General features: G+C 37.3%; 48 protein-coding genes (1 of these 48 running past the window's edge). 14 read left to right on the top strand and 34 right to left on the bottom strand.

Annotated features, from left to right (window positions below):
* Positions 1-371, bottom strand: the beginning of a protein-coding gene (locus AC3FI7_RS00240; protein ID WP_343657750.1) for a phosphoenolpyruvate carboxylase. 2,164 nt of this gene lie to the left of the window's left edge; 371 of the gene's 2,535 nt are visible here — the first part of the coding sequence; its start codon is at positions 369-371; the stop codon falls past the left edge of the window.
* 292 nt (positions 372-663) lie between these two features.
* On the opposite strand from AC3FI7_RS00240, the gene AC3FI7_RS00235 reads away from it, so the two are divergent.
* Together AC3FI7_RS00235 and AC3FI7_RS00230 are read left to right on the top strand one after the other, a co-directional pair.
* Positions 664-1,068, top strand: a complete 405-nt coding sequence (locus AC3FI7_RS00235; protein ID WP_142722062.1) for a hypothetical protein — start codon at positions 664-666, stop codon at positions 1,066-1,068.
* 36 nt (positions 1,069-1,104) lie between these two features.
* Complete coding sequence (locus AC3FI7_RS00230; protein ID WP_343657748.1) at positions 1,105-1,710, top strand: hypothetical protein; 606 nt, start codon at positions 1,105-1,107, stop codon at positions 1,708-1,710.
* A 210-nt stretch (positions 1,711-1,920) separates the two neighbouring features.
* Here AC3FI7_RS00230 and lpdA read toward each other — a convergent pair whose 3' ends face one another.
* Positions 1,921-3,321 carry a dihydrolipoyl dehydrogenase gene (lpdA, locus tag AC3FI7_RS00225; RefSeq protein WP_491461100.1) on the bottom strand — a complete coding sequence of 467 codons (1,401 nt, stop codon included), beginning with the start codon at positions 3,319-3,321 and terminating at the stop codon, positions 1,921-1,923.
* Between the two features lie 99 nt (positions 3,322-3,420).
* On the opposite strand from lpdA, the gene AC3FI7_RS00220 reads away from it, so the two are divergent.
* The 5 genes from AC3FI7_RS00220 to AC3FI7_RS00200 all read left to right on the top strand — a co-directional run bounded on the left by AC3FI7_RS00220 (position 3,421) and on the right by AC3FI7_RS00200 (position 7,505).
* The gene (locus AC3FI7_RS00220) at positions 3,421-3,828 is read left to right on the top strand and encodes a winged helix-turn-helix transcriptional regulator (protein WP_142722059.1); all 408 of its coding nucleotides are present in this window, start codon (positions 3,421-3,423) and stop codon (positions 3,826-3,828) included.
* 113 nt (positions 3,829-3,941) lie between these two features.
* On the top strand, positions 3,942-5,105 hold the full coding sequence (locus tag AC3FI7_RS00215; RefSeq protein ID WP_343657744.1) for an iron-containing alcohol dehydrogenase: 1,164 nt from the start codon (positions 3,942-3,944) through the stop codon (positions 5,103-5,105).
* Positions 5,106-5,344: 239 nt separating this feature from the next.
* Positions 5,345-5,806 (top strand): lipocalin-like domain-containing protein, encoded by a 462-nt coding sequence (locus AC3FI7_RS00210; protein ID WP_491461099.1) that lies wholly within the window; start codon positions 5,345-5,347, stop codon positions 5,804-5,806.
* Between the two features lie 66 nt (positions 5,807-5,872).
* On the top strand, positions 5,873-6,529 hold the full coding sequence (locus tag AC3FI7_RS00205; RefSeq protein ID WP_491461098.1) for a GDSL-type esterase/lipase family protein: 657 nt from the start codon (positions 5,873-5,875) through the stop codon (positions 6,527-6,529).
* A gap of 10 nt (positions 6,530-6,539) precedes the next feature.
* Positions 6,540-7,505, top strand: a complete 966-nt coding sequence (locus AC3FI7_RS00200) for a tetratricopeptide repeat protein (protein WP_142722055.1) — start codon at positions 6,540-6,542, stop codon at positions 7,503-7,505.
* 92 nt (positions 7,506-7,597) lie between these two features.
* Here AC3FI7_RS00200 and AC3FI7_RS00195 read toward each other — a convergent pair whose 3' ends face one another.
* From AC3FI7_RS00195 to AC3FI7_RS00185, 3 genes are all read right to left on the bottom strand, one after another.
* Complete coding sequence (locus tag AC3FI7_RS00195) at positions 7,598-8,950, bottom strand: DEAD/DEAH box helicase (RefSeq protein WP_491461097.1); 1,353 nt, start codon at positions 8,948-8,950, stop codon at positions 7,598-7,600.
* A gap of 161 nt (positions 8,951-9,111) precedes the next feature.
* On the bottom strand, positions 9,112-9,621 hold the full coding sequence (locus AC3FI7_RS00190; RefSeq protein WP_142722053.1) for a hypothetical protein: 510 nt from the start codon (positions 9,619-9,621) through the stop codon (positions 9,112-9,114).
* 88 nt (positions 9,622-9,709) lie between these two features.
* Positions 9,710-11,359, bottom strand: a complete 1,650-nt coding sequence (locus tag AC3FI7_RS00185) for an ABC1 kinase family protein (RefSeq protein ID WP_491461096.1) — start codon at positions 11,357-11,359, stop codon at positions 9,710-9,712.
* Positions 11,360-11,445: 86 nt separating this feature from the next.
* On the opposite strand from AC3FI7_RS00185, the gene AC3FI7_RS00180 reads away from it, so the two are divergent.
* Positions 11,446-12,258: a tetratricopeptide repeat protein gene (locus tag AC3FI7_RS00180; protein ID WP_491461095.1), complete on the top strand. Its 813-nt coding sequence runs from the start codon at positions 11,446-11,448 to the stop codon at positions 12,256-12,258.
* Between the two features lie 123 nt (positions 12,259-12,381).
* Positions 12,382-12,555, top strand: a complete 174-nt coding sequence (locus tag AC3FI7_RS00175; protein WP_172616962.1) for a hypothetical protein — start codon at positions 12,382-12,384, stop codon at positions 12,553-12,555.
* Positions 12,556-12,611: 56 nt separating this feature from the next.
* Here AC3FI7_RS00175 and AC3FI7_RS00170 read toward each other — a convergent pair whose 3' ends face one another.
* The 13 genes from AC3FI7_RS00170 to AC3FI7_RS00110 form a co-directional block, all read right to left on the bottom strand.
* Positions 12,612-14,114 (bottom strand): carbon-nitrogen hydrolase family protein, encoded by a 1,503-nt coding sequence (locus AC3FI7_RS00170; RefSeq protein WP_491461094.1) that lies wholly within the window; start codon positions 14,112-14,114, stop codon positions 12,612-12,614.
* An 891-nt stretch (positions 14,115-15,005) separates the two neighbouring features.
* Positions 15,006-16,535 (bottom strand): glutamine-hydrolyzing GMP synthase, encoded by a 1,530-nt coding sequence (gene guaA, locus AC3FI7_RS00165; protein ID WP_142725683.1) that lies wholly within the window; start codon positions 16,533-16,535, stop codon positions 15,006-15,008.
* A 193-nt stretch (positions 16,536-16,728) separates the two neighbouring features.
* The gene (gene purD, locus AC3FI7_RS00160; RefSeq protein ID WP_491461093.1) at positions 16,729-17,967 is read right to left on the bottom strand and encodes a phosphoribosylamine--glycine ligase; all 1,239 of its coding nucleotides are present in this window, start codon (positions 17,965-17,967) and stop codon (positions 16,729-16,731) included.
* An 89-nt stretch (positions 17,968-18,056) separates the two neighbouring features.
* Positions 18,057-19,574, bottom strand: coding sequence for a bifunctional phosphoribosylaminoimidazolecarboxamide formyltransferase/IMP cyclohydrolase (purH, locus tag AC3FI7_RS00155; RefSeq protein WP_142725681.1), 1,518 nt, complete (start codon positions 19,572-19,574; stop codon positions 18,057-18,059).
* 177 nt (positions 19,575-19,751) lie between these two features.
* Positions 19,752-20,315, bottom strand: a complete 564-nt coding sequence (gene purN / locus AC3FI7_RS00150) for a phosphoribosylglycinamide formyltransferase (protein WP_491461092.1) — start codon at positions 20,313-20,315, stop codon at positions 19,752-19,754.
* 92 nt (positions 20,316-20,407) lie between these two features.
* Complete coding sequence (gene purM, locus AC3FI7_RS00145) at positions 20,408-21,400, bottom strand: phosphoribosylformylglycinamidine cyclo-ligase (RefSeq protein ID WP_491461091.1); 993 nt, start codon at positions 21,398-21,400, stop codon at positions 20,408-20,410.
* A 308-nt stretch (positions 21,401-21,708) separates the two neighbouring features.
* Entirely contained in the window at positions 21,709-22,260 is a 552-nt protein-coding gene (locus AC3FI7_RS00140) for an NADPH-dependent FMN reductase (protein WP_142725678.1), read from the bottom strand.
* A 37-nt stretch (positions 22,261-22,297) separates the two neighbouring features.
* Positions 22,298-23,026 carry a pirin family protein gene (locus AC3FI7_RS00135; protein WP_343657733.1) on the bottom strand — a complete coding sequence of 243 codons (729 nt, stop codon included), beginning with the start codon at positions 23,024-23,026 and terminating at the stop codon, positions 22,298-22,300.
* A 146-nt stretch (positions 23,027-23,172) separates the two neighbouring features.
* Complete coding sequence (locus tag AC3FI7_RS00130; protein WP_491461090.1) at positions 23,173-24,339, bottom strand: MFS transporter; 1,167 nt, start codon at positions 24,337-24,339, stop codon at positions 23,173-23,175.
* A gap of 3 nt (positions 24,340-24,342) precedes the next feature.
* Positions 24,343-25,872, bottom strand: coding sequence for a GMC oxidoreductase (locus tag AC3FI7_RS00125; protein WP_491461089.1), 1,530 nt, complete (start codon positions 25,870-25,872; stop codon positions 24,343-24,345).
* Between the two features lie 264 nt (positions 25,873-26,136).
* Positions 26,137-27,555: an MFS transporter gene (locus tag AC3FI7_RS00120; protein ID WP_491461088.1), complete on the bottom strand. Its 1,419-nt coding sequence runs from the start codon at positions 27,553-27,555 to the stop codon at positions 26,137-26,139.
* Entirely contained in the window at positions 27,555-28,073 is a 519-nt protein-coding gene (locus AC3FI7_RS00115; RefSeq protein ID WP_172617117.1) for a nuclear transport factor 2 family protein, read from the bottom strand. The genes AC3FI7_RS00120 and AC3FI7_RS00115 overlap by 1 nt, the downstream gene beginning before the upstream one ends.
* Before the next feature lie 9 nt (positions 28,074-28,082).
* Positions 28,083-29,942 carry a glycoside hydrolase family 13 protein gene (locus AC3FI7_RS00110; protein ID WP_491461087.1) on the bottom strand — a complete coding sequence of 620 codons (1,860 nt, stop codon included), beginning with the start codon at positions 29,940-29,942 and terminating at the stop codon, positions 28,083-28,085.
* Positions 29,943-30,144: 202 nt separating this feature from the next.
* On the opposite strand from AC3FI7_RS00110, the gene AC3FI7_RS00105 reads away from it, so the two are divergent.
* Positions 30,145-31,140 (top strand): sterol desaturase family protein, encoded by a 996-nt coding sequence (locus AC3FI7_RS00105; RefSeq protein ID WP_142725673.1) that lies wholly within the window; start codon positions 30,145-30,147, stop codon positions 31,138-31,140.
* Between the two features lie 64 nt (positions 31,141-31,204).
* Here the strand turns inward: AC3FI7_RS00105 and AC3FI7_RS00100 are convergent, their stop codons facing one another.
* From AC3FI7_RS00100 to AC3FI7_RS00085, 4 genes are all read right to left on the bottom strand, one after another.
* A complete protein-coding gene (locus AC3FI7_RS00100) occupies positions 31,205-33,361 on the bottom strand; it encodes a glycoside hydrolase family 97 protein (protein WP_491461086.1) in 2,157 nt (718 codons plus the stop codon).
* 72 nt (positions 33,362-33,433) lie between these two features.
* Positions 33,434-34,552: a SusE domain-containing protein gene (locus tag AC3FI7_RS00095; protein WP_142725671.1), complete on the bottom strand. Its 1,119-nt coding sequence runs from the start codon at positions 34,550-34,552 to the stop codon at positions 33,434-33,436.
* A gap of 18 nt (positions 34,553-34,570) precedes the next feature.
* Positions 34,571-36,172, bottom strand: coding sequence for a RagB/SusD family nutrient uptake outer membrane protein (locus AC3FI7_RS00090; protein ID WP_491461085.1), 1,602 nt, complete (start codon positions 36,170-36,172; stop codon positions 34,571-34,573).
* A gap of 11 nt (positions 36,173-36,183) precedes the next feature.
* Entirely contained in the window at positions 36,184-38,937 is a 2,754-nt protein-coding gene (locus AC3FI7_RS00085) for a SusC/RagA family TonB-linked outer membrane protein (RefSeq protein WP_491461084.1), read from the bottom strand.
* Between the two features lie 335 nt (positions 38,938-39,272).
* On the opposite strand from AC3FI7_RS00085, the gene metG reads away from it, so the two are divergent.
* Both metG and AC3FI7_RS00075 read left to right on the top strand, forming a co-directional pair.
* Positions 39,273-41,312 (top strand): methionine--tRNA ligase, encoded by a 2,040-nt coding sequence (gene metG, locus AC3FI7_RS00080; RefSeq protein ID WP_491461083.1) that lies wholly within the window; start codon positions 39,273-39,275, stop codon positions 41,310-41,312.
* 64 nt (positions 41,313-41,376) lie between these two features.
* Positions 41,377-42,042 carry a hypothetical protein gene (locus AC3FI7_RS00075; protein ID WP_491461082.1) on the top strand — a complete coding sequence of 222 codons (666 nt, stop codon included), beginning with the start codon at positions 41,377-41,379 and terminating at the stop codon, positions 42,040-42,042.
* Between the two features lie 195 nt (positions 42,043-42,237).
* On the opposite strand, the gene AC3FI7_RS00070 is transcribed toward AC3FI7_RS00075, so the two are convergent.
* From AC3FI7_RS00070 to AC3FI7_RS00040, 7 genes are all read right to left on the bottom strand, one after another.
* Positions 42,238-42,942, bottom strand: coding sequence for a class I SAM-dependent methyltransferase (locus AC3FI7_RS00070; RefSeq protein WP_491461081.1), 705 nt, complete (start codon positions 42,940-42,942; stop codon positions 42,238-42,240).
* Positions 42,943-43,123: 181 nt separating this feature from the next.
* Positions 43,124-43,936 (bottom strand): siderophore-interacting protein, encoded by an 813-nt coding sequence (locus tag AC3FI7_RS00065; RefSeq protein WP_142725665.1) that lies wholly within the window; start codon positions 43,934-43,936, stop codon positions 43,124-43,126.
* A 104-nt stretch (positions 43,937-44,040) separates the two neighbouring features.
* A complete protein-coding gene (locus tag AC3FI7_RS00060; RefSeq protein ID WP_491461080.1) occupies positions 44,041-46,251 on the bottom strand; it encodes a TonB-dependent receptor in 2,211 nt (736 codons plus the stop codon).
* A gap of 291 nt (positions 46,252-46,542) precedes the next feature.
* Positions 46,543-48,135, bottom strand: a complete 1,593-nt coding sequence (locus AC3FI7_RS00055) for an MFS transporter (RefSeq protein WP_491461079.1) — start codon at positions 48,133-48,135, stop codon at positions 46,543-46,545.
* A 102-nt stretch (positions 48,136-48,237) separates the two neighbouring features.
* Positions 48,238-49,356, bottom strand: coding sequence for an HlyD family secretion protein (locus tag AC3FI7_RS00050; RefSeq protein ID WP_491461078.1), 1,119 nt, complete (start codon positions 49,354-49,356; stop codon positions 48,238-48,240).
* A 22-nt stretch (positions 49,357-49,378) separates the two neighbouring features.
* Entirely contained in the window at positions 49,379-50,689 is a 1,311-nt protein-coding gene (locus tag AC3FI7_RS00045; protein WP_491461077.1) for a TolC family protein, read from the bottom strand.
* A gap of 89 nt (positions 50,690-50,778) precedes the next feature.
* On the bottom strand, positions 50,779-51,624 hold the full coding sequence (locus tag AC3FI7_RS00040) for a helix-turn-helix domain-containing protein (RefSeq protein WP_343657713.1): 846 nt from the start codon (positions 51,622-51,624) through the stop codon (positions 50,779-50,781).
* Positions 51,625-51,698: 74 nt separating this feature from the next.
* Between AC3FI7_RS00040 and AC3FI7_RS00035 the strand changes: the two genes are divergently transcribed.
* Positions 51,699-52,172, top strand: coding sequence for an Mpo1 family 2-hydroxy fatty acid dioxygenase (locus AC3FI7_RS00035; protein ID WP_491461076.1), 474 nt, complete (start codon positions 51,699-51,701; stop codon positions 52,170-52,172).
* On the opposite strand, the gene AC3FI7_RS00030 is transcribed toward AC3FI7_RS00035, so the two are convergent.
* Complete coding sequence (locus AC3FI7_RS00030) at positions 52,169-53,236, bottom strand: DUF2891 domain-containing protein (RefSeq protein ID WP_343657711.1); 1,068 nt, start codon at positions 53,234-53,236, stop codon at positions 52,169-52,171. The two genes, AC3FI7_RS00035 and AC3FI7_RS00030, sit on opposite strands and share 4 nt — an antisense overlap.
* 139 nt (positions 53,237-53,375) lie before the next feature.
* Here AC3FI7_RS00030 and AC3FI7_RS00025 point away from each other — a divergent pair, with 139 nt between their 5' ends.
* Entirely contained in the window at positions 53,376-54,257 is an 882-nt protein-coding gene (locus AC3FI7_RS00025; RefSeq protein ID WP_343657710.1) for a DUF4349 domain-containing protein, read from the top strand.
* Between the two features lie 198 nt (positions 54,258-54,455).
* Here AC3FI7_RS00025 and AC3FI7_RS00020 read toward each other — a convergent pair whose 3' ends face one another.
* The 4 genes from AC3FI7_RS00020 to dnaA all read right to left on the bottom strand — a co-directional run bounded on the left by AC3FI7_RS00020 (position 54,456) and on the right by dnaA (position 57,671).
* On the bottom strand, positions 54,456-55,154 hold the full coding sequence (locus AC3FI7_RS00020) for an SAM-dependent methyltransferase (protein WP_142725656.1): 699 nt from the start codon (positions 55,152-55,154) through the stop codon (positions 54,456-54,458).
* A gap of 4 nt (positions 55,155-55,158) precedes the next feature.
* Positions 55,159-55,659 (bottom strand): Cif family virulence factor, encoded by a 501-nt coding sequence (locus AC3FI7_RS00015; protein WP_491461075.1) that lies wholly within the window; start codon positions 55,657-55,659, stop codon positions 55,159-55,161.
* On the bottom strand, positions 55,656-56,114 hold the full coding sequence (locus tag AC3FI7_RS00010) for a low molecular weight protein-tyrosine-phosphatase (protein WP_491461074.1): 459 nt from the start codon (positions 56,112-56,114) through the stop codon (positions 55,656-55,658). The genes AC3FI7_RS00015 and AC3FI7_RS00010 overlap by 4 nt, the downstream gene beginning before the upstream one ends.
* A 102-nt stretch (positions 56,115-56,216) precedes the next feature.
* The gene (dnaA, locus tag AC3FI7_RS00005; protein ID WP_002980474.1) at positions 56,217-57,671 is read right to left on the bottom strand and encodes a chromosomal replication initiator protein DnaA; all 1,455 of its coding nucleotides are present in this window, start codon (positions 57,669-57,671) and stop codon (positions 56,217-56,219) included.

The following is a 57,671-nucleotide window of genomic DNA, read 5'->3' as shown; positions in this document are numbered from 1 at the left end:
TGCAAAGAACGCTCAAAAAGGTTGGTTACGGTACCGTTGTCACTTTCAGAATGAAGGTTGGGAAAAGCCGCATCTTCAATACTGTCAAACAATACTACCTGTCTTTCTATATACTGAATAATTTTGAAAAGCAGTTCCAGTTTCTGCTCTTCAGTATGAAGGTCTGTATGGTTCTTAAAAAATTCTTCGACGATATTTTCAGGAGTTTTTCCTGCTTCATAGCCGGTTCTGCTTTCTTCATAAAGAAACGGAAGCAGCATTCCGATATTCGTCATTTTATCATAAGGCAGGCTCATAAATAATGAATTATAGATCTGGAATTTATTTTCCACGATCTGCCTGAATTTTTCTGCGCGTTGGTCGTGTATCATAATAACAAATGTAAGCGATTTTCAAATGAGTTGGATTGACAAATGACAAAAATTGAGACCAAAGTGCAAAAAATAACACTAATTTTCACTTTAATTCTTAGAAAAAGATAACATATACTTTTTTCACAATAATGAAAAGATAGAAATTAACATTGATGATTTTGATATCACAGATTACTACCTTTCACAGGTTTTGAAAATATTTAGAGACCGTTTTAATAATTCTGGTGTACTATAATTTTGATTACCAAATATTAATAATTAATTTTACTCTTTATACCATCCATAAACCATGAAAAAAACATTTATTTTCTTACTTATAACACTTCTGTTCATCTCCTGTGAAAAAGATTGTTACAATCCGCCGCTGCCTATTCTTTTTGAGTTTGTAAATTCCAACAATGAAAATCTTATTGCCAACGGGACACTGACCAATTATTCGGTTCAGGATGAAAACAATATGAATGTACAGCTAACCAAAACATCGGACAATAAGGTTATTCTGGAAAATGTAGGGGCTTATAATGGAACAAAAAAATATACATTTTATTCTGATATCAAAACCTTTGATTTTTCAATACAATCATCAGAATTTAAAGGAGGTTGTGACGGATATCAAATCAATAAATTAACTTTTACAGGTATAAATATTGATGTCACTGATGAAAAAGGATATTATAAGATCGTTTTGCAATAAATCCTGGCTTTGTTAAATTTGTAAAAAAACAACAGAATGAAAGTAGTATTTCTGACTTTATTGTTATCATGCGGTTTGATTTTCGGTCAGAAAGCTGTTCCTGCTGATTTCAAAAAAATCCCGGAAATCCTGGATAATATAGAACTACTCTATCCGTTCATTGTACCGGATAAAGCTTACGCTTATTGGCGGGTGCTCAGCAATGATTCCGATTATGAAAAAGCAGTTATTTATGAGAGTCAGGCTCCTGACTTTATGACCATCAATGAGCCGGTTCCGGAAAGAGGCTTTTTCCAGAAATGTATGGGTAACAATTGTTTTTCATACATTCTGGCATGCAAAAATGAAAAACCGGTTTATTTTTCAAGTGAACAGCAGTTAAGAGACTTTATAGGGACAGTAGACAATCTTCCTGAAGCTATTTTACTGGCAAAAACATATGGCTATTCGGTAGATACTGGCAACCGTTTTACCGGATCCTATAAAATTGAGGACCATCATATCTTAATGTATCTGATGCAGTCCAAAGGCTGCCCGGCGGTAAAAGAATCTTTCTGGATTAAAATCAACAGAAAAACCGGAAAACTGGAGGCAAAAAGCAATGGAGTTTACGCAAAAGATGAAAACTGTTCTTCTTTGTAACTGACCCTTTTGAAAAATACCGAGATTTTATCTGAGATAAAATTGATGATCTCATTTTAAACCATTAAGATTTTTTAAGGGGATAAGAGTAGTTAAGAGAAACAGCTAAAATTATTTGTTGAGCGCTACCTTATTCTTCATCAAAGATGCATCTTAATTATTCTTATTGCCTTTATTGATCTTAATGGTTTATTTTCTGATGTATAAATTTTATATATTGACAGCTCCCTGTCCCGACGCTATCAGATAAGCTTCTTTAAGCGTTTCCGAATAGGTTGGATGGGCATAGGAAATACGGAACATATCTTCTGCGGTCACTTCATATTCCTGGGCAATAACACCCTGTGCAATCAGATCAGCCGCTCTGGCACCAATAATATGAACTCCCAATACTTCTCCATATTTCGGATCTACCAAAACTTTGGCAAAGCCATCCATATCCATTGAAGCCCGGGCTCTTGCACTGGCAGAAAACGGAAATTTCCCGACATTATAGGCAATATTATTTTTCTTGAGGTATTCTTCGGTATATCCTACAGAGGCCACTTCCGGCCAGGTATATACTACTGAAGGAATACGGTTATAATGAATATGGCGCTTTTGTCCATTAATGGTTTCAACGACAAAAACTCCTTCTTCTTCCGCTTTGTGCGCCAGCATTGCGCCGCCGATCACATCGCCAATAGCATAGATATTGGATGCTGAAGTCTGTTTTTTTTCATTCACTTTAATAAAGCCTCTTTCATCAAGCGCTACATCTGTATTTTCAAGCCCAAGACCTTTCACATAAGGGCTTCTTCCTACTGCTATCAATACATAATCTGCCTCCAGCTCGCCTTCTGTTCCATTTTGATCTTTAAAAAAGACTTTAGCAGCAGAGCCTATATTTTCTGTTTTATAAACGCCCTGGTTAAGACGGATATCTATTCCTTCTTTTTTAAGAATTTTCTGCAGACTTTTCCCAAGCTCATGATCCATAGCCGCAATCAGGTGATCTGCATATTCCAGAATGGTCACTTTCGTTCCGATACGGTTGAAAATAGACGCCATTTCCACACCGATTACTCCACCGCCGATAATTACCATAGATTCAGGCTTCTCCTGTAAAGACAATGCTTCTGTAGAAGTGATAATTCTCTGCTTATCAATTTTCACCCCCGGAATGCTTGATGGCTTTGAACCTGTTGCAATGATGGAATGCTGTGCAGTAATCTCTTTTACTTCAGAATCGCTGATAATTTTTATCGTGGAATTATTGATAAAGCTTGCTGTTCCTTTAAGCCTCGTAATTTTATTTTTATTCATTAAAAAGTCGAGACCTCCCGTATTTTTTGAAACGACATCTGCTTTTCTCCTGTACATCTGCTTAAAATCAAGCTCTATTTTGTCCAGCCTGATGCCATGTTCATTAAATTTTTGCTGTGCTTCTGCATAATGATGGGTACTATCCAGTAAGGCCTTAGTCGGAATACACCCCACATTGGTACATGTTCCTCCCAATGTATCATATTTTTCTATGATTACTGTTTTATATCCCAGCTGTGCACTTCTTATAGCGGCCACATATCCACCAGGTCCTGAGCCGATTACGGCAATATCATAATGATCCATTTGATGTATTAATTTTTTATGATTAAATTTACTTGCAAAATAAAAGCAAAATTAAAACAAACACTTTCATTTTGCAAGTATTATTTTAAAATTAACAATATGAGTAAAAAAAGATCCGGCTGCCCGATCAGCTGTTCTCTCGAAATCTGGGGAGATAAATGGTCTCTGCTCATCATAAGAGATCTTATGCTGAAAAAGGAATGCACGTATGGTGATTTTCTGAAGGCTGATGAAAAAATAGCAACAAATATTCTGGCGTCAAGACTTCAGAATCTGCTGGATCACGGGATTATTGATAAAAAAGACCATCCTGACAGCAAACTGAAAAGTTTTTATTTTCTGACACAAAAGGGAGTCGATCTTATTCCTGTGATCGTTGAAATCAATCTTTGGGGAGACCAGTATCTCACCATTCCTGATGACAGGAAAAAGCTCCTTGAAGAGATAAAAAAAGATAAAGAGGGATTTATTAAGAGAGCAAAAGCCTATCTTCTATCAACTGTTTAATAGGCAGACAGCATCATAGCTTTCATAAAATTGAGTAATAGCAATTTTAAAATTTCATTAACTCATTTTTCCTTTTTCATTCCGTAAATTTGGAATAAAATAAATTTAGAACAATGCTTAATTTCGAGTTTAAAAACCCAACAAAAATACTTTTCGGAAAAGGTGAAATCACCAAAATTTCCAAAGAAATCCCTAAAGATGCCAAAATATTAATGATTTATGGTGGCGGAAGTATCAAAAACAATGGGGTGTATGACCAGGTAAAAGAGGCTTTGAAAGATCATGTGCTGTATGAGTTTGGCGGAGTACCTGCCAATCCTGAGTATGAAGTATTGCTGAATGCCTTAAACTTTATCAAAGAAAAAAACATCACTTATCTTCTTGCGGTAGGCGGTGGTTCTGTGATTGACGGAACGAAATTCCTTTCTGCAGCAGCCTATTACGATGGTGAGCCTTGGGATATCCTCAGAAAATCGGTACGAACTTTTGAAGGGGAAGGAATGCCATTCGGAAGTATTTTAACACTTCCTGCAACCGGTTCTGAGATGAACTCCGGATATGTAATCTCAAGAAGAGAAACACATGAAAAACTTTCATCAGGAGGGCCGGGACTTTTCCCTCAGTTTTCTGTGCTGGATCCTGAAGTAATCAGATCTATTCCAAAAAATCAAATCGTGAATGGAATTACGGATGCTTACACCCATGTTCTGGAACAGTATATGACTGCTCCTTCTTCTGCCGACCTTCAGGAAAGAATTGCAGAAAGCATTCTGATCAGCCTTCAGGAAACGGCTCCTAAAGTATTGGCTGATGATTTCAGCTATGATGCTGCCGGAAACTTTATGTGGTGCTGTACAATGGCCCTGAACGGACTGATCCAGAAAGGAGTGATTACAGACTGGGCAGTACACGCCATGGGCCACGAGCTGACAGCTTATTTTGGTATTGACCATGCAAGAACGCTGGCCATTATTGCTCCATCCCACTACCGCTACAATTTTGAAGATAAAAAGGGGAAACTGGCCCAGTACGCAGAAAGAGTCTGGGGAATTAAAGACGGAAGTGTAGAGGAAAAAGCAGAATTGGGTATCAAAAAACTGGAGGAATTCTTCCACAGTCTTCACATTAAAACCAAACTTTCTGAATATACAGAAGATTTTAAAGGCACTGCAGAAAAAGTTGAAAAAGCTTTTACAGAAAGAAACTGGCTTGGACTTGGAGAATACAAAAAACTGACTCCTCAGGATGCTTATAAGATTGTAGAGATGAGTTATTAATGGACTCAGGATGCATGTTTCTGGGTACGGGGTTTGAGGTTTGAGCTACGTTATTCTGAGATTCGGATGAATGTGTTTATATTTATTTTCAAGTTGAAAATATATAACCCAAAACTCGTATCTCGTATCACAGCATTCATAAAATTATTTAATTTACAAACATTTGTTTAAAAATTCGTTATTTCATTATAAATATTTCAAATTTATTTATATTTTAGCATATTCTTAAATTTGTGAAAATGAAAAAACAGCTACTTTTATTTGCCTTTTCTGCCATTGCGCTTACCTCTTGTAAAGATGACAATCTTGAAGCTTACGATATGGATATCATGAAGGGAGATTGGAAAGAGGTTAAAAGAGAAGTGATCTCTGGGAAAGATAATAAAACAGTGCTTTATACTGAAACGTTAACAGCATGTGCTGCTAAAAATACTCTTTTCTTAAGAACGGATTATTACGTAAGCTATACAGCATATACAGGAGAAGGAGCAAACTGTACTCCTACAGTGAAAAACGAAGGAAGATATACTTACGATGCTGATTCAAAAATTATTGGAATTAAACTTGGAGATGATGCCTCAGTTAATTACAGAGTAGATATTCTGACAGGCAAGGATTTAAAACTTGCTCAGCAATCAGGAATTTTTGATATGGACGGAGATAAGATTCCGGACATTCCTTATGTTACTTACAAAAGATAAATCATATACTCCCGTTAAACCGGGAGTTTTTTATTATTTTTATATCTGAATTTAAAACTGAATATAATGAAGAAGATTCTATCAGCATTTCTATTGCTGTATTGTACGATTGTCTTTTCACAGGAAAAGAAACCCATGTATTGGCAGGACATCCAGGCGTTTAAAAAACAGGACCAGCAAAATCCACCACCCAAAGATGCTATCCTGTTCATCGGAAGCTCATCATTTACCAGATGGACTGATATTGCAGATTATTTTCCTGATAAAACAATTATCAACAGAGGATTTGGAGGTTCCAGGCTTACGGACCTCAATTATTTTGCCAATGATCTCCTGGCTCCATATCAGCCCAAACAGATAATTATCTACTGTGGAGAAAATGATTTTGCTGACAATCATCAGCTAAAAGCAAAAGTAGCAGTGAGCCGGTACAAAGCTTTCTACAAAAAAATACGTGAAAGATTTCCTGATATTGAAGTAGGTTATATCTCAATGAAATACTCGCCGAGCAGAGAAGTGATCTGGCCACAGATGAAAATCGCCAATAAAAAGATTGAAGCTTTTATGAAAAAAGAACCTAATGCTGAATTCATTGATGTTACTAAAGCAATGGAAGATGCTAACGGGAATGTAAGAAAAGATATTTTTGTGGAAGATATGCTTCACTTTAAGCCGGAAGGATACAAGATCTGGACGAAAGTGATTACTCCTTACCTGAAATAAACTAAAACCTATGATAAAAAAAACAATAACCATTTTATTTTCTGTTTTACTCTATTCTTTTTCATTTTCTCAGGAGAAGCCCAATGAAAAAACAGTTCTTCGGGAACTTTCAGAAAACGCATGTAAGTGTACTGATTCCATTGCTTTATCTAACAGAAAGAAGGAAGATATCATTAAAGATGTTCATGGATGTATTGATAAATACACAGGTGCTCTTCAAATTTCAACACTTTTGAAAGGAGCAGAAAAACAATCTGAAAACGCACCTGAAGTAAACGGGAAAAAGCAGATCAATCTGACATTTAATACCAATAAAAATTCACAGCAGTATAAAGAAAGCTATAATGAACTTGAGCGCTATCTGATGCAAAACTGTGAGAGCGTAAAGAGAGCTACTACAACTTCAGAAACCAGTTATGACAAGTTCTCAAAGAATAATACAGCACTTGATTTATACCAGAAAGCCATTGACGCATCCAAACAGGAAAACTGGAAAGAAGCAATCCAGAACTATGAACAGGCTGTAAAGATTGATCCGAAATTCATTTATGCATGGGACAACCTGGGAATCTGCTACAGGAGAGTTGAAGAATATGATAAAGCTCTTAATGCTTATAAACAGTCTTTAGCTATTGACCCTAAAGGCAAAATGCCTTTACAGAATATAGCCATCACTTATGTCTATAAAAAAGAATATCAAAAAGCAATTGATGCATATGGGGATTTTGACAAAATGTATCCCGGCGATCCGGAAGTTTATTATGGAATGGGACAAGTTTATTTTACCCACCTGAAGAATAATGAGAAAGGTCTTGATAATATTTGTAAAGCATACAGGATTTATTCTGAACAGAAATCGCCTTACCGATCAGATGCTGAAAAAATGATAGGCTATATTTACAAAAGTATGAAAGAAGAAGGTAAAACTGACAAGTTTAAAGAAATCTTGAAGAATAACAATATTCAATTTGATTAAAAATTGTTTAAATTTATTAGAATATTTAAATTCAAATAAGTTTAAACGACTTCAAAAATAAAAACGATTCCTTTGCGGGAATCGTTTTTATTTTATTTCTTTCTTTTTGATTTTGATTTTGCTTTCTGCTGGGCTCTGTTTGCTCCGAACTTTTTGGGTGCTTTTCTTTTAGAAGGTCCTCCCCAGTTTTCTTTTGTATTTTTAGCTTTCTTCTCGTGGAATGCTCCTCCTCCTTCGTTCAGTTTTACCTGTACAGGATTTTTCATCACCACTTCGTTTTTTTCGGAAGCTATTTTATTAGGATTGATTTTAACGCCTTCCGGGAAATCATTAAATTTCAATTCCTTATCCATTAACAGTTCAATATCAAGAATCAGAGGTTCTTCTTTTTTGGTAACAAAAACCAAAGCTTTTCCTTCTTTATCCGCTCTACCCGTTCTACCTATCCTGTGGATATACTGCTCAGGAATATCAGGTGTCTCAAAATTGATAACATGGGTAATATTTGAAATGTCAAGACCTCTCGCCATTACATCTGTGGTAATCAAACCTCTGATCTCTTCATTTTCAAATCTTTTCATCGCTTTCAGCCTGTAGTTCTGCGATTTATTAGAGTGAATCACATCAAACTGTTCAGGGAACAGCTCATCAATCTTAGTGAAAAGCAGATCAGCATGTTTCTTATTATTGTTAAAGATCAGCACCTTAGACATATCTGTATCTGTCTTCAACAAATGTTCAAGCAAGTTGATTTTAGTATTGAAGTTTTCTACTTTATAACCAATCTGTTCAATTTTTTCAAGTGGTGTTCCTGATTTAGCCAATGAAATTTCTATCGGACTGGCAAAATATACGTCCAGCATTTCATCTACTGCTTCTGTCATGGTTGCTGAGAAAAGAATGTTCTGCCTCTTCTCTTTCATCATTTCAAAAATATGGCTAAGCTGTGGTCTGAAACCTAAGTTAAGCATTTCGTCAAACTCGTCAATGATCAGCTTCTGAACTTCTTTCAAAGAAATTGCGTTATCTATGGAAAGGTCCATCACTCTTCCCGGAGTTCCTACCAGGATATCACATCCGTCATTGAACAGCAATTTCTGAGTATTGATATTTTTTCCACCATAAACTCCGATTACTCTTGCCGTAATATTTTCTGTCAGTTTCTCAAGAATTTCAGTTACCTGTACTACCAGTTCTCTGGTAGGAACCAGCACCAAAACAGTTGGATTTCCTGTCTTGCTGTATTTCCATGTTTTAAGAACGGGTAAAAGATATGCTAGTGTTTTTCCGGTTCCGGTCTGTGCAATTCCCATTACATCTCTTCCTGAAAGAATAGGTTTTAAGCTCTTTTCCTGAATCGGGGTAGGTTCAAATAATTCCAAATCCGCTAAAACATCAAGAATTTTAACCGGCAGGTCAAAATCTGCAAAAGTGAGTTTTTCCATTTTGCAAAGATAGGTATTTAATTTTTTAGTATAGAAGCAGAAGGCCGGAAGCCGGAAGATTATCAGCTGCCCTGTTTAAGTTTTTGAATTTATTGGTTAAACAACTGATGATTATTCAAAGTTATTTCTTTCCTCTCGCAGCATCCATCCAGCTATTTTACTCAATTCACCTTAACACTTTCACTGATAATTTTAATATCATCATCTATCCATTTGCTTGAGGTAATAATGACATAGCCTTTCTTTTTAGGATCTTTTTTAATAGGAAATTTATCTTCTTCCCACTGGTTACAATGAGTTGAAATAGACGGTAATAATGGTTTCCAGCCTGTTTTACTGAAAGTATATACATAGAACGGATGCCAGCAGCTGGTACACCAATTCGGGTAAAATCCAATCTCTTCTTTCCCATCACCATTAAGATCACCTACATTATACAGGCTCCCCTGGTTTGCAGGGGTAACCGTTATAGAAGGGATATTTTTATCGCTGAAATAGATAGTAGTTTCACATTTTCCTTCACATTCCTCACCACAGTCGCTGACTTTTGTATAGGCATATTCTTTTGTTCCGTTTCCGTCAAAGTCTCCCTGAAGTTTCTCTTCGCTATTTTCCTGAGCCGTACAAAAGGAACTCAATAATGTAAATGCAGTTATAATAAGTGCTTTCATTGTGGTCGTGGTTTTCAGATATGGAATTTGACGGATGATTTTCGGGTTACGGGTGCAATATTTATAGAGTTTACTTTAAAGTTTGAGCTTACTTTCTTGTAACCCGCAACAAAAGTATTAAAACTAAAATTACTGAAAAAATAAAGCCTAAAACTGCTACCAGAGACAGTTCTCCAATTCTCGGGCCGGATTCTGAAGTAAAAACTATAGCCGTTGCAATAATATTCGCTCCTAAAACCATAGCCAGAATCAGATTAATTACACTGGATTTAATAAGCTGATTGGTCTTCTCTATATTTTTGATCTCACTGGAAACCGTAAATTTATTTTCATCAAGCTTTTGGAGTACAGAACGGAGTTCTTTTGGAATTTCATCTACATTATCCGTAAAATTCATCATCCGGTCCATCCCTGTTTTTAAAAGATTCTTTGGTTTGATTTTTTTGGTGAAAATCTTTTTGGTATAAGGATGCAGACTTTTCACAATATCCAGATCAGGATTGATATTTCTTCCTACCCCTTCTATCAGGCTTATTCCTTTAAATAAAAGATAGAAATAATCTGGCATATAAAGCCTGTTGTCTTTCAGAATATCCTTCATCTTGTTGAGGATCACCTGCACATTGATATCCTGTAATGATGAACTGTGAACAAAATTCAGGATATCCTCCACATCATTTTCGAACCTGCGTTCATCAGGAATTTCATAGCTGACTGCCATTTTCTTAAGATAGCGGACTATTTTATGGGAATTTTTGGCAACAAAACTTACGATAAGGTTTTCCAGAATTTCTTTATCATTGGGCTGAATTTTCCCTACTGCTCCAAAATCAATGAAAACGATTTTGCCATCTTTTTTCACTAAGATATTTCCGGCATGAGGATCAGCATGAAAGAATCCGTAATCCAAAATCTGAGAAACAAAAAGCCTTAATCCTACTTCAGAAACCTTTACAGGATCAATACCATTCTCCAGAAGAACTGATTTATCCGTAACTTTTATCCCATCTATGAATTCCATACAGAGAATATTGTTGTTGGAAAATTCTTCATAGACTTTTGGAACATAGGTCTCTTTATTATTCTTAAAATTAAGACGGAACTGCTGGATATTATTTCTTTCATTGATCAGAGAAACTTCTTCAAGCAATGATTTTTCAAACGTAGAAATAGCCTGTTTCAGATTAAGTTTCTCTCCTATTTCCGAATAAGTGGATATCAGTTTTTCAATATCTTTGATTAACAGTAAATCATCCTCAATCACTGACTGCACGTCAGGTTTTCTTAATTTTAGAATCACCGGACTGCCGTCCAGTAAAACCGCTTTATACACCTGTGCAATGGAAGCTGTTGCTAAAGGCTTTTTCTGAACTTCAAGGAAGTAATCTTTCACAGAAATATTAAACTCACTTTCCAGTGCTTCTTCTACATCCATATCTACTGTTTCCACTTTGTCCTGAAGTTTCTGCAGTTCCTGAATAAGTTCCGGTGGCAGCAAGTCTTCCCTGTTGCTGAATGTCTGGCCGAGCTTTACAAAGGTAGGTCCCAGCTCTTCAAGAGCCAGTCTTATTCTTTCATAAACGGTTCCTTTTGAAATAATTTCATCTGAATTGCCTGAAACGTCCTCCTGCTTATTCCCTCCGTTCATTCTCGCCAGAAGATCTTTGAATCCATATTTACTCAATACGGAAATCAGTTTTGCGGATCTCTTCAGTTTTCTTTGCTGCTTGTCAAACATAGTGTATCAATAGTAGGTGCAATTTACTCCAAAAACTGTTCCTATTTTTATTAAATTAGGGAACTTAAAACTAACTACCATTACTTATGAAAAAAACTTTTACTTTATTGTTCTCGATTCTTACCTTCTGCATTCTTTCGGGACAATCCAACTATAGCCAAAGGTACAAAGAGTACGACAATCAAAATTTTCAAAAAGCCATATATTACTTTAACAAAGCGATCGATACCAGAGAAAATATTTCTGATTCTTATTTATACAGAGGGATGTCTTATCTCTATTTATATGATGCTGAAAAGTGCAGGGCAGATTTTGATAAAGTTCTGGAATTAGATCCTAAAAATAAAATGGTTTATACTTTTTACGGTAAGTATTATTCATTAACCAATCAGTTTGCCAAGGCTGTTGAAAGTTATACTATTGCATTGGAAAGAATGCCTGATGATTATAGATTATATGGTGAAAGAGGAGCTGCTAAAGCTGAACTCGGGATGTATAGTGAAGCTCTTGCCGATGCTGATATCTCTGTACAAAAACAACCAAAAAATTACAGAGGGTATCTGAACCGGGGTTATGTTAAAATGCGTATGGACAAATATGCTGAAGCCGTTGAAGATCTCAGCACTTCATTAGCGGTTCAAAAATCAGAAAAAGGTTATGAACACAGAGGAATGGCGTATGCCTTATTAAGAAAGAATGATGCTGCATTGCAGGATTTTGAAAAGGCACTGGAATATAATCCGAATAATCCTCTTGTTCTATATTATCAGGGAGAAGTTTTATTATCTACAGGACAGCAGGAAAAAGCCTGCAAAAGTTTTATAAAGAGCAAACAGCTGGGGAATGACAGCATTGATGATGTTATTTCTAAAGCCAAATGTCAGGAGGTCAAAAATTAAAAATAACAATACATAATCAAATTTTAAAGAATTAAAAATATTCATAATAAGAAAAAAATATCATTTCTCATAAAATTTAATATATTTACAAGGTACAATAAAACAAACTAAAAGTATTAGAACATGAAAAATTTACGTAACAACAAACTTTCAAGAGAGCAATTAAAAGGGATCGCAGGAAGCGGTCTTAGTGGCATTACTATTCCAAACTGCTCTAACGAGTGCTGCCCTACTGACGGAAGACCAAGATGCCCAAGACTGATCTGTCCTGCGGTAGTTTGCCCTCAGTATGTTTAATGTATTAAAAAAAATTTTAGGTAAATAAAAACAGAATGCATCAGCATTCTGTTTTGTTATTTAAGATAGGTTTCATACAGATCTTTCCGGCGGTCTTTCATCACCTGTACAGAACCGTTGTGATGGAGATCTTTTAACAGATTCAGGTCTACGTCTACAATCAGGGTCATTTCTGTATTGGGAGTTGCTTCTCCTTTCACCGCATTGGATGGAAAGGCAAAATCGGAAGGGGTAAATACGGCAGCCTGCCCGAACTGAATATCCATATTGTTTACCTTAGGAAGATTTCCTACACAACCTGCAATCGCTACATAACATTCATTTTCTATAGCTCTTGCGGCAGCACAGTGGCGTACTCTCATGTAAGCATTCTGAGTATCTGTAAGGTAAGGAACAAACAGAATTTTCATTCCCTGGTCAGCTAAAATTCTGGGCAGTTCCGGGAATTCAACATCATAACAGATCACAAGACCTATTTTTCCGCAGTCGGTATCAAAAACTTTTATTTCATTTCCTCCTTTCATCCCATAGTACCTTTTTTCATTCGGAGTAATATGAATTTTTCTATATTCATCCATACGGCCATCACGGTGAAGAAGGTAACTGACGTTGTAGAGTTCATTATTTTCAAAAACAGGCATACTTCCGGAGATAATATTGACATTGTAACTGATAGCCAGTTCGGAAACTTTATTCTTAATCTGTTCAGTAAGTTTCGCCAGCTCTATCATACTGTCCCTCTCCGAAAGATTATTAAACGGAGCCAGTAGAGGAGTATTGAAAAGTTCCGGAAACAGCACAAAATCCGATTTGTAATCCCCCATCACATTGACAAAAAATTCTACCTGTTCATAAAAAGCCTCTATATCTTTAAAATGCCTCATCTGCCATTGAACGAGCCCAAGCCGTATAATGCTGTCCTGCATCGTATTCGGTCTTTTGCTGTAATAGATATTATTCCATTGTAAAAGCACGGCATTTTCTCTGGAAGCTTCATCTTCGGGAAGATATTTTTTCAAAACCCTGATGGGTAAAAAGTTATTGGAAAGCTGGAAAGACAATACCGGATCATAGATCTCCTTATCTCTCACTTTCCGTATATATTCCCTGGGAGAAAGTTCGTGACTGTATTTATGATAGCTCGGAATTCTTCCTCCAAGAATAATTGATTTTAAGTTTAACAATTCGCAGAGTTCTTTTCGGGCGTCATAAAGCCTTCTTCCAAGGCGCAACTCCCGGAAGTCAGGATCTACAAAGACTTCTATTCCGTACAGAACATTCCCTGTTGAAGAATGGGTATTGAAGGTATAATTTCCTGTAATATCGCTGTAGGTATGATCATCCCCGAATTCTTCATAATTGACAATAATGGAAAGTGCCACTGCCGCCAGTTTTCCATCTACAGTAATACAGATTTGTCCATTGGGAAATATTTTTGTGAGTTTATCGATACTTTTTTTGGACCATATAGATTCCGACATCTGTGGGTAGGCCCTTTTCATCGTTTCTGCCAGCTCATCATAATCCTGAAGGGTCAGGTTTCTTGTTTCTATTTGCATTTGATGTAATTTTACTTAAATTTAGGGAAAATATTTGATTTAAATCCTTACAGGAAAGCACTTTCCAACCATTTATATAAAATTTAACAGTGGATATCACCCCAATCATACGAAAAGCAATTGATTCAAATAACAACTGGAAACATTCTGCTTTCACCTCCGTAATAGAGCTCCTTTCATCTCATTACGACATTGATATAGAAATCGATACAGAAAAAATTGCTGTCCTGAGTCTGAAAAATAAAACAATCGGATATATCTGTTTAAATTATCCTTTGATATTTATTGAAAGTAAATATGTTTTACAAGTAAAAAATTTTCTCTATACATTTAATAATGTAGAATATATTATTGTTGATACCATATTTAACCAATACTTATTAATAAATTCTTATATTTATAATTCTTATTTTGAATATATGGAAAACTTAACTGCTTTTTCTGCTGAGGATTTTTATTTTTATAATGTAAATTAAGAGTTATACTCAATTTTTGAAAGAACTAATATAAAAGCCTTCTAGCTAATCTATAATTTTATTACAACTTTATTTTATCAATGAAGCCATATGCATTAACCTCAGCTATAAGTATCACAATTATTTTTATTTTACGATTTTTTTATCCTGATTCTACGACCAATATCTCGCACAATTTAAACTTGTTTTCAGAATCTGAAATAAATATTCACAACACCAAAAGCTTCATTTACTTTTATTTAGTAGGAGCAACGTTACTAAATTATCTTATTTTCCATAAGCATATACTATTCAAGATGGTATATTCTTTATTGATTATTATCAATCTTATCCTCATTGTTTTTTCATTAAAACAGTTTTAATAAAAAATCCCGCCCAAACGGGCAGGATTTATATTTTAAATTCAAGTCAAAGATTATTCCCACTCAATGGTCGCAGGCGGTTTGCTTGAAATATCGTAAGCTACTCTGTTGATTCCTCTTACCTCGTTGATGATTCTGCTGGAAACGGTATCAAGGAACTCATAAGGAAGTCTGCTCCAAGTTGCTGTCATGAAGTCGATGGTGTTGGCAGAACGAACTACAGCGGTGTATTCGTAAGTTCTTTCGTCACCCATTACCCCTACAGATTTTACAGGAAGAAGCACTACGAATGCCTGAGATACTTTTTCGTAAAGGTCATTTTTATATAGCTCTTCAATGAAAATATCATCAGCTTCCTGAAGGATTCTCACTTTCTCAGCATCTACAGCTCCCAATACTCTGATTCCTAATCCAGGCCCTGGGAAAGGGTGTCTGTATACTAAATGATGAGGAATTCCCAATTCTTCTCCTACCCTTCTTACTTCATCTTTGAAAAGTTCTCTCAATGGCTCTAATAATTCGAATTCCATATCTTCAGGAAGTCCCCCTACGTTGTGGTGAGACTTAATCACTGCAGATGGCCCGTTGACAGACTGGCTTTCAATAACGTCAGGATAGATGGTACCCTGAGCCAGGAATTTAGCGCCTTCAATTTTATGAGATTCTTCATCAAAAACATGGATAAATTCGTTTCCGATGATTTTTCTCTTTGCTTCCGGATCATCTACTCCTGCCAGTTTTGAAAGAAACCTTTCTTTAGCATCTACCATTTTAATGTTCATATGGAAATGCTCTCCATACTGATCCATTACTTTCTTTCCTTCATCTTTTCTCAACAATCCTGTATCTACGAAAATACAGGTCAACTGGTCGCCGATGGCTTTATGGATCAAAACAGCTGCTACAGAAGAGTCTACACCACCTGAAAGCCCAAGGATCACTTTGTTGTCTCCTACTTTCTCACGGATTTCCTCTACTGTTTTTTCTATATAGTTGGTCAGTTTCCAGTTTTTCTCTGAGTTACAGATTCCGAAGACGAAATTTTCAAGCATTTTTGCTCCTTCCTCAGTATGAGAAACTTCCGGGTGGAACTGAACACAGAAGATTTTCTTATCTTCATTGGAGATAGAAGCAATGACCCCTGATTTTGCATTTAATTCAAAACCTGCAGGCAATTCTCCTACTTCATCAAAGTGGCTCATCCAAACTACAGAGTTTTGAGTAACTCCTTTCAATAAAGAGCTTTCTTTTACAATCTCCAGATTTGCTTTACCATATTCTCCTTTTTCACCTTTGTTTACTTTTCCTCCCAAAAGATGGGCAGTCATCTGCATTCCATAACAGATTCCCAACACAGGAACTCCCTGCTCGTATAATTCTTTCTGAACCAGGTGAGCATTTTCTGCATTTACAGAGCTTGGTCCGCCAGAAAGGATAATCCCTTTTGGCTGTTTTGCTAAAATATCTTGTAATGGTGTATTGTAAGGTAAGATCTCAGAATATACTCCCATCTCACGGATTCTTCTTCCGATAAGCTGGTTGTACTGGGATCCGAAATCTAAAATAATAATACCGTTGTTCATTTTTGATAATTGATAAATGATGATTGATAAATGATAGAGCTTATGGCGGCTCGCTTATGACTGATGGCTTGGAGATCACTCCAAATTAACCTTTATCCAACTCACATCTAACCTCTAGCTTCTAACTTATAATTATTAACTGTTTTACAAAAAAAGACTTGGAATGACTCCAAATCTTTTTTCGTGATTTTTATTAAAATTTTCCGATGTCATCTCTGTAGAAGCCGTAATCGAAATGTACATGAGATGCATCTTCGTACACTTTTTTGCGGGCATCTTCATAAGTAGTTCCTGTAGCTACAATGTTCAGTACTCTACCGCCATTGGAAACCACTTTGTCACCCTTACTGATTGCTCCAGCATAAAGTAGCTTACTGTGCTTCATTTTATCTTCTCCTGTGATCTCGAAACCTGTTTCGATATTTCTCGGATATCCTCCTGAGCACATTACAAGACAAACAGCTTTTTCGCCTTTGAATTTAAGCTCGATGTCTTTTCCTTCCATACAATCCTGGATCACATCCAGAAGATTATTTTCCATCAGTGCCATCAATACCTGTGTTTCAGGATCTCCGAATCTCATGTTATATTCAAGAAGGTACGCTCCGTTTTTTGTAACCATTAATCCGAAGAAAATGATTCCTTTAAATCCGAACCCTTCAGCTTTAAGACCTTTAAGGGTAGGTTCCAAGATATTTTTCTCGAAGTCTGCATAATGTTCCTGAGTAAATTCCGGACTTGGAGCTACCGAACCCATACCCCCTGTATTTGGTCCTGTATCTCCGTTTCCTGCTTTCTTATAGTCTTTTGCAGCTACACACGGGAATAGTTTTTCACCATTAGAGAATGCAATGATAGACGCTTCAAAACCTTGTAAATATTCTTCAATAACTAAACGGATACCGGCATCTCCATAAATTCTTCTGATCATAAAATCATGAATTGTAGCTTCAGCTTCTTCAAGGGTATCACAAATAACAACACCTTTACCACCAGCCAAACCGCTTGCTTTGATCACTAAAGGATATTGCTGTGTCTTTACATATTCTATCGCTTCATTATATGAATCAAATACCACAGCTTTAGCTGTCTTGATATCATAGGTCTGCATAAATTTCTTAGAGAAAGCTTTACTTCCTTCAAGGCTTGCTACTTTTTGAGTAGGACCGAAAACCTTAAGATCGTGCTTTTTAAACTCGTCCTTGATACCTGCTACAAGAGGAGCCTCAGGACCTACGATTGTAAGATCAATCTTTTCTTTAATAGCGAAATCTCTAAGTTCTTTGATTTCTGATAAATGAACATTTTTCCCTATTACATCGGTAGTAGCATTCCCGTTGGCAAAAAACATTTTAGAAATTCTTGGGTCATTCTGAAGCTTTGCCGCTAAAGCAGATTCTCTACCGCCTTCACCTATGATTAATATTCTCATACTTTATTTATTATCTAGTCTTATTTTACAAATATATAATTTTGAATGCTAAAAATACAATCCCTAATTATTTTTTAATTCTATTTTAATTAGTGGAAAAAGTGTCTCACCCCAGTAAACATCATTGGTATACCATGCTCGTTAGCAGCTTCTATACTGTCCTGATCTTTTACACTTCCACCTGGCTGAATAATGGCCTTGATACCTTCCTGAGCACAGAAATCTACCACATCACGGAAAGGGAAAAATGCATCTGAAGCCAATACCAGATCTCCGGAGAATTTTTCTTTAGCTCTTTCGATAGCCTGCTGAGTCGCCCAGATTCTGTTAACCTGTCCACCGCCGATACCGAATGCCTGAATTCCGTTGGAAACCACAATTGCATTTGACTTTACGTATTTTACCACTCTCTGAGAGAAAAGTAAAGCTTTTTTCTGCTCTTCTGTAGGCTGTACCTGAGTAACGACTTTGATATCGTCTGAGAAGTGAAGATCATTATCCTGTACAAGGATACCTCCGTCTACTTTCACCCAGGTCTGTTTATCAGAAACAGGGTTAACGATTTTGATGATTCTCAGGTTTTTCTTTTTTCTTAAAATTTCAAGGGCTTCTTCATCAAACTCAGGCGCCATTACAATTTCAAGGAATGTTTTGTTTAGTTCTTCAGCTGTTGCTGCATCAATTTTATAGTTCATTGCAACAATTCCGCCAAAGATGGAAACCGGATCACATTCGAATGTTTTCTGGTAAGTTTCCAGTGCTGAAGTTCCGATCGCCACGCCACAAGGAGTAGAATGTTTTACAGCGCAACAAGCCATTTCTTCCTTAAACTCGGTAACTACTTTCCAGCAAAGGTCCATATCACGAAGATTGTTGAAAGAAAGTTCTTTACCACCAAGCTGTTCGAAGTCTTTCATAGCTCCATTCTCGAAAGTAGAAACATAATAAGCTGCTGTCTGATGAGGATTCTCACCATATCTTAAGTCAGCAACTTTTTTGTAAGAAGCATTCAGATAAGTAGGATATTCTTCATCCAAAAGCATTCTTGAAATGGCTGCATCATAGGCAGAAGTAAGGTTAAATACCTTTCCTGCAAGCTTTTTACGGGTTTCAATATAAGTATCACCGTTTTGTTCCATTTCAATTTTTACTGCCGCATAGTCATCAACATCAGTGATTACCGTTACAGAATCAAAGTTTTTAGCGGCAGAACGAAGCATTGACGGACCACCAATGTCGATAAATTCTACTTTCTCATGCAAAGAAATATCTTTGTTTACATTTTCAAAGAAAGGATAAAGATTTACGATCACCATGTCTATCAGACCAATTCCGTGCTCCTGAACGGTTTTCATGTGCTCTTCGTTGTTACGGACAGCCAGCAGTCCTCCGTGAACTTTCGGATGTAAAGTCTTCACTCTTCCATCCAGCATTTCAGGAAAATTGGTTACCTCATCAATCTGAATAGGATTTAAACCAGCGTCTTTCAAATGTTTGAACGTTCCTCCTGTAGAGATCAACTCATAATTCTGAGCTTCCAAAAACTGTGCGAAATCAATTAACCCACTTTTGTCAGAAACACTGATTAAAACTCTCTTTTTACTCATTTTACTTTCAATTTTTTACTTTTTACAGCTATTTCAAACTGTATTCGGGTCTTTCACCTCCGAACTTACTTTTATTTTTTACTTAGATTTTTTGATAATGCAGCAATGTAGCAGTCTAGCAATGTAACAATACCTTCAACATTGGTAAATTGGTACACTGATACATTGTTATATTTATTAATTTCCCAGGACCTTATTGATCGCTTCCGGAAATATTTCATATTCAATCTGGTGAACTTTCTGCGCCAGTGTTTCAGGGGTATCTTCTGCTGTTACTTCAAAAGACTTCTGAAGAATAGCCTCTCCCTCATCAATACCCGGCGTTACAAAATGTACTGTTGCCCCACTCTCTACTTCTTTCGCTTCAATGACTGCATTATGAACGTTCATCCCCCACATTCCCTTTCCTCCGAACTTCGGAAGCAATGCGGGATGAATATTGATTATTTTACCATTCCAGTTTTCGCAGAATTCCGGTTTTAAAATGGATAAGAATCCTGCCAATACGATCAGATCTGTATCTTGTGGAATCACTTTAGCCAATTCGCTGCTGAAATTCTTTCCTCTTGGAATGAGTATATTTTCTATATTGTGATTTTTTGCTCTTTCCAATCCGAAACATTCCCTGTCAGCGACCACCAGAGTTACTTTTGCATTCCGGATTTCTCCTGAGTCAATAGCATCAATGATCCTCTGCAGATTTGTTCCTGAACCGGAGACGAGTACAACGATGTTCTTCATATTTTGAATGTAACAATGTAGCAGTCTAACAATATAACAATGATTTTAATTGGTACATCGGTATATTGTTACATTGTTACATTGTTATATTATTATAGTGATAAATTGATTTTCTCTGCACCTTCAGTGATTTCGCCAATTTCATAGGCATCATCCAAAAGGTGTAATACTTTTTCAGCATGTTCAGCATCTACAACGATGATCATCCCAACACCCATATTGAATGTTCCGTACATTTCCTCACGTGCCACACCACCTCTCTTCTCAAGCTCAAGCATTACACTTGGAATTCTGATTTTTGAACCGTCAATAGAAGCACAAAGTCCTTCAGGAATAATTCTTGGAACGTTTTCATAAAGACCGCCCCCTGTGATGTGAGCAATTCCTTCTACTTTCACTTCTTCCAATACTTTATGGATATCTTTATAGTATAATCTTGTAGGAACTAAAAGTGTTTCATATAAAGGTTTCCCTTCAAACTCTTCTTCAAAGTTCGGGAATACTTTTCTTACCAAAGAGAATCCGTTTGAATGGAATCCTGAGCTTGGTAATGCAATAATTTTGTTTCCAGCTTTAATCTTGGACCCATCAATGATCTGATCCTTTTCTACGATTCCTACGCAGAATCCTGCAACATCATAGTCTCCCGGCTGGTACATTCCTGGCATTTCAGCAGTTTCTCCACCGATCAGTGCACAATTGTTATCCTTACAAGCTTCCACCATTCCTAAAACAATTTCTGCAGCGATTTCCGAATCAAGCTTTCCGCAAGCCAGATAATCTAAGAAGAACAAAGGTCTTGCACCGTGACAAAGAATATCATTGGCACACATTGCGAAGCAATCTATACCGATAGAATCATACTTTTTAGTATCTAAAGCTACTTTCAGCTTGGTCCCTACTCCATCTGTTCCTGATACAAGAACCGGATTTTTATATCCACCGATTTCATAGAAAGCACCAAAACTTCCCAAATGATTCAGTACATTAGAATTGTGGGTTTCACCGACCGCCTTTTTGATCTTGTCAACCGTTTTGTATCCTTCTTCTTTGTCTACTCCTGCTGATTTGTAAGTGTTGCTCATGTTTAATAATTTAATAATGTAACAATATATCAGTTTAGCAATGTAACAATAGCTTCACTTTGGAAACCGGAGAATTGGTAAACTGGTACATTAGTATATTGATACATTTTATTTTAATAATTACTTTTATACTTGATTTTAGAAAACAAAAAAGCCGACAATCTTTTCAGATTATCGGCCGTTATTTTATCTCAGAATTTCAGAGCCCACAATTTTCCCTTTATGAGAAAAACATTGTTTATAGGAGGTCTGAATTTTCATCTCTTTTCTTTTTGCAAAAATAGTAATTTTAAATGAATATTCAAATTCTATTTTTCAAGGATCGTTTCAATGGCTGCAATCTTCTTAATTTTTTCCTTTAATTCACTGTCTTTCTCATCATTGGAAATTTTTTGAGCAGCTTTATCAAAGTTGTCATTAAAGAATGGAAGGGAAAAAGTTTCCACCACATTTCCACCATGGAAAGGGAAACGCTTTGATGCAGCTTCCAAAACTCCCGCTCCACCTCTACCTCCCGGAGATGTAGACATCAATAGCATCGGTACTTCATTCCAAACCGTTCTGTCTTTAATTCTGGATACCCAGTCGAACACATTTTTGAATGCTGTAGAATACGTTCCGTTGTGCTCTCCCAAAGACACCAATAATACATCAGCTCCATCAATTTTTGCTGCAAAATCATGGGCTTCCTGAGGAACACCGTTAGCCAGCTCTCTTTCATGTTTGTAGATAGGCATTTCGAAAGGGTTTAAATCAATTACTTCAGTTTCTGCGTTTTCAAATAATGTTGAAGCATATGCTACCAACTGCTTGTTCATTGATACTTCTGAGTTACTTCCTGCTATTGCTAAAATTTTCATATGTGAGGTTTATTTTTAAGATTACAAATTTAGTTTTTTATTTAAGATAAGCCGGTAATTCCATTGGGACTTCCATTAATAATACTTCTGTGTCTTCTACCGCCTCAATATTAAAGCTCTGAGTATCCCAGATTCCCAGTCCGTCTCTTTCATTCAGAACACGGTCTCCAATTTTTACACTTCCTTTTAAAACAAATGCATAAACCCCGTTTCCTTTTTTATGAAGCATATAATTTTTCCCATTTCCTTTTTTAAAGTTACCTAGATTAAACCATGCATCCTGATGAATCCAAACTCCGTCATCATTTTTATCAGGAGATAAAATCTGCTGAAATCCATTGATCTTTTCACCCTCTTTAATACTTTTCTGGTCGTATCTTGGCTCTACATCCAGTTCTCTGGGGAAAACCCAAATCTGCAGAAATTTTACTTCTTCATCCTTATTTTTATTGTATTCGCTGTGCATAACACCGGTTCCGGCGCTCATGACCTGAATTTCCCCTTTTCTGATCACCGCTGTAGTTCCCATTGAATCTTTATGCTCAAGATCTCCTTCCAGGGGAATAGAGATAATTTCCATATCCCTGTGCGGGTGTGTTCCGAAGCCCATTCCCTGAGAAACGGTATCATCGTTTAATACTCTTAAAACACCAAAGTGTGTTCTTTCTCTGTTCTGATAGTTGGCAAAACTGAATGTATGGTAAGAATTTAACCATCCGTGGTTGGCATGGCCTCTTGAATCTGCTTTATGATATACTGTTTTCATTTTCTGTGATTATTTATAGTACAAATGTACGGCATATGGGTGTTTAAACAGTTGATGTAGGTTAAGAAAGGAAATTGGGAATAAAATGAATAAATTCCCACTCTTCTAATCAACCGTGTCAAGGTTTAAAACCTTGACACGGTTGATTAGAAAGCATCTTTAATCTTCGAATTTCTTTTAAGATAAAAAAACAGACCACAGATTATCATCATTAAAACTGTCAGAATTTGTAAAACTTCATTAATATAACCAGAAAAACTTCCCAAAACATTCGTTACAATACCGGTCCCTATTTGATTGGCTGCCATCAGAAATCCTGAAACTAAAACAGAATAGGCAGGAAATTCTACTGTTCCCCAGCCAATTGAACCAGGAAATATGCTTCCCATACAAAAACCAATCATCAGCATCATGAATAACAGGAGATGGACATGAGGATAAACCAACAGTAAAATAATCATTATTCCCACTGCAACAGGAGCATAGAGAAAGAATAAGGAAAGATCAAATATTTTTGAAAATACCCCAAACAGAAGGCGGTTCAAAGCAATCCCTGCCCAAAAGAGAGACAGGCCAATGCTGGCTTCGCTATTATCCAGCCCTTTACTTTTTAAGATAATTCCTCCAAAGCTCCCGAAAGTTCCTTCTACACAGCCATACAAAATAATTGCAATGAAAAACACCCACAGTTTTTCAGGAATTCTCACATGATCAGGAAGTTTAAAAAATGACCCTTTTTCAATTTTAAAAAATAAAAAAACAATCAACACCAAGCTTATAACAACAAATATACTTCCGGGAAGATACATCCAGTTTCCGACATCTCCTAGAAGATTCATCATCAGTGGAGAGGTGGACGTACCTAATCCTACCAGAAACTGAAGAATTAAAATCGCATTGGTATTTCCTTTTTCAAATAAACTTGCTGCCAGTGGATTCAGTGTGGTAATGGAAAGTCCGAAACCTGTTCCTGTAAAAGCCACCAACACCATTAATACAGAAAACAACAGTTTTTTTTCAACAAGAAAATAATGCAGCACCCATAGAGAACCTGTAGAAACAAGCATCAGCAGAACTCCCAACGAAAGAATTATTTGGGGTCCCCATTTATTAACCAAAATCGGTGCTCCCAGACATGCCACGATGATACATAGTACCTGAGGAATAAACAGGTTCCCAAACTGTGAGGAAGATAACGCAAACAAAGAGGGATCTGTAAAAGCTGTTCCCAGTGCCGGAAAAATCACAAAATTAACCCCGGCCAGAAAGGCAAGCAAGTAGACAACAGCTATAATAGTTTTTCTGTTGTTCATCTTTTATTTCAATAGAGTATTTTTAAGGTATTCTCCCACTCTTAAAGCCATTGCTATAATGGTAAGTGCCGGATTTACGGCTCCACTTGAAACAAAAAAACCTCCGTCTACGATATACAGGTTTTCAAGGTCATGCGCTTTACAATTAACATCCACTACTGAGTTTTTCGGGTCCAGTCCCATTTTTGTTGTTCCGTTTTGATGAGCAGGGGAAGCAATATCCATTCCTTTACTAAAATAATAACCTTTGAACAGAAAGCTTTCAAACTTCCCTGATGCTTTTAACGCTTTTATTAATTCTGATTTAAGAAATTCGTGTCCTTTCTGATTATTGTCCGTATAGCTGATCTTAATCTGACCGTTTTCTACTGTTACTCTGTTTTCAGGATCTGGCAGATCTTCTGAAGTCAGCCAGAAGTCAACAGCGTGTTTAGCCATTAGCTCAAAAGTAAATCCCGGTGCGGCAATCGGACTATCTGCCTTAATCTGATGTTCATCTGATTTTCCAAGCATCTGTATATGTCCTAAAGGGAACTCATACTTAGCCGTTGCATGATAAAAATCGTTAATACCAAATGTTTTCCCAAATTTTGTAGGATTAGGTTCAGTATAAAGGGCTATCAATGCTGTATTCTGATGAAACATATAATTACGTCCCACCTGATCTGAAGTATTGGCAAGTCCGTTTGGAAAATGTTCATTTTTACTCTGCAGCAGAATTGCAGCAGAATTGATGGCGCCGGCAGAAAGAATTATGATATCAGAAGTTACTGTTTTTATCTCTCCATCCTGTTCTATAATAACCTCATTTATTTTTCTTCCTGAGCTGTCTGTATTTAGTTTTATAACTTTTGAATGGGTCATCAGCTCAACATTGGGATATTCAAGTGCTTTTGACAGGGCACAAAGATGAGCATCACTTTTTCTTTCTGAAGCATCAGGGAAACCATCAAAACGATCCAGTGTATAAGGAGCATTAGCTGTTGTATGAGGGGTAAAGTTTACGCCGATGGGCAGCTCAAAAGGATTCAAACCATAATCTTTCAGTTCATCAAAAATTTCCTGGATTCTCGGTTCGTGAGGTAGCGGTGGGTTCGGATAAGGTTCGGAATCGAAAGGCTCAGTAGGATCTGCACCTCTTTTTCCATGGACGTTAAAAAGCTGTTCAGCCTCCAGATAGTACTCTTTTAAATCTTCATACTGAATAGGCCATGCAGGTGATACCCCTCCATAATGTTTTATTTCTTTAAAGTCTTCCTCTCTTAACCGAAATAAGGCGGCTCCATAAAACTTGGTATTTCCACCTACATTATAATGCATTCCCGGCCGAAAGCTTTTCCCGTTTTTATCCAGCCAGAGGTCTGTAGTTGTATACCTGTTTTTCTCAAAAACTTCTTCAGAATTCCAATTTTCTTTCTCCACTGGAACATAATCCCCTCTTTCTAAAATCAATATTTTTTTTCCGCTGTCAGCCAGTTTATAGGCCATCGTTGAACCTCCTGCTCCGGTTCCAATAATGATGATATCGTACATTGTTTACAATTTGGTATATCTAAGTTAGAGATTAAAAAAGCAGAGAGAGCTTAACAAAATGTTAAATTTCAATTGATTATATAAATAATTGATAAAAGCAGAACGGCAAGTGAGTAAAATGATCTATTTTTCCGATAAAGGATTTTTGAAAACTAAATTTTAAACTTGAAATTTAAAATTGGACTAAAACCGATTGATCTAGATATCAAAAAAAGCGGGCTAAAGCCCGCTCTATTGGTATTTAAATTCAAAACAGATAATTTTTTAAAAGTGAACCTGTTTGATTTCCTCTTCAATTTCCTTAGGCGTTTCCTCTTCAGATTTAATAAAAATCATAGTCACTACAGCTCCAATAAGCATACAAACTCCTCCTACCACAACATAATCCATAGCCTGTTTTCCGAAAATACCGCTTACAACAGGACCCCCAAACAGACCATTGATGATCTGCGGAATTACAATAAAGAAGTTGAATATTCCCATATAAACCCCCATTTTTCTCTGTGGAATTACCTCAATAAGCATAGCATAAGGCATAGCCAGAATACTCGCCCAGGCAAAACCCAGTCCGATCATTGAGATCCACAGATTGCTTACATCTTTAATGAAATACATTGAAACAAGTCCCAGCCCTCCGCACAATAAAGCCAAAGCATGAGTCTGCTTTTTACCGATCAGTTTAGCAATTGGAGTCAACAGAAATGCAAACGGGATTGCCCAAAGATTATACATTCCAAAAAGCTTTCCGGTAAGGTCGCCTGCATCATTAAATGCTTTGGAATGGGTATCCTCCGGAGAAAGACCAAAATGATGGGTTGCCAGAGCACTGGTAGTAAATACCCACATGGTAAATAAGGCAAACCATGAAAAGAACTGAACAATTCCCAGCTTTTTCATCTGCGAAGGGATTGCAGCAAAGTCTTTGAAAATATCTGAAAACTTAGACTCCTGTTTTTCAGTTTCTTTTCCATCTTCAAAATCAGCAAATTCCTGTGGTGAATACTCTCTGGTGGTCATGATGGTATACAGAATTGATATGATCAGTAGTCCTGCACCAATATAAAAGGAGTAAATGACATTATCTGCTACAAATCCTGCCGGAGCTTCATTGGAAATCCCCATTTTTGTTAACCAGTCCGGTAAATATGAACCCAGTACTGCCCCAATTCCAATTAAAATGGTTTGTACCGAGAACCCTATTGTTCCCTGATGTTTAGGGAGCATGTCCCCTACCAAAGCCCTGAAAGGTTCCATTGCAATATTCACCGAAGCATCCATCATTGCAAGAAATATTACTGCTAATAAAAGGGCGTTGGCCGCAAACATCTGAGTGACGGAAGCGGCATTAGGAAGTAAAACTAATCCTATTGCACACAAAACAGCTCCAATCAGGAAATAAGGCTTTCGTCTTCCTAACGGGCTCCATGTATTGTCTCCCATATGTCCGATAATGGGCTGAATAATCAACCCTGTAACAGGTGCCACCAGCCAGAACCATGATAATTCATGTACATCTGCTCCTAAATTACCCAGAATACGGCTTGCGTTCCCATTTTGTAACCCGAACGCCATCTGGATTCCCAAAAATCCCATACTCATATTGATAATCTGAAGGATGGATAAATCCGGCTTTTTTCTTCTTCCAAACGGGCCCGCACCATATTTTCCTAACATTTCTGCCATTATGATTTCAGCTTTTGAATTAATACATCCTCGATAGGTGCTTTTTCAGGAACTACTTTATCCACCACTTCATTCGGAACTGTCATGGAAAGTACATATTGCTTTACCTTCCAGTTTCCGTTGATTTTTTCTAATACACCTGAACCTCTGCAAATTTTCATCTGGGTATCCAGTAATTCATCGAACCACGCCAGTTTTCCATCTTTACTGAAGTAAATATTTCTTTTCAGTGCTTTAAAATTCCAGGTTTTCTTTTTATCAAAATAAGGTTTTGCCCATACCATAAATGCTTTTTTATTCCAGATTTCAGTAGCATCTGTTCCAATGAAGGTAGACTCATCCGCAAAGAGATTAAAATAGGCATTGTAATCCGCTTTTGCAGCAGCTGCATTGAAGGCATCAAGCATGACCATGATTTCTGATTTCTCTTTTTCAAATCCGGTCTTCGACTGTGCTTCCAATAAGGAGAATCCCAGTAAAAAAAGGATGAATGTATAAGCAGTCGTTAGTTTTTTCATATGTAATAATTATTTTTCCAGTTCAATAATCAACGGGGTTTTTGCAGGAATATTCATGCTGTTTTGTAATAAAATTTCTTTTTCTGAAATAATTTCTTTTCCTTTTGTAAATCCATTAAGTGATTCTGCAAACCGTTTCAAGTCTATCGTCTGTTCTTTTTCATTATTGTTGATCACCACCATTACACTTTCTTTTTCATTATATCTGAAATACACAAAAACGCCATCCTTGGGAATGAAATTTTTAGTTTTCCCGTTATGAATCACTTCCTTCCCTTTTCTCCAGTTCAATAATTTCTGAGTAAACCGGAAGAATTCTTTCTGCTCCGGAGTTTGCGTGGATGGATTAAATGCATTTTGTTGATCGGACATCCAGCCTCCCGGAAAATCCCTGCGGATATCAGCATCACCTCCTGTTTTTTTATCTCCCCTCATTCCTATTTCTGATCCGTAATAAATCTGAGGAATCCCTCTTACTGTTGAGATCAGGGTAAGTCCTATTTTATAAGCGTCAGGGTTGGCATTAAAGATTTCATTCCATCTTTCAGTATCATGATTTTCAAAAAACACTAAAGTGTTATTAATATCCGGATAAAGGAAATCACTGGTAAAGGAATCGTAAATTCTGATCATTCCTTTATCCCAGCTTTCTTTTTCTTTAAGAGCCTTAGACATATTTCCAAACAACATAAAATCCATCACCGATGGTAAGTTTGAATTATAGCCTTCTATTTCTCCTATTTTCGAATTTTTCTGCCAGGCGGCAATTTGCGCTGCTGTATAAAGCCAGGTTTCTCCAACAATATTGAATTTCGGGTATTCATCCGTAATTGCTTTAGCCCATTTTGCCATAGCATCTTTATCATTGTAAGGATAAGTATCTACCCGAAATCCTCCCAATTCGGCATATTCGATCCACCAGATTGCATTTTGTGTCAGATATTTCAAAACCAGCGGATTTTTCTGATTAATGTCGGGCATTGTCGTATCAAACCATCCGTTCAATGCATATTTTTTATCAATATCAGAGGCATTGGTATCAAATTGCGTTGTCGTTTTATAATTGGAACGTTTGAATCCTTTTTCACCTTCATCAAACCAATGAATCCAGTCTTTTGAAGGAAGATCTTTGATCATCCAGTGTGAACCTCCCCAATGATTGGTTACATAATCCATCACCAGCTTCATATTTCGTTTGTTCAGTTCCTGAGATAACTTTTTATAATCTTCATTGGTTCCGAAGCGGGCATCTATTTTATACAGATCGGTCTGGGCATAGCCGTGATAGGAGTACACTTTTTCGTTGTCCTCATTCACAGGAGTGAGCCAGACAGCAGTAGCTCCCAGATTCTGAATATAATCAAGATGGCTGATGATTCCCTGAAGGTCTCCGCCATGCCTTCCATTGGGCAGGCTGCGATCTGCTTTTTCTGTCAGTTCCGGTTTTGAATCATTCTTCTCATCACCATTGGCAAAGCGGTCAGGCATGATCAGATACATAAAGTCTTTTGAGGTAAAAGACTCACGGTTGGCTGATCCCGGATTTCTTTGCTTCAATTCATACGTGTATGAGCCGAGGTTCTTTTTACCTTTTTTAATATTGATGATGAACTTCGGAATGTTTATTTCATTGGTATTGACCGTAATAAAAACATAATTGGGATTATCCACTTTCTGAATGTCCTTGATGTGTATTCCATCTGATAGTGTAATCTCATTATTGGCAACTTCTTTTCCATAAACAAGAATCTGAAGTTCAGGATTTTTCATCCCTTTCCACCAGAAAGCCGGCTCTACTCTTTCCAGGTTTTTCTGGGAAAAAGCGGCAGAAGCTATGGAAAGAGCGAATGCTGCAAATATTGTCTTCATATTAGTGTTCAATTTAGCATTAAATTTTCATATATACATTTAAAAATGTAGTGGAAAGTCTCTTTTTTGATCCTCATTCGTTCAGAATTTCAGAATGAAATATTCTTATTCCGAATTTTACAAAGAATAATTATTTTTTTTACAAAAAATTCATGTGAAAAGTTGATTTTCAATTTTATTTATCTTTAGCTTTACAGAAAAAATGTTTGATTTCAGCAATATGTTCAAAACAGAGGGACCAGATGTTGTTTACACATGGACAATTCCTGTGTTTGCTGCAATTATTTTCCTGGAAATGGGTTACAGCCACTTTAATAAGGAAAAAATCTATGAGACTAAAGATGTTGCAACAAATGTACTTTTCGCCTTGCTTAATTATGGATTAGACATCATCATGAAAGGTTTCTCTTTATTTGTTATGATGTTTTTTTACCAGCATCGTCTTTTCGACTGGCAGGAGGGAATATGGTATTGGATTGCAGTATTCCTGGCCCAGGATTTTGCCTATTATGTTCATCATTATGTGGATCATCACTCCCGTGTTTTCTGGGCGGTACATATTACGCATCATAATTCTGATTATTTCAATATCAGTACAGGATTCAGAAGCCCTGTATTTCAGCCATTATACCGATACCTGTTTTTTTCTCCATTAGCATTCATGGGCTTTCATCCATGGCATATTCTGGTGGCTTATTCTTCTATTCAGATCTATGGTACCTTTGTACACACCCAATCGATTAAGAGTATGGGATTTTTAGAATACATTCTGGTTACGCCTTCCCATCACAGGGTACATCATGCCTGCAATATCAAATACCTGGACCGCAATATGGGAATGGGCCTGATTATCTGGGATAAAATCTTCGGAACATTTGAAAAAGAAGATCCTGAAGTTCCTGTAAAATATGGCATTTATCCTAAAATGGAGTCAAAAGATCCTGCAACTACCCTATTCTATGAATGGAGAAGAATAGGAAAAGATCTCAGACAGCCTGGGCTTTCTTTTAAAACCCGATTGAAATATCTTTTCTATTCTCCGGGATGGAGGCATGATGGGACCGGAAAAACGGTAAAACAGTATCAGAAAGAATATAAGGAAAAGAAAAAGAACAAAGTTCCAGTTCAAGTAAACGAGCCGGCAGCAGAATCTGAGAACCAATATCCCCAATTCATTCAGCATGCGGAGGATAAGTAGCTGTAAAAAAATACCCCGGTTTTTGAAAAACTTGAACCGGGGCACTTTAGTGTATCGTTAAAAATTATTTTATTGGCTTGATAGAAACTGCAAAACCACCGCTTCTTACCATTTTAAAATTAATTTTTGACTTGCTTGTAATCTCTTTTTTATAGATGTTATAGCTTTGAGGATTATCAATATAATCAGCATCTTTTCCATCTTCATAGATCGTTGCTTCGTATTTTTTTCCTTTATCCAGAAACGAGAAATCTACTGTATACTCACGTTTGTTTTCATCGGTAATCCCTCCCACAAACCAATTTTCAGTTCCTTTTGCTTTTCTTGCTGTGATCACATAGTCTCCCGGCTCCGCAGATAAGATCTTTGTATCATCCCAATCTGCTGAAACATCCTTGATAAACTGGAATGCATCCATATGCTTTTTATAGTTTTCAGGCAGATCTGCAGCCATCTGAAGCGGCATGTACATTGTTACATAAAGAGCAAGCTGCTTCGCCAGAGTAGTTTTTACAAAACGCTTATCTCCAGGGAAATAATAGTCAAGTTTCGTCTGGAAAATTCCTGGGGTATAGTCCATGGATCCTCCCATCCATCTTGTGAAAGGAAGAACTGTCTGGTGGTCAGGTTTATTACCTCCAAATGCTTCATATTCCGTTCCACGGGCTGCTTCTGCGGAAATATAGTTAGGATAAGTACGGCTTTCTCCTGTAGGGCGCACAGATTCGTGGGAATTAACCATGATTTTGTAGTCATTTGCTTTTTCTGCAATTCTATAGTAATGGTTAATTGTCCATTGAGAATAATGATGTTCTCCTCTCGGAATAATATCTCCTACATATCCGGTTTTTACGGCATCATATCCATATTTTTTCATTGTCTGGAAAGCTTTGTCTGCCCATCTCTCATAGTTTGTTGCAGAACCAGAAGTTTCATGGTGCATGATCAGCTTAATTCCCTTTGAATGTGCATATTCATTCAGCATTTTGATATCAAAATCCGGATAAGGGGTAATGAAATCGAAAACAAATTCTTTGGAGTGCCCGAACCAGTCTTCCCAACCGATGTTCCAACCTTCAATCAATAATCCCTGGAATCCGTTTTCTGCAGCAAAATCAATGTATTCTTTTACTTTTGTATTATTGGCTGCATGTTTTCCGTTGGGCGTCAGCTTCGTAAAATCTGTTTTACCTAAATGTACATTTTCTGCTGTAGAATATGCCCATTGAGATTTTCCGATGATCATCTCCCACCATACTCCCATATATTTTGTAGGGTGAATGTAAGAAGTATCTGTATATTTTGTAGGCTCATTCAGGTTAAAGATCATTTTGGAATCCATCACCTGTTCTGCTTTCGGCGCTACAATAATGGTTCTCCACGGAGTCACCGAAGGAGTCTGAATATATCCTTTCGCTCCCTGTCTGTCAGCAGTCAAATGCGTTTTGAATTTATAATTCTGGGCATCTACCTCAAGATGTGAGGCCGGATAATCCAATACCGCAGCTTCTGCCACATTGATATACAAAGGCTCTTTTCCTTCTTTTTTAAGCATCAACGGAGACTGAACAGCATTTTTCACCAATGACTGAGAGGCATTTGCATCGTATGCTTTATCCCATTTTGAAGGAATTTCAGATACTTTGGTTTCCTGATACTGATATTCCTGAGAGTCATAATCTGCCACGATCCACCATGCCTTCATATCGGTAGGGAAATCGATTTCAGAATCTTCTTCTCTGATCACAAAATAATTAAGGTTCTTTTGCTGTGGGAATTCATAACGGAATCCAAGCCCATCATTAAACAATCTGAACTTTACCACAATACTTCTGTCTGTAGAAGCCTGATTCAGGGTAACCGCCAGTTCGTTGTAATGATTGATATAATTTTTCTTTTCTCCTAAAACCGGCTGCCAGGTTTCATTTTTGGATTCTCTTTTTTCATCTGTCTTTGCAAAACCGTTATTCAGATCGTATTTTGCATCTTCCGGTTTAGCGATCTCGGAAGCGAACTTTATAGCTGTGTCTTTAAATAATCTCAATCCCAATTTAGAATCTTCCACCACTACCGCACCATTGTATTTCAGGTTGTAGTAAGGTACTCCTTCCTTCAACTGAAAGTTCATTTCGAACTTCCCGTCCGGAGATTTTAAAGATTGGGCTTTCACACCTGTAAACATCATTGAGAGCAAAAGCGCTCCAACTGTAATTTTCTTCATAATGACTATTTATTAACTTAAAAAATAAAGTGCTGCAGTAAAGCAGCACTTTGCTTTATTTTTAATTTTATTTTACAATTTAGTAACGGTTAATTTGTAATATGCTGAATTGTGCAGATCCAGTTCAATTTTATAATTACCTGCCTGTGAAACTTTGTATGCAGGGTCTCCTGTAACAGTTCCTTCTGAACTTAAATAAGATTGAACACCTGTCCCTGAAACCAAAGTCTGATCTGCATCTTTTGGCTGGAACTTCATGGCCCAATCATCATTGGCTCTGAATTTAAATACTCCGGTACTGGATAATGCAATTGAACTGATCACAAACGTTTTGGTTGCAGGATTATATACAAAATCCGTATCTGATCCCCAACCTGTAGGTGTTGCATCCCCGATAACGCCGAAGTTTGCAATAACTGATGAGTAAGTGTTTGCAGCCCAATTCACCTTAATATAATACGTTCCTGCAGCTGGCGCTTTTATATTATCTCCATCAGCTTTTAATTTTCCTGTTTTGGTTCCATCATCACCTTTATTTCCTGGCCAGTCCTGGTTGATCGCAAATTTATATTTTCCATCTTCAACCCCAGCAACAGTATTGATCCAGATAAACCCTCTGTATTCATCATTCTTTCCAGGAGAGAACAAATTCGGCGAGTTGGCCGGAGTCCAGTTGGCATAGCCAGCTGCTCCAGCATAGCTGCCGGGAACATTGATCTTAGGATAAACCAAATCTGGATTTGGAGTATAAGGTGTTACTTTAATAGCTACAACATTAGAATAAAAAGCTGCTGATCCTACAGAAGTTTTCAATCTTACCTCAATATCATTCACAACATCCGGTACTGCTCCAATAGAAAACATTGCTGCATTCATTGCTGCATGCGTAACAACACCTGAAGTCATATCATTGGAAAAGTCAATAGCAGCGCTTTTTTTGAAACCATCTCCTTTAATGCCGAATTCTACTTTTTGCGTAGGAACGACTGCAATATTAAAGGTTGGTTTTGTCCATGTAAAAGTGATCACGGCATCATTGGCATTAAGCTCATTAAGGACCACCGAACTTTTATCAGCAGATATTTTGCCGGCAGACGTCTCATTGATAACCGCTTGATCTTCATCTTTTTCACAAGAAAAAACTAAAAGTCCGGTAAAAACCAAGGCTAATATTTTGAATAATTTTTTCATTTTTAACAGGATTTTAAATTAATATCCAGGATTCTGAACCAGGTTAGGGTTGGCTACGATATCTTTCGCTGGAATCGGGAAAAGGTTTCTGTAACTTTCCACAGCTTTACCATCTTTCACATTACCTTTCCATGGCCATAGATAATCTCCTGTAGTAAATTTATTGAAACGGATAAGATCACTTCTTCTTGTCATTTCCCAGGATAATTCTCTGGCTCTTTCATCTAAAATAAAATTCAGATTGATAGAGGTTACATTCCCACTTGTATTTTCATAGGCACGTTCTCTCAGCTGATTGATATAACCGATTGCCGTCGCCTGATTACCTCCGGCACCTCCTCTCAATACGGCTTCCGCATACATCAGATAGATATCAGCTAAACGGTATAACGGGATATCAGCCTCAACCCAGTTGGTATGGGCACCAGCAGATCCATTACTTTTAACATTTTTAAATTTAATAAAAGCATAACCATCTGTGAATGATCCTAAATCATTAATTTCTAAATTCTGTCCTGAGGTAAAGAATCTTCCTCTTTTATCACTTCCATTGGTTGGAAACAGTCCTACAAAGGCTTTTGTAGTTCTTAACCCACTCCATCCGCCATTCACTCCAAAATCAGCCGCTTTCATATCTCCACCTATTGCAGCATGAACAAGGAAAGTAGTCCCTCCATTGGTTTGTGTATTGATTCCATCAAAGTTTACACTTAAAATCTGCTCCGGGTTATTGATGTTATTATCCGCAAGGAACAAACCATCATATTTCGGCTTTAAAGAATACCCTGCTGCAATCACTTTATTACAGTAAGTTATACAATCTGTATTTCTCTGTGTTCCTGTATATACTTCTGCATTCAAATATAATTTTGCCAATAAGGACCATGCAGCCGCTTTATCTGCTCTTCCGTATTCATTGGTTTTAGGATCTTTCAATTCCCCTGCTACAGCAAGTAATTCGGATTCTATATAATTGAATAATGCTTTTCTTTCTATCCTCTGTGGCGGATTGATAGAACCTGGCAAGTATGATTCATCTACAAAAGGGACATTCCCAAACATATCGATCGCATGATAATAAGACTGCGCTCTTAGAAAACGAGCTTCTGCTCTCATTAACTTAGCCTGAGTGAGGTTGTCTCCTGTAATATTATTGGAAGCTAATTTTTCATCTGTCACATTTCTCAAAAACTCATTACAAAAAGCAATTTCCGTATATATTCTGTAATACATAGCGGCAATAAATTCGTTGGAAGCATCCCACGTCATTTTGTGAAGTGTGTGAAGGTTACCGTCATTCCATCCAATCACTGCTTCATCAGTGGTCACTACGTTCAGGTTATACATCAATCTGGTATACTGGGAGAATCCACCGTTGATACCATTAATATCACTATCCGGCTGATCACCGTCTCCACTTACCTGGCCACCCATAGCAAGCCCTCCGTAAAGTTTTGCCAGAACATTTTTGTAATTGGCAAAATCTTTATAAATACTGGCTGAAGTAACGTCTGTGATAGGTTCTCTTTCAAGATCTTTCACACAAGAAGTTGCTGTCAATAAAAATACTGCAGAAAGAGGCAATACTATATTTTTTAGTTTAATTCTATTTAGTTTCATTGAATTCTTATTTAAAATTGGAAGTTAAAACCTAGAGAGTAAATCCTAGGCATTTGATAGTAACCGTTATCTATTCCGCCAAAAACTTCAGGATCTACTCCAGAGTATTTAGTGATCACAAAAACATTTTGTGCCATCGCATATATTTTCAGATTACTTCCTTTAGAAAAAACTTCTCCGAAATTGTATCCGACATTAATATTATCCAGTCTCAGGAATGAAGCATTCTCAACATAAATATCAGATTTGTATTGAGGAACTGCGAATTTATACTGTGGTGCTGTAAAGAATACATTCTGTAGGTATTCATTTGTAGATGCAGATTGCAGTGAACTATTTGAAGCAGCATTATTATATACATAATTCCCCAAGACAGCTCTTGCACTCAAGGCAAAATCCCAGTTTTTATGAGATACTTTTGTAGAGAAACCTAAAATGGCATCAGGTGTTGTGGATTTATAATAATACATATCTTTTGTATTGATTATCCCATCTCCGTTTCTGTCTACATAAGCTCCGTCAACTGGCTTTCCATTGGTATCATATACTTGTTGATACACCCAGAATGAATTTGGTGCATATCCTACGGCATGAGCCTGAATCCTGTTTCCTGAACCTCCTTCAATACCACCCACTTCCATATTGAATGATTCATCAGCTCTGTCTTTAAGCTTAGTAATCACCGGCTTGTAATGAGTAGCATTAAAACTTACTTCCCAGGTTGTATTTTGATTTTTAACCGGAATTACAGTAATACTTCCTTCAATCCCTTCATTTTTCATATCTCCAACATTTTGCCAGCTTGCATTACTTAAACCTCCTGCAGGTTCATCAGCATATACAAGAAGGTCTTTAGTATCTTTTCTGAAAATATCTATTGATCCTGTAATTCGATTTTTATTAAAGCCGAAATCCAATCCTAAGTTTTTAGTAGTCGTTGTTTCCCAGGTAAGATTTGGATTATAGTTAGCAGGTCTGAACATAAAATAGAATTCATTTCCGAACTGATAGCCCGCTCCCTGATAACTTGGATTATACGCTGCAAAAGCAGGATAATTATTAGGTTTGTTACCATTAAGTGCTGGTAATTCCTGCTGACCAGTTTTACCCCATCCTGCTCTTAGCTTTAATGTACTGATAGAGGATATATTTTTGATGAAATTTTCTTCGTTAAGCTTCCATGCTAAGGAAACTCCCGGGAAAACTCCCCATACATTATCTCTGGTCCCGTTGAAGAATCTCGAAGATCCATCTTTACGAACCGATCCTGAAATAACATATTTATTAGCTATGGTAAAAATAGCTCTTCCATAAAATGAAATCAATGTATTTTGAGTTTTGAAGTCTAAATCCTGCGAGTTAATTCCTGTTCCTCTATAGGTGATAGCTCCTGGAAGATAAATATTGAAATCCTGATAAGAATACCCTGCAGTAATATCCACACCAGTATTAATAGCACTGATGTTTTTCACATAATTAAAGTAGGTTTCCAAAAGTTTATTTTTCTTTTCCATAGAATAGAAATTTGAACTTCCTTTATCTTCGAAACCTGGTCTCAGACGAGCATCTTTAAACTTGTGTCCGTCACTTTTTGTATAGTCATACCCCGCATTTACATTGAAATGAAGGTCTGGAAGAAAATGAAACTTATAATCTAACTGAATATTTCCCAATCCTCTTAAAACGGAAGACACATCTCTTACCCCATTGATCATCCCAAGTGGATTGGAATTGGCATTTACATTATAACCTGTTGCAGATCCGGAATCCAGCCATTCATAATAGCCTCCATAGTTAGAGTTCCCCGAATATACCGGTTGTGTAGGATCAAAATAAGTAGCTGCCTTGATAACCCCACCATCTACAAACCTATTATCTGTAAATGTCCCTTTTGCATTTACATTCACTGATAAATGATTGTCAAAGAATTTAGGATTTAAGTTCAACCCCACAGAAGTTCTTCTGAAAGAATTTGATTTTACAATACCGTTCTGTTCATTATATCCTAATGATAAACGGTATGGTAATCCTTTAATACCTCCGGAAAGAGCTACATTATTATCGGTTCCCCATGCCGCTTGGTAAATTTGATCCTGCCAGTCAGTATTGGCATTCCCAAGTTTCGTTTTATAACCAGCAGGTGCGTATGTATTAACAAAATCTCTAAATTCCTGAGCATTCAATACGTCTACCTTTCCCATTTTAGTAGATACCGAGGTAACGGTTGAGAAGTTCACTTTGAACTTTCCTGCTGTTCCTTTCTTGGTTGTAATAAGAATAACACCATTAGAAGCCCTGTTACCATAGATAGCAGTAGCAGAAGCATCTTTCAGGATATCAAACGTTTCAATATCATTTGGGTTGATTAATGATAACGGGTCAGAAACTCCATTCATTCCAACAAAATCCTGAGGAACTCCGTCAATTACAATCAAAGGAGAATTTTCTCCACTTAAAGAAGAGGTACCTCTGATTCTTATTTTTGTTCCGGATCCCGGGGCTCCACTGTTATTGGTAATCTGTACCCCTGGCGTTTTACCCTGGATCAGTTGCCCTGCAGAAGTTGCTCCTCCGTTGAAGTCTTTAGCCGTGACAGAAGTTATAGAACCGGTAAGATCAGATTTTTTCTGCTTTCCATACCCGATCAGTACAACCTCATCAATCTTTTTCTCCTGAGGAAGAGAGTCCTTTTTCTGCGCATGTATTACTGTACTGGCCAGTAAAAAAGCGGGCGCGATTTTTAATACTGTTGTAAAATTCTTCACAATCTTATTTTTTTATAGTTTCGTTTTTCAGTCTTATTTTAGCCTAGAGCCAGACTCGCAATTTAAAAAAAAATTAGAATTATTATAAATTTAATATAATTTTAGTTAAAATTATGTATATTACGAAACCCATTTTAGTTAGTTTTTTAAAGCCCAATATTTTACAACGTCTTATGCTTTGCATAATATTTATTTTAAATTAACAAAATGTTAAACAATTGTTTAACTTTATTTCATGTTCAGCCTCTGAAAACCGCATTCTGCATCATAATAATACCTCCAATAGCGGTATTCAACAGATATTCCTTATCTTTGCAGTTAAAACTTTACTATAAATGTCAAACAGAAAGATGATTACGGCAGCTTTGCCTTATGCAAACGGACCGGTTCATATAGGACATTTGGCAGGTGTTTATATTCCTGCGGATGTTTACGCAAGATTTCAGAGAAGATTAGGAAAAGATGTAGCGTTTATCTGTGGTTCGGATGAGCACGGCATTCCTATTACCATAAGAGCTAAAAAAGAAGGAGTAACTCCTCAGGATATCGTTGACAAATATCACGAAATCATCAAAAAGTCTTTTTCTGACCTTGGAATTTCATTTGATGAATATTCAAGAACCACGTCTAAAAAACATTATGAAACCAGCCAGGATTTCTTTAAGGTTTTATATGAAAAAGGAAAATTCACAGAGGAAGTTTCTGAGCAGTATTTTGATGAACAGGCAGGAGAATTCCTTGCTGACCGCTATATTGTAGGAACATGCCCTAACTGTGGTAATGAAAATGCTTACGGAGACCAGTGTGAGAAATGCGGTACTACCCTTTCCCCTTCTGAGCTGATCAATCCGAAATCAATGCTTAGCGGAAATGTTCCTATCCTAAAAGAAACGAAAAACTGGTATCTCCCATTAAATGAATATGAAGATTTCTTAAACGAATGGATCATTGAAGGCCATAAAGATGACTGGAAACCTAACGTATACGGACAGGTTAAATCATGGCTGAATGACGGTCTTAAGCCTCGTGCCATGACCAGAGACCTGAACTGGGGTGTTCCGGTTCCGCTTCCGAATGCTGAAGGAAAAGTACTATATGTGTGGTTTGATGCTCCTATCGGGTATATCTCTTTCACCAAAGAGTGGGCAGAGAAAAACGGAAAAGACTGGAAAGATTACTGGCAGAGTGAAGACAGTGACCTGGTACACTTTATCGGAAAGGATAATATTGTATTCCACTGTATTATTTTCCCTTCAATGATGAAGGCGCACGGTGATTACATCATGCCGGCTAATGTTCCTGCTTTTGAATTCCTGAACCTTGAGAATGATAAAATCTCAACGTCAAGAAACTGGGCAGTATGGGCTCATGAATATGTGGAAGATTTCCCTGGGCAGCAGGATGTTTTAAGATATGCACTTCTTTCATCTGCTCCGGAAACAAAGGATAATAACTTTACATGGAAAGATTTCCAGACTAAGAATAATTCTGAATTAGCTAACATTTTTGGTAACTTCATCAATCGTGTTGCTGTACTAATTAATAAAAATTTTGAAGGGAAAGTTCCAGTAGGAGATGTCAATGCTCCTGAATTAGAAGAAATCAGTAAAAGAGCTGTTGAAATTAGAAATTTCCTTGAAAATTATGAATTCAGAAATGCTTTAACAGCATTCATGAATCTTGCAAGATTTGGAAACCAATATTTGCAGAATGAAGAACCTTGGAAAACTGTTAAAAATGATCTTGAGAAAACCAAGAATACATTATTTATTGGAGCTCAGATTTCAGTTGCTCTAGCAAATTTAGCTGAACCATTCTTGCCTTTTACAGCTCAAAAGCTATATGAAATTTTTAATGTTGAGCAAAAAGGATGGACTGAAATTGAAAACTCAAAAGTATTAATTGAAGCAGGTCATCCAATCATGGCTAATGCTCCAATTTTATTCTCTCAGATTTCAGACGATGTCATAGAAGCTCAGATCCAAAAGCTGGAAAACACAAAACAAAACAATAAAAAAACAAACCCTAACGCAAACCCAATGAAAGAGGAGATCACGTTTGATGACTTTACTAAAATAGATCTTAGAACAGCAACCATTATTGAAGCTGAAAAAGTAGAAAAAGCAGATAAATTACTAAAACTTACTGTAGATACAGGAGTAGATGTAAGAACTGTTGTTTCCGGGATTGCGGAAAGTTTCACACCTGAAGAGGTGATCGGTAAGCAGGTAATGATCCTTCTGAACCTTGCCCCAAGAAAAATCAGAGGAATTGAGTCTCAGGGAATGTTATTATTGACAACAAAACCAGACGGAAAATTATCTTTCGTAACACCGGATGACAGCAATGTTGAGAACGGTATCGAGATCGGATAATTAAAATCCTTATAAAGATAACAGGCTGTTTCACGAGAAGCAGCCTTTCTTTTATAGACAGCTTATGGTCAATAAAAATCTTTTAAGAAGACTTTCCAATCAGGAACTAGAGGGATATTTAAAAGAAGGCAACCGCTTTGTTCCGGAGGCCGTTCAGGCAGCTTTTGAAATTCTGGAAGAAAGAGGCCGTGTTTTCAGTGAAATGGAAAAAACAGCCGTTAAGCAATTGATTCAGCATAAAGAAGAAGAAGAGGAAGCAAAACGTTCAGAAGAGGTAGAAACCTGGAAAGACCATATTACAGAAGATCCGGAGGCCGTCAGGCTTTATTCACGAATGACTATTTTTGTCAGCAGTGTTCTCTTCAGTACGATTCCCGGGGCTATTCTGCTCACGCTTAATTTAATCAAACTCAAGAAATTCTTTCCTGCCATTTTTACATTGGCTTTTGGTTTTCTTGTTTTTATGTTTCAAAGATATGTTCTGCTTTCCCATTTTGACTTTGGTACCACTTCCAGATACAGTCCCGAAATTGGAGTCGTTGCCATAGGAGCTTTAGGTTTACTTGTCATCAGTGTTTTAGCCACTCCGAAAAAACTTCCTTATCGCGCGGAATCTTATATTTTCCCTGTGCTCTTATGTGCCGGAACTGCAGTTGTTATGTATTTTTATTTTCAGGAGTGGTTTTCATTTTATCCGCTGGCAAGGGTTATCAATATATTCAGACAATAATTAGGAGCTTGTTCCCGCTATCCACTTTTACTCCTCGCCCCTGTCAAAGAGCCAACCGCATGCTGTGGGGTAACCGTTTCTATCGGGGCTAGAAGAAGTACGAAAAAACAAAAGTTGCCATCCTATTCACAGAATGACAATGTACTATTTGTTGAGATTGCTCCGCTTTCAGCTGGCAATGACTTGTTGTCGTAATTATTTCTTGATCAGCTTTGCAAGGTAAGAATCTTCATCCTTCAAAACTCTTTCTATTTTAAAACCATTATTTGTGGCAGCATTCTTCAAAGTATTAAAGTCAAGATACAGCCAGGTAATCGGTTCTTCGGATTCTCCTTTATAATGAACCACATAATCCAGTTCTCCGTAATAGCCACCTGCAGGAATGTATACTCCACCATCTTTATCACGGTCAAACATATAAAGGATATCTGTACTGTCGATCAGGATCTGTCCTTCGTCGTTTAATAAAGTATGCAGCTTCTGAAGATAGGTATCAATTTTTGCCAGGCTTTCAAAAACCCCGGTACCGTTCATCAGCAATAAGATCGTATCAAATGTTTCGCTGGAAAAATCAAGCATATTTTCACAAACCGCTTTTTTAATTCCCCTCAACTTACAAACCTCAACAGATTTGGGTGAAATATCCAATGCAGTCACATCAAGATTTTTTTCATTCTGAAGGTACAACGAATGAGAACCGGCCCCTGCACCAATATCCAGAACCTTTCCTTCGGATAAATGCAATGCTTTCTGCTCTATATCATTCATTTCTTCAAAATCTCTGAATAAGTAATCCACCGGAAGCTCATCCAGCTCGGAAATTGACGTTTCAGTCTGCAGATCTTCAGGATTTTCATTATGATAATAATCCCAGATCGCTCTGCCCATTAAATCTTTCATAGTGCAAAGATAATAGTTCAGTGTTCAAAGTTCAAAGTTTTTGGTTGAATGTTACGGGTTTGCGAGGTGCGGGTTTCGGGGTAAGAGGTGTGGTGTACTTACAACTTTAAACCTTGAACCTTGAACCTTGAACTCTCAAACCCTCAAACTCTCAAACTCTCAAACTCAAAACCCCTGCTTTCTACTCCATAGATTCCTTCTCCTTATGTCTGTCCGCCTGAGATTCGTTCTCTGCTACACCTGCTTTCCAGTAAGAATAAGCATATAGTTCCTGGGAAGTCCAGTTTTTCTCTTTTCTCAGATAGGTACGGATTTCTTTTACACTTGAAAACTCACAGGCAACGTAACCGAATTTTGAAGTTTCAGGGATCTCAATGCTTTTTACCGCATGGGCAATTTCACTGCTGACCTGAGGTTGCGCATTGTGCAGCCACTTAAAATCAATCTGTGCTTTGGTTTCAAGCAGCTGTTCGTCTTCTTTTCCATGAACTTCAATAATACAGATTCCTTTTGCTGTTTCAGGAAGTGTTTCCAGAATAGCGCTGATCACCGGAATGGCAGTAGCATCACCGGCCAGCAAATACCAATCAGCCGCCGGATACAATTCCTTTCCTTCCAGACGCATCATCACACCAAGCTTTGAACCTGCTTCAGCTTCTCTTACCCATCTGGAAGCAGGACCGCCATCTCCATGGTCTACAAAATCGATGATCAGTTCATTTTTTTCCAGGTCAATTCCTCTGTGGGTATAAGTTCTGATGGATGGAGCGACTTCTTTAGGCGGATACACCCATTGATGATTTTCATCCAGCGTAGGGAAATGAATTTCATTCAAACCAGCCGGAGGAACTGCGATCTTATTATTATCTCCCACAATCGTATTTTTGAACAAATGAACTTCCGGTGAGTACAAATACACTCTGATAAAATGGTCAGTAATGTATTCTTTTCTGGTGACTTCGGCAACAATCTGCCCTGTTGAAATTTTAGCCATAACTGATTTTTTAAAGTTAAAATCCGGTTTCCGATTGATTCAGAAACCGGATTTGAAATACAATATGTTTTCAGATCAAGGCATTTTTACCTTCATCTTATTTTTTAAAATTCAAAAGTGTAAGAAAGATTGAATGTTCTTCCTCTTCCTTTATAATTAAACAATTCCGGAAGTCCGTAAGTAGAATAAAGAACCTGGGAACGTTTGCTCCATATCGTCTGATAATCTGTATTAAATATATTCTGGATTCCTAAATTGAATTTTCCAAAATGGAATCTGTAACCTATCATCAAATCGGAAGTATTATAGCCTTCCACCACATTATTAAGCTCGTCTTTCTGTTTGAAGTTCTGCAAAGACTGGAATCTGAATGACCAGTTCTGAATATTATACCCGATATAGGTTACCAGTTTTGAAGGAGAAGCATTGTAAATCTCCTGTTTCTGCCACTCTCCCTTATTATCTACCTCAGACTTGATCAAAAGTCCGCTTGCCCCAAAATACACTCCATTATTTAAGGAATAAGAAACCTCAGCTTCAATTCCCATATTCCTTAATTTCAAATCATTGACAAGGATCTGGAAGGTCTTTTTATCTACGGCAACGGTTTTGTCAGAATTACTCAGGAACCCGGCAACCTGCGCTCTTAAACCACCTCTGTTGACACGATATCCTACCTCAAACTGATTCGTTTTGATAGCCTGTAAAGGCTGTTCCTTTACATTGATACTGGATACGACATCCCAGTTTGTCCCCACCAGTTTATATTGTCCAATTCCATAAAATTTAGCTGGATCTGCCAAACTTGCTCCCTGGGAAAAGGTTCCCCAGACCTGATGCTGCTCATTGAATTTGTATAACAATCCGGCATTGGCCAATGTTACATTATAAGAACTTTCACCACCCGGAATTGCAGATGCTGAACTTCCATAGCCCATGGCAACCTGTGTTTGCTGTTCTGAACCTACAAAATCATCCATTTTTACATTGATATGCTGATAACGGATTCCTGCATTCAACTGTAGTTTTGGAAGAATGTTGTATTTAGCCTGAACATATCCTGCATAACTCTGTGAATGATTGGTAGGATATCTTCCCAGACTGTATTTTGTTTCATTAACTAAACCTCCACTGGCCATGGTTTTCGTAATATCATAAACGGACTGCGCTCCTTCAAATTTTTCAAAATCAAAGTCTGCTCCATAGGTTACATTCAGTCCACGCCATGATTTGGACAATAAAGCTTTAATTCCGGAATAGTAAGTATCCTGCTGTGAAGAGGACATGTAAGGGATTTTTCCTGTCTGTAAAGTAACATTCCCCGGAAATGGATAGAATCCTAATTTTTCACCTCGGGTTGCCAATTGTACATATAAATCCTGTCCGCCTAAAATTCCGTTCCCGTTATAAGCTACCGTTGCCATATAACGCTCTGTTCCTACATTTTTATCGGATGAGAAACCATCTCTCATTTCGAGCAATGAAGCATTTTTTGCAGTGAAAGCACTCAGGTTTTGGCCAAGAAATAAACTCCTGTCACCGTTAAATTTAGAATTGTAATACTGAACGGAGGCTGTTATTTTATGTTTATTGTTAAACTGATATCCTCCTGTGGCAAGGATGTCTATAGACTGGTTATACTGAAGGTCTGTTTGTGTAATATCTGTAAAAAGCTGCTTCTGATCTGCTCCGTATACCCCTCCATTCTGCTGATAGGCTACTCCCAGTCTTCCGAAGAACTTATCTCCTTTTGCCGCGATAGATTGGGCAGCACGGAAATCATGGTCATCTTTTCCCATAAATCCTGTACGTACCCCCAATTCTGTTTCACCACTGATTCCTTTTTTGGAAGGGGTCTTTGTAATAATATTGATAATCCCACCGGTAGCGTTACCTCCATAAATTGAACTCGCTCCTGAAAGCACTTCAATTCTTTCGATATTAAAAGGATCAATGGCATCCAGCTGGCGGCTTATAGCGCGGATACTGTTCAGAGAAACTCCGTCAATCATCACAAGAGCTGAACGCCCTCTCATATTCTGTCCATAATTGGTTCTTCCCTGCGGGCCAATATCCATCGAGGGAATCAGTATTGACAGCATTTCTTTGATAGGAACTCCGCTTTTGGCCTGTTCCTGAATCTTTTCTTTCTGCACCACCCAAACTGTTCCAGGAACTTCAGAGATTTTTGTAGGTTTTCTGGAAGCTACGATTACCACATCATCAATACCTTTAGAGGCTATAGAATCTTTAACGGTCTGGGAAAATAAGAATCCAGAAGCTAAAAGACCTATGAACGCATACTGCTTTTTCATTATTTCTATTCAACGTTTTATAATGCCGCAAAGATAATTCTTATTTAGAAAGAATAAAAATAAGAAACTATGAAATTTTTCACCTTTTATAAAAAGCTATAGACAGGAAAAAGGGAGCTGGAAGTTAATGATGATCTGTAATTCATATAACTTCTTTTGAGATAAAGATATACAAAGGCGATAAAGCGTCTTTCATCACTTGCCAATTCCAGCCTCCGGCTCCCTGCTGCAATTGTAAAATCCCAGCCCAACCAAGGACCAGGATTTTACGGTGAAAAACAAGGTTATCTTTTATACTGCAGGGCCAGCTGCATCTTTTATTTCTTCCAATAATTTTTTTCTTTCACGAAGTCTCCTTCTTGCAATAACAGATTTACCGCCAAGAACTCTCACAAATCTGAAATACTGGAAACGTTTTGCGCCAAAATGATGGGTAGCAACATACATCAATACTCCCAACCCTATCAAAATAATATACCCGAATATCTTTTTGGTGGCTATGATAATAGCATTAAGCTGAATGGCTTTCATATTGGCGGCTACATTCTGAGGAGTAACCGTCATTCCGTCCATATAAACAGCAAGATCTCCAATTGCTGTTACCTGAAAACGGTACTGAAACCAAGAGTACAGGGTTGAAAAGATTCCTACAGCGAGGAAAGTTCTCCAAACCAGAACAAGTCCGATAGCTGCCAGCATTTCATCCATTTCAAGCTTATCCAGCGTATAAAACCATACGGAAATAAACAGTGAACACATTCCGTAGCCTTTTAAGAACATCGGCAGGTACCAGTTGTCATAACTGAACTCCAGTACCATAGAAAAATACATGATAATAGCATATCCAACCATGGCCGCAAAACCGGAAAAAATATACATTTTCAATGGTTTTTCTTTTTTGAACCAGAAAATTGCCAGAACTCCAGCCAGGATAATTCCGGGAATCATCAATAAACTCAACCTGGTATTGGTTAATTGGTCATACCCCAATACGCCTACCGCAAAAGTATTCTGAATAGAAGCAGTTCCTAAAAACATTCCCAGCCAGAAAAGCATAAATAATCCGTGCTGCACATTATTCTTTGTAAAAATTTTGAATGAAAGGTATGGCCGTTTTAAGGTTAACTGACGGATGGAAAGCAGTGCAAAACTGACAAAAGCTGCAATACTTGTATTCATGATATTCTTTGAGTTGAACCAATCCTGCTGTCTTCCAAATGAATAAACATAAGCCGAAAACATAAAAGTTGAAATGAAAAGCAAAATACTTAACCAATCGATATAATGAAGGGGAACTTTTAACGCAAAATATTTGTTATGCATAAAAATCCAGTGTATCAAAGCTAAAATAAAACATAAAACTGCCGTGAACAGGTAAAACTGCTGCCAGTTATAAAGAAGAGCGAACTCTGCAGCATAATACGTAGCCACTTGATTCATGACAAGAACAAACGTATAGAAAGCGCCATAAAATACACCGCGGTTTCCAATCATCACCATTAATGGCAGAAACAGCTCTATGGTGACCATCATCTTCATAAAGCCTATCATTAAAGAAGTAAATATGAAGATCATTGGTTGTAAGGTAGTCCCGTTCACATAACTGAGCAGTCCTAAAAGCACCAGAAGCAAAACCATCTTGTCTCTTACTTTGAATCTCATTTTGATTCTGAGAACAACAGGCATACAGGCTCCCATCCCGATGGTTGTAGCGTAGTTTGCCCACATAAAATATTCTGTCATGGCACCGGTACCGCTTACCAGAGAACTGATATTCCCAGTATATACCCCACCAATAGGCATTACCACAGCAAGCAGTAATACAATCAGCAGCAGCTGTACGGGTTTCGGCACCCAGTCACTATATAATCCTTTGTTGTACATGATTTTTTAGGTAATAGATTTCAGATATCAGATGGCAGACTTCCAACATTCAACCTAAGCTTTCCTTACACATATTGTCTGGAATCCGATATCTTCCTTCTTTTAGTCTTTATTAATATTCACATTCATATTCATTCCGGCGCTCAGTTTATCCAGATCTTCTTTTTTGTTGGAAGCTGTAAACTCTATTCTTACAGGTATTCTCTGCTGTACTTTAATAAAGTTTCCGGTAGAATTATCTGTAGGCACACTTGAATATCGTGAACCGGTAGCAGCAGAAACAGCTGTTACTACGCCTTCGAATTTCTTCCCGCCTAAAGCATCTGCTGTCATGGAAATTTTTTCTCCTACTTTGATATTCGGCATCTGGCTTTCCAGGAAGTTGGCTGTTACCCATTTCTGGCCATTCAGTACGATGGTGGCAACCTGTTGTCCAGGCTGGATCAATTGTCCTTCAGAAATAGTTCTTCTACCCATTACTCCATCGTAAGGTGCGGTAATTACTGTATATGAAAGATTAATTTTCGCCATATCCAGAGCTGATTTCGTTCTTTTAATTTCAGCATCATTAATTCCCAGTCTGCTTTTCACCTCGGTTGTAGAAAGATTTGCAGACTGCTTTTGATTTACTAAGGTTTCATAAGCAGCCTTTTGTGCATCATATTCTGTTTTTACCTGATCATACTGTTGTCTGGTTACAGCTTCGGCAGCCAAAAGATTTTTGTATCGGTTTAAATTCTGCTCTGCATTCCACAATCTTGCTTTTGCCCCTGCAATATTAGACTGCATGACGTTGATATTGTTGGAAACTGTATTCACAGAAGAACTTGTAGCTGTTTTTTGAGCCATCGCATTCTGATAAGCTGCTTCTGCCTGTCCCAGCTGGGTAAGAATTTCACGATCATCCAGTATGACCAGCGTATCTCCCTTTTTTACATGCTGATGTTCAATAAACTTAATTTCTTTGATGTAGGCCGAAACCCTTGTATTGATAGGATTGATAAATTCCTCTACCTGCGCCGCTTCCGTATAAGTTTTGTTTCCGATATGGAAATATTCACGAATTAACCAGAATAATCCGAAACCGATCACCAGAAAAACGACGATATTGGAAATAATCGCTCTGATCTTATTGGTTTTATTTTTCTTTTTCTTATTTTCTGCAGCAGATGTTGCCGGATGTGGTGTTGTATTTTGAGTGGTTTGTTCCTTGTTTTCCATTGTGTTGATTTTCAGTTTTAAATTAAAGTGTTCCTGTAGATTTCAAAAGGTTGTAATACTGATACAAAACATTGATTTCAGCATTGGCATAATCAAGCTCCGACTGTAGTTTCTGGTTCTGTGCATCAATCATTTCTGCCTGTACAGCCAATTGGTTCAGGTATTTGGCTTCTGTAATCTTATAGTTTTCTTCCGCCAGTCTTTTGGAGTCATTCAGAATGTCTGCCTGCTGAATGGCTTCCTGATATTTTGTATAAGCTGCATTCACTCCCATATCCACATTCTGCTGTACCAGAGTCATCGCATCATTCGCCTGATTCTTTTGCAGCACTCCTAATTTCACTTTTTCTTTTGTTTTATAAAGGGCATCTATATTATAGCTTAAAGAAACTCCGGTCTGCCAGCCTCCTGAATACATATCCAAAACAGGATTTCTTGTTGTGATCGGTCTTTGCAGCGTATATCCACCGAACCCCGCAACGGTAGGGGCATTATCCGTTTTGATGATCTCGATATTCTTATCTGCCACCGCAATATTTTTTTGAGCCGATTTCAGTACCGGATTGCTCTCATGGGCAAGATTCATATAATAATCTATACCTATTCCCGATTCTTTGTTCTCTAAACTTTCTGTTGGAATAATTTCGGTGTCTGAGGATAAACCCAGAGCAATACTTAAATTATAATTAAGGATTTTTTTATTGTTTGAAAGGGTTAAAATTCCCTGGTCAAGATTTTTGATGGCCAATTCCCCGCGAATCACCTCATTCCTGGTTACCATGCCCTGCTGATAGAACTTCTGGATATTTTTAAGACGTTCCTGAGCCAGTTTTTTGTTATTCTGAAATACCTCTTCCTGGTTGATAATTTTATAAACATCCAGATAATTGGAAATCACCAAAAATTTAACGTCCTGCTTATTTTTCTCCAGATCAAGCTCGGAAAGCTGCTCCCGAAGTCCCGCCATTTCAATAGACTTATTCACCAATCCCCCTTTAAAAATCAGCTGTGTTGCCTGAACCGCATATGAACTCCCGTAATGCGGCATCGGAATTTTAGTGGAATTTGAAAAATCTTTATCAATTGCTACTGCATCTCCTAAATAGAACTGACTTGTAGAGGCAGTGATTGTGGGAAGTTTCTGAAGCTTAACAACACTTGTATTTTGCTTTGCAATATCAATGTTCTGGGCAGAAACTTTGAGCTGCTGATGATTATGAACAGCAAGGTCCGCCACCTCACCTGCGGTCATCTGCCTGATCTGCTGTGAAAAAAACAGCGCAGGAAAAGCTGCTATCAGAAAAGATAGTGCTGTTTTTATTTTCTTTGTCATTTTACCTTGTTTTACAGATGCAAAGTTAGGTCAACAACAAAATCAATCAAATGTTTGATTTTTGGAAAAAGATGTTCAAATGTAAGATTTCAGTTTTCAAACTGATGTCTGTACTGCGTAGGACTTACTTCCAGATGCTTCTTAAAAAAGTGAGAAAATGAGTATTGATCACTGAATCCGAGGATAGATGAAACCTCCGAAACCGGTTTATTGGAAGAGTTTAAGAGAACTTTAGCCTCATTGATCACAATTAAAGCAATGATCTGACTTGCAGATTTACCCGTGATGGCCTTTACCACGGAAGAAAGATGTCTGGTTGTAATTGACTGCCGTTCGGCATAAAACTCAACGGTTCTTTCTGTAAGGTGATGCTCGGCAAGGTCCGTAAGAAATACAAATACAATTTCCTCCTGTCTGGACATCTGACTCATGGAACTGTTGTCTTCTTTTGAGATGATTCCCGCCATCTGATAGCAGAAAACAGAGAAAAGGTGTTCCACCATCTCTTTCTTATAAAGCATATCGGTCTCAGAATCCAGAATATACTTCAGAAAATTGACACTTTTCCAGACCACTTCCATTTCATCCTCAGGAAAAGGGACTCCTTTATTCATCTGCTGCCGGAAATACCGATACGTAATCAGGCGGTTAAATTTCAATGACAGCGCCGAAATAAATTCCCTTTTATAAGAAACCATTCTCGACTGAAAATCATCAGTCACTCCCACCACTTCATAGATAGTCTGTGGGTCAGTTACCATAAACATATTGGCAGAAACTTCCAGATCACTGAAATGCTGACGCAGTTTTATTGTTCCGGATTTAATAAAAATAAAAGCAGGATTATCAGGACGAAAAGGCTTACCAACAGCTATTCGCTCGAAAATGTTGTGTTCCGTAAAAATATCAACTCCGAACTTTTCTAAGGCAGACATAAGACAAATGTAAGCAATCTTACCAGTGATTACAAAATTTTATTATTTTAGCGCCAATCCAATTTCCTGTCAATATGAGAAAGGTTGATCTATTATTTGCCGAATACAGTAAAAGCCATAGAAATGCCACCAACAAGTTCATTCACTGGATTTGTGTCCCTCTGATTTTCTGGACCATCCTGGGCTTTGTGTCTCTGGTTCCGGCTCCTCATTTTTGTGCTTCCTATTTCGGATGTATCAGTATCATAAGCCTTATTGTGATGATTCTGATTACATTCTTCTATATAAGACTTTCTTTTTTGATCGCAATGATAATGCTAATTGTAATGCTTGTCATGGAACATTTTATTTACCTTGCCAATATCAGTTCAGGGAAACAGTCATGGATCATTTATCTTTCTGTATTTGTTGTTACCTGGATTTTCCAGTTTATAGGTCACAAAATTGAAGGGAAAAAACCTTCTTTCCTCAAAGATATCCAGTTCCTTCTGATAGGACCAATATGGCTTTTAGGGTTTATTCTTAAAAAAACAGGAGTCAGATACTAATCTTCCAGGGCATATACTGCAAAACTTGCCAGCCAATGGTCTCCTCCATAATTCCCCTGGAAAAGCAGCGGTAATCCGTTAGCAAGAAATACATCTGCTGTTTTTCTGAAAGTCTTTTTTAATGGATGATTAGCAGGCAGAGCATTTGAAATTCCTTTCATACACCATGCTTTGGAAAATGATAATCCTACCAGATGAACCGTTTGGTAATCACTCAAGTCACTTACCACCGGGATTTTTTCAATATTTTCCAGACTCCTTTTTTCATAGAAAGCGTTCAGCCACTGTACAAATTCTTTTTGAGGAAGCACTCTTCGCATCAGATCTGCAATTTCCAGACTCGGGGAAAAGAAATCCGAGCCATCCGGCTCCAGATAGGCAGGTGTTTTCTGATCTTTTAAGAAAAAGTACTTTGCTTTTTCCATCAGCTGATTTTCAAACTCTTTATCTTTATTGGCTCTTGCCCAATCTATAGCGAAAGCCATGGCAAAAGCGGTATTCGGATGAACTCCGGTCCTGTTGGGATAAGTTTGCTTTGGAAGATATGTTTTCCAGGACTTCAGGATCTGATCCGTAAGTGGTTTCAGGTTCTGATGCCATATTTTGGCTTTCGGGTGGTCCCAGTTGGTCAATTCTTCATCCAACTTTAAAATCCAAGCCCAGCCATAGGTTCTTTCAAAGGTTCCGGTTAACTGATATTTTGTAAAGTAATCTGCTTCTGTCTGCAGCTTTTCTTTTTGAAATGATTCATCCAGAATTTTTTCAATTTCTTTGGCACTAGACAGATTAGGTTTTGTTTTCAAAAGTCTTGTCAGCATCCAATGCCCATGAACAGAGCTATGCCAATCAAAACAGCCATAAAAGCTGGGGTGAAGATCTTTAGGCGTTAAAGGAACTTCACCTGCATTATTGATAATATGTGCAGTTTTATTAGGATATTCCTGGTTGATACAGTGAAGAGGCTTATCAGATAACTTCATTGCCATCTCATCTGTAAGTTTTGGAACTTCCTGCGCGTACATCAGAAATGGAAAAAATGCGAATGCTAAAAGACTTTTTTTCATGAATTAAAAATAGAAATAATTTACAGTTTCAGCAATTTTTCCAATCGGTTTTAAAAGCTTTTGTTCTGAATTCTGACCCATTTACAGTATGATCAATTTTTAAGCACAATTTTTGATGATATCATCAGAAACTAAGTCTATGAAAAATATTATTCTCCTTTTATCCTGCATTCTGCTTATCAACTGCAGTAAATCCGGCAATAATAAATATGAAGCAAAAGCTGATCTGATGGAAGTTGTTCCTGAAGACAAAATTACAGCATTATCTTCCCCGGCACCTCTTATTTCTGAGAAAACAGCCTCCGATGAAAATGATTCCAATAAAGAAGTCTATACATCTAAGAAAACGGATACGATTTCTAAAAAAATCATCAAAAACGGTGATATGAAGATTCAGGTAGGTGATATTAAGAAAGCACAAAATCAGGTCAATGAGATCATCAGAAAAAATAATGCTTATATCCAGAAAGAAGAATTTCAAAATACGGATATGGATGATAACCTTACTTTGATCATTCGTGTACCTCATAAAAATTTTGATGCACTGATCAATTCTTTTTCGGATGGTGTAGGATCTGTTTTGTCTAAAAATATTTCCTCCAATGATGTCACAGAGGAATATACTGATGTAGCCATAAAGCTGGCCAACAAAAAAATCTATCTTGAAAAGTACCGTAATATGCTCAAAAGTGCTGCTACCACAAAAGATATGCTGGAAATTCAGGAAAATATCCGTGAGCTGGAAGATGAGATAGACATTGCTGAAGGCAGGCTTCGCTTCATTGATGACAGGGTGAATTACAGCACTCTGAATTTAAGCCTATATAAAGAGAAAGTGAGAAGTTCGGCCACCTCTAAAATTGGCTTCGGAAGCCGGTTTATAGATTCTCTGACGGAAGGATGGAACAGTTTTGTGAGCTTCCTGCTGGGAATCGTTTCACTATGGCCATTCTTTTTGATCATTCCTATGATCGTTTTTCTTTGGAGAAAATGGAAATCAAAGAAAAAAGTTCAAAATTAATTTATTAAAAATCCGGGCATCTTCGATGCCCGGATTTTTACTGCATTATCAACAATTTATACTGTTTCCAGTTCTGTATTGAAAATCAAGAATAATGCAACAGCTGCGTTAATAGCTGTTAAATATTTTTTTAATATAAAAAGATCCAATTGTGAATAACGAAAGGATAAGGAATAATTTATATTTTTCCTATACCTCCTATTTCCCCAGTACAAATACTGCAGGAATTTTATGAAGTTCCGGTTTCTGTTTCTGCCAGTCTTTAATTGTTTTCGTCCTGATAAACTCATGTTCCGGATCGTTGATATTGGCTGCAATACAAAGCCTGGTATTTGGTGACAAAAATTTGCACAAATCTTCAAAAAGCTGATTATTCCGGTAAGGTGTTTCCATGAAAATCTGTGAATATCCTGTTTTCTGAACAAGGCTTTCAAGATTCATAATCTGTTTCTTTTTCTCTCCTTTATCTATGGGAAGATAGCCATGGAAAGTAAATTCCTGCCCGTTGAAACCACTGGAAATCAAAGCCAGGATAATAGATGATGGCCCAGATATCGGGATCACTCTGATATTTTTCTCGTGACACCATTTTACGATCAGGTTTCCGGGATCTGCAATACAAGGCAGCCCGGCTTCTGACAGCAGTCCGAAGTCCTGCCCTTTCAGCATCAGTTCCTGAGCTTCTTTAATATCTGCATTTTCTGTGTATTTATCCAGCAGAAATAACTTCAGATCAGCCTGCTTTTTTTCAGGAGCAAAAAATTTAACAACCTTTCTCGCTGTTTTTTCATTTTCTACAAAGAAGTAGTCAGTCTGCATGATATAGTCCTTCAGGACAGGTGAAAAGTGGTTGATAGAAGTATTTTCTGATAAGTAAGCAGGGAGTAAAAAAAGCATTGTATTATTTTTTAGTTCTTTCGTTAAGTGAAGGTTGTGGGAAATATTTGGTCGGATCCATAGAGAAGGTAACCGAGGTGATTTTCCAGGTTCCGTTGATCTTCATCAGTGTCCAGATCTCCTTTCCCCAGTTTTCCATTTTGCCATCATACCAAAAGCTGTAATCAAAATTAGCAGAAGCAATTGATCCGTCTTCTATGATCTTAATGTTATCAAATTTTTCTTCAGATTTATCATCTTTAAAGCTTTTGATGAAAGCTTTATAGTCGTCTGCAAAGTAGTAATCTGCTTTAGGATTTTTCTCCAGACGCTTAGCCTGCGTTCTGTCTTTGTAAATTCCGGTCCACAGTACAGGCTCCTGGAATAAAGAAAGATACCTGGCTTCGTCTCTGGATTTAATGCATCCCATAAAGTCATCCATTACTTTACGGATCTCTGTTTCATCTTTAGTTTGGGAGAAAGAAAAATTAAAGCTTAATAAAAGCAATAACAGCAGTTTTTTCATGATTCATATTTTAGAATATTGTTCTTAATAGCATTGCACCCTTTATCCAAAAGCTGAAAGACGTTTTCAAAATCTTTCATGTCTCCCCAATATGGATCCGGGACCTCAGCATTTTGATGATCTCCCAATGCTTCTAAAAACAAAGATACTTTCTGACGCTCTCCTTCATTTTTAGTTCTAGAAACGACATCTTCAAACACGTCAATATCCATGCAGTAAATCTTATCAAAGATTTCAAAATCTCTCCTTGTAATAGGCCTTGATCTTTGTTGAGATATATCAATATGATGATTGGCAGCAGTTTTAATGGCTCTTTTATCAGGATGCTCTCCTTCATGCATTGAAATGGTTCCTGCTGAATCTACCCTATAATGATCCGGTATTTTTGTTTTCATAATTCCTTCTGCCAGAGGACTTCTGCATATATTTCCCAGACAAACCATTAGTATTTTCATATGCTCACTATTTAAAAAGGATCTTTTGTCACGACAAAACTAAATAAAAAATGAAGAATAAAACTATCCTTCATTTCAATTTATTTTTCAGCTTAACACTATTTATTGTTTGATTCTTTCAGTAAGGTCTTTGACGTATTTCTTGATTTCTTTATCAATTTTTGATACGTCTTTGATGGTATCACAAGCATACATTACCGTCGAGTGATCTTTCCCTCCCATTTCTTCACCGATTTTAGTAAATGTAGAATTGGTAAATTCTTTGGAGAAGTACATTGCCAGCTGTCTTGGTAATGCGATCTCTCTTTTTCTTGTTTTTGAAAGCAGCTGTTCTTTTTTGATTCCAAAATAGTCACAAACTACTTCCTGGATATAAGGAATATTGATAACTTTTTTCTGGTTGGCAGCAATTCTGTTGATGGTTTCTTTCAGTAATTCCAGGCTAAGATCTCTCTTATATACTGTAGAGTAAGCGATCACCGAGTTGATCACCCCGATCAGTTCTCTTACGTTTGTTTTTGCTTCAGCAGCAAGGAAGTCCAGCATATCTCCCGGAAGAACAATTCCATCTCTGCTTAGTTTATCTTCAATGATCTGTCTTCTTGTAGACAGGTCCGGAGATTTAATTTCTGCAGAAAGTCCCCATTTGAAACGGGAAACAATTCTGTCCTGGATATCCATAATATCTGCAGGCGCTTTATCTGACGTCAGGATAATCTGCTTTCCGTTCTGATGCAGGTGATCAAAAATATGGAAGAAGCTGTCCTGAGTCGCTGATTTTCCTGATAAGAACTGGATATCATCAATGATTAATACATCTACCATCTGGTAGAAATTGGCAAATTCAGTCTGCTTGTGTGCTTTGGCTGCAGAGATGAACTGCTGGATAAATTTTTCAGATGATAAATAAAGAACTACTTTATCCGGAAACTGATTTTTTACTTCAAGCCCTACAGCCTGTCCTAAGTGGGTTTTTCCAACTCCATACCCTCCATATAAAAATAACGGGTTGAAAGCTGTTGCTCCGGGTCTCTTTGCTATGGATCTGGCTACAGTCGCTGCAAATTTATTGCTTTCCCCCTCTACATAACTATCAAATGAATAGTCAGGCTTCAGGTTAGAATCTATATTTACTTTTCTTATTCCAGGAACTACAAAAGGATTTACAATATTAGCAGAGAATCCTTGTGGCATTGTTTCCTGTGTTTTCGGAGTGGGAACGCTTTGTCCCTTGATGTTCATGGTAACTGGCTTTTCTTCCCCTTTCGGTCTGTTTTCCATTACAGAATACCATAATTTCACTCCTTTTCCAATATTTTTCTTCAGGGCAGCAGAAAGTAAGGACAGGTAATTGTCCTCTATATATTCCTTGTAAAAATCGCTCGGTACGATCAGCGTAAGGTTATTCGCTACTAATGAAAGCGGCTGAACCTTATCGAATAACATATCGAAAGATTTTTCAAGTTTTTTAAGGTCAGAATTGTCTTCAGCTGCGTTCAGGTTATCACGCATAAACTGAAGGCATTTCTGCCATATCATCATTAAATTGTCATCCAT

The sequence above is a fragment of the Chryseobacterium sp. TQ-BC-N36 genome (assembly GCF_058382295.1).
Note: the sequence above shows the minus strand (reverse complement) of the source record. Positions and strands in the feature narration are given on the sequence as shown.

What these genes read in the sequence shown, in the direction of transcription:
- AC3FI7_RS00235 (WP_142722062.1), top strand. Translation starts at nt 664, where the DNA reads ATGAAAAAAACATTTATTTTCTTACTTATAACACTTCTGTTCATCTCC.
- AC3FI7_RS00230 (WP_343657748.1), top strand. Translation starts at nt 1,105, where the DNA reads ATGAAAGTAGTATTTCTGACTTTATTGTTATCATGCGGTTTGATTTTC.
- lpdA (WP_491461100.1), bottom strand. Translation starts at nt 3,321, where the DNA reads ATGGATCATTATGATATTGCCGTAATCGGCTCAGGACCTGGTGGATAT.
- AC3FI7_RS00220 (WP_142722059.1), top strand. Translation starts at nt 3,421, where the DNA reads ATGAGTAAAAAAAGATCCGGCTGCCCGATCAGCTGTTCTCTCGAAATC.
- AC3FI7_RS00215 (WP_343657744.1), top strand. Translation starts at nt 3,942, where the DNA reads ATGCTTAATTTCGAGTTTAAAAACCCAACAAAAATACTTTTCGGAAAA.
- AC3FI7_RS00210 (WP_491461099.1), top strand. Translation starts at nt 5,345, where the DNA reads ATGAAAAAACAGCTACTTTTATTTGCCTTTTCTGCCATTGCGCTTACC.
- AC3FI7_RS00205 (WP_491461098.1), top strand. Translation starts at nt 5,873, where the DNA reads ATGAAGAAGATTCTATCAGCATTTCTATTGCTGTATTGTACGATTGTC.
- AC3FI7_RS00200 (WP_142722055.1), top strand. Translation starts at nt 6,540, where the DNA reads ATGATAAAAAAAACAATAACCATTTTATTTTCTGTTTTACTCTATTCT.
- AC3FI7_RS00195 (WP_491461097.1), bottom strand. Translation starts at nt 8,950, where the DNA reads ATGGAAAAACTCACTTTTGCAGATTTTGACCTGCCGGTTAAAATTCTT.
- AC3FI7_RS00190 (WP_142722053.1), bottom strand. Translation starts at nt 9,621, where the DNA reads ATGAAAGCACTTATTATAACTGCATTTACATTATTGAGTTCCTTTTGT.
- AC3FI7_RS00185 (WP_491461096.1), bottom strand. Translation starts at nt 11,359, where the DNA reads ATGTTTGACAAGCAGCAAAGAAAACTGAAGAGATCCGCAAAACTGATT.
- AC3FI7_RS00180 (WP_491461095.1), top strand. Translation starts at nt 11,446, where the DNA reads ATGAAAAAAACTTTTACTTTATTGTTCTCGATTCTTACCTTCTGCATT.
- AC3FI7_RS00175 (WP_172616962.1), top strand. Translation starts at nt 12,382, where the DNA reads ATGAAAAATTTACGTAACAACAAACTTTCAAGAGAGCAATTAAAAGGG.
- AC3FI7_RS00170 (WP_491461094.1), bottom strand. Translation starts at nt 14,114, where the DNA reads ATGCAAATAGAAACAAGAAACCTGACCCTTCAGGATTATGATGAGCTG.
- guaA (WP_142725683.1), bottom strand. Translation starts at nt 16,535, where the DNA reads ATGAACAACGGTATTATTATTTTAGATTTCGGATCCCAGTACAACCAG.
- purD (WP_491461093.1), bottom strand. Translation starts at nt 17,967, where the DNA reads ATGAGAATATTAATCATAGGTGAAGGCGGTAGAGAATCTGCTTTAGCG.
- purH (WP_142725681.1), bottom strand. Translation starts at nt 19,574, where the DNA reads ATGAGTAAAAAGAGAGTTTTAATCAGTGTTTCTGACAAAAGTGGGTTA.
- purN (WP_491461092.1), bottom strand. Translation starts at nt 20,315, where the DNA reads ATGAAGAACATCGTTGTACTCGTCTCCGGTTCAGGAACAAATCTGCAG.
- purM (WP_491461091.1), bottom strand. Translation starts at nt 21,400, where the DNA reads ATGAGCAACACTTACAAATCAGCAGGAGTAGACAAAGAAGAAGGATAC.
- AC3FI7_RS00140 (WP_142725678.1), bottom strand. Translation starts at nt 22,260, where the DNA reads ATGAAAATTTTAGCAATAGCAGGAAGTAACTCAGAAGTATCAATGAAC.
- AC3FI7_RS00135 (WP_343657733.1), bottom strand. Translation starts at nt 23,026, where the DNA reads ATGAAAACAGTATATCATAAAGCAGATTCAAGAGGCCATGCCAACCAC.
- AC3FI7_RS00130 (WP_491461090.1), bottom strand. Translation starts at nt 24,339, where the DNA reads ATGAACAACAGAAAAACTATTATAGCTGTTGTCTACTTGCTTGCCTTT.
- AC3FI7_RS00125 (WP_491461089.1), bottom strand. Translation starts at nt 25,872, where the DNA reads ATGTACGATATCATCATTATTGGAACCGGAGCAGGAGGTTCAACGATG.
- AC3FI7_RS00120 (WP_491461088.1), bottom strand. Translation starts at nt 27,555, where the DNA reads ATGGCAGAAATGTTAGGAAAATATGGTGCGGGCCCGTTTGGAAGAAGA.
- AC3FI7_RS00115 (WP_172617117.1), bottom strand. Translation starts at nt 28,073, where the DNA reads ATGAAAAAACTAACGACTGCTTATACATTCATCCTTTTTTTACTGGGA.
- AC3FI7_RS00110 (WP_491461087.1), bottom strand. Translation starts at nt 29,942, where the DNA reads ATGAAGACAATATTTGCAGCATTCGCTCTTTCCATAGCTTCTGCCGCT.
- AC3FI7_RS00105 (WP_142725673.1), top strand. Translation starts at nt 30,145, where the DNA reads ATGTTTGATTTCAGCAATATGTTCAAAACAGAGGGACCAGATGTTGTT.
- AC3FI7_RS00100 (WP_491461086.1), bottom strand. Translation starts at nt 33,361, where the DNA reads ATGAAGAAAATTACAGTTGGAGCGCTTTTGCTCTCAATGATGTTTACA.
- AC3FI7_RS00095 (WP_142725671.1), bottom strand. Translation starts at nt 34,552, where the DNA reads ATGAAAAAATTATTCAAAATATTAGCCTTGGTTTTTACCGGACTTTTA.
- AC3FI7_RS00090 (WP_491461085.1), bottom strand. Translation starts at nt 36,172, where the DNA reads ATGAAACTAAATAGAATTAAACTAAAAAATATAGTATTGCCTCTTTCT.
- metG (WP_491461083.1), top strand. Translation starts at nt 39,273, where the DNA reads ATGTCAAACAGAAAGATGATTACGGCAGCTTTGCCTTATGCAAACGGA.
- AC3FI7_RS00075 (WP_491461082.1), top strand. Translation starts at nt 41,377, where the DNA reads ATGGTCAATAAAAATCTTTTAAGAAGACTTTCCAATCAGGAACTAGAG.
- AC3FI7_RS00070 (WP_491461081.1), bottom strand. Translation starts at nt 42,942, where the DNA reads ATGAAAGATTTAATGGGCAGAGCGATCTGGGATTATTATCATAATGAA.
- AC3FI7_RS00065 (WP_142725665.1), bottom strand. Translation starts at nt 43,936, where the DNA reads ATGGCTAAAATTTCAACAGGGCAGATTGTTGCCGAAGTCACCAGAAAA.
- AC3FI7_RS00060 (WP_491461080.1), bottom strand. Translation starts at nt 46,251, where the DNA reads ATGAAAAAGCAGTATGCGTTCATAGGTCTTTTAGCTTCTGGATTCTTA.
- AC3FI7_RS00055 (WP_491461079.1), bottom strand. Translation starts at nt 48,135, where the DNA reads ATGTACAACAAAGGATTATATAGTGACTGGGTGCCGAAACCCGTACAG.
- AC3FI7_RS00050 (WP_491461078.1), bottom strand. Translation starts at nt 49,356, where the DNA reads ATGGAAAACAAGGAACAAACCACTCAAAATACAACACCACATCCGGCA.
- AC3FI7_RS00045 (WP_491461077.1), bottom strand. Translation starts at nt 50,689, where the DNA reads ATGACAAAGAAAATAAAAACAGCACTATCTTTTCTGATAGCAGCTTTT.
- AC3FI7_RS00040 (WP_343657713.1), bottom strand. Translation starts at nt 51,624, where the DNA reads ATGTCTGCCTTAGAAAAGTTCGGAGTTGATATTTTTACGGAACACAAC.
- AC3FI7_RS00035 (WP_491461076.1), top strand. Translation starts at nt 51,699, where the DNA reads ATGAGAAAGGTTGATCTATTATTTGCCGAATACAGTAAAAGCCATAGA.
- AC3FI7_RS00030 (WP_343657711.1), bottom strand. Translation starts at nt 53,236, where the DNA reads ATGAAAAAAAGTCTTTTAGCATTCGCATTTTTTCCATTTCTGATGTAC.
- AC3FI7_RS00025 (WP_343657710.1), top strand. Translation starts at nt 53,376, where the DNA reads ATGAAAAATATTATTCTCCTTTTATCCTGCATTCTGCTTATCAACTGC.
- AC3FI7_RS00020 (WP_142725656.1), bottom strand. Translation starts at nt 55,154, where the DNA reads ATGCTTTTTTTACTCCCTGCTTACTTATCAGAAAATACTTCTATCAAC.
- AC3FI7_RS00015 (WP_491461075.1), bottom strand. Translation starts at nt 55,659, where the DNA reads ATGAAAAAACTGCTGTTATTGCTTTTATTAAGCTTTAATTTTTCTTTC.
- AC3FI7_RS00010 (WP_491461074.1), bottom strand. Translation starts at nt 56,114, where the DNA reads ATGAAAATACTAATGGTTTGTCTGGGAAATATATGCAGAAGTCCTCTG.
- dnaA (WP_002980474.1), bottom strand. Translation starts at nt 57,671, where the DNA reads ATGGATGACAATTTAATGATGATATGGCAGAAATGCCTTCAGTTTATG.